Below are 55,897 nucleotides of genomic sequence, written 5' to 3' on the forward strand. Positions count from 1 at the left end.
CACCGACGCGCACCTCGCCGTGCCTGCAACCCGCCGTTCGCGTCGGCGGTCACTCCGGACCGACTTGACGCACCCCGCCCATCGGATGTCTCAGCACCGTCTCACCGAACACCGTGTGAGCCTCCTCCCAGACGCAACCTCGTGACCACATCCTTCGGTGGCTTAGGTCGCATTCGCTCTACCGCCACGGCAGAGACCCCGGCAGGTTGATGTGATTGCTGCACAGATCTACTATGTTCTGATTCTCAAGAACTTATGGTGCATATCGGGAACTGTATGGTTCATAGCTCCGTTTACGTTTTGTTCTTCTCGCAAGCCATGCATCTCCCCGGAGGACGCCGCATGCTTGACCTCGGCGCGATCTTGGACGGATCGGTGGCCGTACCATTTGGTCTAGGACATATCCCCCTGTGGGCGCTTTTGGCCTGGGATGGCTTCGGGCTGATCGTCATGATCAAGATCATTTTGCGGTTGGCGCGACGAGTTAAAGGTAAACACCACAGCAAACCGGACTACAACAAACTTGCCGCCCGTGGCAGCATACTCGGCGGCTTCGGCCAAGTCGCGAGCACTATAGTCGCGCTGTGTGCGGTTATCGTCACTATATGGATTTGGCAGGAGCAGGCTGCACAAGCGGCTGGACAGCGCCTGGAAGAAGCGCGACTACAAGCGCAGCAACGCTTAGAAGAGGTACGGCTGCAGGAGCAGCAACGCCAAGAAGATAAAATGCATGGCCATGCGCTCTTCGTCGCGCGTGTGTCAGTGATCTCTTATAGCGACCCCGGCGGAGTAAAGATCGTTGTACGCAACGCGAACCCCGTTAACACTAGTGTCCTCGTATTGTCCCTGGTGGGAAAAAAGAAAAAGCGGCAAAATGTTGAAGTCGTCACACCCCCATGCACTCAGGCATCTTTCGTCATGAAGGCTCCAACCTCATGGACCCCAGTAGTGCGCAAAGGTGGATATGACTGGTTCCCTGCGGCTGATCCATCCCTTTTGCAGAAGAGTTGGATCTTTGACACTTATGGCAGTGCTGATGGAAAAATCTATTCCGTGCGCGCCCCTGCTATTCATGAATCCATCAGCTGCTCTAGTTGAACTGTGCGACCGACAGTGATTGTTTACGCCTGAGTCTGGGTCTCCTGCTTTAGGCGTTCGTAGGGAATTTGGCCGTCGAGGTCGCCGTGAGGTCGATGGTAGTTGTAATAATCCTCCCGCTCGCGTAGTCCATATCCGGTACATGTTCGGTGATTGACCACAGCCGCCTACGACAGACCTCAGCTGAGGTCAGCACTTGGTCCTCCTACACCTTTGTTGTGATATCTCTGAAGATCGGGCTTACAGTTCTCTTAGAATGCGGGGTTGCGCTTCTTGGGAGGAAGGACATCGATGGGTTCAAAGGTTACAGTCAAGCACAATCCTCCTACCCTTTTTTTGCGTTTGGTGCGCCTAGGCCTACAGCATTTGACAGACGGCGAACCGAGGGTGCTTTTTGAAGGAACCTTCGAAGAGGCAGGTTTTCTGTCAGAAACGGGCTGGCCTGTTGTAGCCGAGCCTTCAGCAGGCGCCCTCTCATTGAGAGCCGCAGAGCTCTCTACACAAGGGGCCGTCCTCTTGATCCCGTCATGGGAGCGGATCGCGAAGGAATCCGGCAGGAGAGGGCGTTTTACCCAATTTCGCTATGAAGATACATTGAGCTATTTACGGCCACACGACGCTAACTCCTCGATTGCTGTGCTGCTACCTGCGGCAGCGCTTGTTTCCGAAGCACCAATGGCAGCGGCGACACGAGAGGCAGTAGCCCAGAGTTGGGACACAGTTGCCGTGCTTTATGGGCAAGGCGCGCTGCCGTCGATTCATCATAGTTTTATAACCGCAGCACTCTTCTTGCGAGCACGCCAGTCAGTTACTCCACCCATGCGGATATACCGAACTCCATTAAGAGGGGAGTCTGCTGCGATTGAAGCCGATTTTCGGCAGCTTTTGCAACGAGATGGCGGACGGGTCGATCATGGGTATATTCTTCGAAGTATTCCCGAGCCACACGTAGGGCTGGATTTTAACCGCCATGACCCGGTGATATTAGTTCGTCGAGATAGTCTTGCCGACTTCGGTAAAGTTGTTTCGTTGGGCGACCTTTATGAATTTCCAAGCTCAGTTCACATCACTGAGATAGATAATACCAAAGGTCAATGCGGAGCAAACGACATCGGCGCCACTCGCCTCTTGCGCGGCCGCGAGGTTGGCAGCAACGGTCTCATAATACCGCCTGACGAACAGACGCAGTGGGTCAAGATTCCAGAAGAGCGCCTACTCGCAGCCGGAGATTTAGTAATGCGGAGTATATATGGACATGGAGACCCGGGTGGCCTGATCGTCGCTCCTGTTAACATAAGTGACCTTCCTGCCGCAGCCAGTGACATGGTGATCGTACTTCGCCCACGGACGGTCCTCACTTCCAGACAAATTGAATTCGCCACGATGTTTCTGCGGACACCCTTAGCTCGGACATTGGCTGGCGTCACCGGTCTCCATGTTCGGCGTTCTGCTCTCGCTAAGCTACCGATTCCTCAGCCAGATCAGGATCTTGCTGAGGCGTTGGACGACCTCACTTTAGCTAAAGAACATCTAGAGTCATGGCGGGCAGAGGCAGAAAATCTTCTGCAGTCGGTATTTCTTGACGAGACACCCGCCGCTGCCCGCGCCCGTGTAATCGAGTCAGGTAGAGCCCTTCGACTGAAAGTAGAGGCGGCGTCCCTGCTCGATGATCTCGGCTACACCGTCCGGACACGCTTCCCTTATCCGATCGCCGCTCGCTGGCGGGAGGCCGAGGCCCTCCAAAGTGCTGAGCCGTCTACGGAAGCCTACGGGGCAGTTCTAGAGACCGCCGAAATTCTGTTGTGCTATGCCGCGCTGCTCGCTCTCGCCCTTTCGCGTGAAGAGGGCATTGAACTCGGTGCCGTTCAAGCTGTCAAAGAAAAGCTAAAACGCGGCAGCAGCGGCCCGGGGATGGGTGACTGGGCAGCAATTCTCCTAGAGACCGCGACGAGCAGGAAATTTCGGTCCCTACCGTCCACACATCCGCTCAACGATCTGCGCGGTCTACTTTCAAGTAAAGATGCCGAGGCCGCCCGCCAACGCCTCTCTCAGCGCCGCAACGATCAGGCCCATCTTCGCCGAGTCGATCAGCTCGACCTACCCTCAGCAATATACGCCTCATTCGAAGACCTCAAGGTTCTCGTTGACGCAGCCCGATTTTTAACAGATTGGCCCCTTGTTCAGGTGACCGGCGTCCGATGGGACTCCCTTGCGCGGACTGCCCGCATCGATTATCGCGAACTCATGGGAGATCATCCTGTTGTACCCACCAAGACCGAGTGGCACCCTGACAACGATTTAGAAATTGGCAGCCTCTATCTGCGAGGTCACGAACGCCGGCTCCACCTTCTCAGACCATTCCTGACTAGCCAGGTCTGCCCCGTCTGCCGCGTCTGGTCCGTTTTTCATGTGGACCGAACTCCCAATGCAAGCGTTACTCTAAAGAGCCTGGAGAATGGCCATATTGCGGAGAACGCCTTGCTTATCCATGCCGTCCGCGCCGTCGGCCTCTTATAAACCTCATCAATTTCTCAGTTCAGGTCCGCTGGACCTTCCGGCTGGTATGCATCGATGATTGATGACTACTTAGGCCACCGCTAGTGGTTTATCTTCGATGACATCTGGGCTGCCACCCACCTAGGATCTGGCCGCCTTGCTGCATCAGGGTCCTCACCTGGAGTCCTCATTGCCGTCGCAACCGTGAAATCGGGGAATGCGCTAGAGGGACGGTAATGTCAAACCGCGGGCTTACTGGGTGCGGGAACATGCTTACCTGATGCGATCTCTCGTCCGCAGCCCGAGACAGATCAAAATCCGTAGCATATACGGAACGGATCGACTTGACGCACCCCGCCCATCAGATTTCTCAGCCCCGCCCCACCGGGCACCATAATCCGTTGTGTGATGTCGAGTGTCTGGCTTGACCTGTCACTACTTTCTCTCTATACGGGATACCATCTCTCGTACAGGTGGCCAGGTGGTTCGGAACGCGCACTCTTCTTATTATTGCAGTCATCACAAAGCAACTGCAAGTTAGTTGCATCGTTAAGCCCGCCTTTAGCCAGCGGAACGATATGATCAAAATTGGCGTGATTGATCGGCGTGTGAAGTGTTCCTAATTGTCTTTGGCAGTATGTGCACATGCCGCGGTCCCGGAACTCAACAGCGCGTTTTGCCCATGATGGTATTCTCTGCCGCTTCAGAGTCGATGCATAGGTCCCATGCTTGAATAGTTTCGAAGTGTCGAAGTCTTCATCAAAAGCGGCGTTCGTCACGTACATCGCCAGGAGCTTATGAAGGTGCGCGAGGAATGATCTGTTGCCGAACATGACGTAGAATATCTCGTCGGACATCCTATCGAGAAGGAGGTCCAGGCTCGGCTCGGCAATCTGTAGCTCATTCCAGTAGTTGCCATAGTCATCATTAATGGCAACGCAGTTGCTGTCGCAGCTCTTGTGATCTTCTGATCGGACGTGTCGGTGAAATCCGGGCGGCAGCGCTGGCAGATCGCAAGCTTCTCTGTAGTCGTTGAACGTCATGAATTCGAGTTCATATTCTTCGAAGGCGGCCTCGATGGGGAGGACCCATACTGCTTCATCATACAGTGGTGCACCTTCAAATTTTTGTACATCGCTTGGGACAAGTGTCACGGGCGTCATCATGTGGTTATAGAAATTATGCCATATTATGCTTCGTGCGAATCGGTGGAGTGCACTGGTCTTTTGAAAAGGTGCAAGATAGGATTGTATTCCGCCATTTACAAATATCTCCTCCAGGTCATGTAGGTAGCCAAAAGGGTTGGATGCGATTCTGTCGATGGTATTTGCAAGTAGGTATGTACGGTGGAAGCGGTTGTCTGCAAAGTCTCTGCTACGGTCACGCACGGTAACGATCATTTCATGAGAGACGTAAGTCGGGTACCGGCCGATTCTGTGGTGGGGTATGAGTAATTACTCATCGGAAGTAGGCTGCTCCTTCAAGCGATCTACGTTGATCCAATAGGTGTTGCGGAGTCGCGTGTAGTCAAAATCGCCGCCTTGTGGAATTCGATGTACTGTGAGCAAGTCGTGGCGCTCAAGTTCTTTGCGAGCCCGTGTCCATGTGTCCGGAGAGAGTCCATATGCATCGCGCCTATACTTGGGGACATATCGCGCTTCTTTGTAGCCTCCTTGCAATTCCATAAGGACGAAAAGGAGCGCTAAGCCAGTAGCGGATAAGTCGAGCAACCATCCTAGTGTCCATAGCTCGACAGGAACCCCAACGTAACGACCCTCTTCTGAAGCGCGGATGTACTCTCTTCCATCTCCTTCGGCGCTTAGCAATGTGATCATCGGTGGCAGCCCGGGGCGCGGCTGAAGCGAGATGTACTTGTTGGTGTGCAACCACTTGAGATTGCTACTCACTCGTCGAGGGCCGGTGTCGGGAGACAGGGCTAGGAGCCTGGCCCACATGCTGGGTGTGGGGCTGGATCGCAGGTTATAAGGCTTCCCCGTCGCCATCATGGTGATGCAGAGGTAGAGCTTGAGGCGCACCTCACCTCCTCTTCCTCCTTGGATGAGTCGGGCTAACGGTGGGCACTCTCCCTCCTTGCTCTTAACGAAGAAGGGAGGGAAGGGGACGTTCCCTGACCGTTTCGCCTTGGCGGCTGCACTCTTCAGAAGCTGGAGGGCAAGCCCCCGGTGCTCATCGGCAGACACGAAAGTTCACCTTCCTGAAGGAGAAAATGGGGTATGGGGGTAACTGGGGATACGGGGGTCCTTGGCTGTACTCTCCCTTTCCTTTGAGATGGTCGCATAGCACCGCCACCATCGCTAGAAGCCTTCGCTACAAGCGTTATATATGACCGCTACAAGCGTTCTTTGTGTCATCTGCTAATGCATTCCATGCCCTTTGACCTGGTCTTTTGTCTCTGCCACCCTTCGATTAAGAGTGATGGTGCTGACGGAGAGGCCGCAGTCACCGGATCGCGAATCGGACATTTAACGCTCTCCGGTCGAGGGGATGCGTTGTGCGAGAGAGTGGAGGGGCGTAGTCATGAGACGTAATATTGGACACAGTCAGGATCCAGCAACACGAGGACTTTGGCTGGCAATCATCGTTTTAGCTGGTGCGATGGTGGCGACCCTGACATGCCTGGTTTTCCAGGTGCTCGGGGTTGACTTGCCCGCCGCCCTCGGAACGGGTGGTGCAGCCTTTGTGGCGACCATGACTCTTGGCATCGCCGTCCGGAAGTACCTCACCGACTAGATCAAGGCGAGGTTGTCGTTCATCGATCCTTGACGGTCTCACCGAGGCTTCGTCGTGCAATATGCGTGCAATGATCATGAATTTCATGGCGATGCAACATGGCTACGCCGCAGGTGGGAGGCTATTCCTCTGCCGGAACGGCCATGGCCTGTAAAACCGTCGGCTCAGCCTACGCAGGTTCAAGTCCTGCACCTGCCACACCAGCAGAAAAAGCCCTCTCATCAGCGGAAACGCGGTGCGGGGGCTTCTTCATTTCTGATCTACGACTCCCCGTGAGTCCCTGTGATTCCCCGCCGTTTCCCGTGAGATCTGGCACGCCCGTGGCGCGTGATCAAGCTCCGGCTTCCACCCCACCCGCTTACGGTCCTGATGTTGGAACGTCGATCATCCCGGAGCCGAAGCGCCCCCGCCGGAGGCATGGTTTCAGGGGTTGCATCCTGTACCGGGGTACAGGCTTACCGTCGGACTGTAGGGATCGCTCGCATAAGGGACAGGCGGTCTTGATACATGGAGGGCTCATGGAATGGGCACCGGCTGAATGCACGCTTCCGGCCGAGGAACGGCCATTGCGAGTGGCGGAGTTCGATGAACTGTTCGCTTCCGCACTGCGTGGACTGGAACGCGTGGGACCGACTCACCTGCGGCTCACCCTCGATGATGGAGCAGAAGTAGAGAGGACCGCGCGTGACCTGACGGCCCGTGAGACGGGTTGCTGCTCGTTCTTCGCCTTCGCGCTTACTCCTGGTGGTGATGGCCTGGCCCTGGATATCGAGGTCCCGGCGGTGCACGCGAAGGTGCTCGACGGGCTGGCGGTCCGGGCGATCAAAATGGCTCCCCGGGCCGCGTCGTGAACGGGGAGTGGCTGCGTACCGGAGAGGTCGCCGAAGCGGCGGGGGTCAATGCTCAGACGTTGCGCTACTACCACCGGCGGGGCCTGTTGCAAGAGCCGCAGCGTAGTAACGGGGGCATCGGCTGTATCCGCCGGAGACCGTGACCGTCCTGCGTGTGATCAAGGTGGCGCAACGGCTGGGCTTCACGCTGGAGGAGGTGGCCGACCTGGTTGAGGCGGCTGCGCATCGTCACGGCAAGTCGGATAGTGGTTTGCAGGCACGGGCGACAGCGAAGCTCGCCGAGGTGGAACAGAAGATCGCCGACCTTCAGACGATCCGCGACACGCTGGTTCAAGCGGTGGACGCCGGGTGTGATGACCTGGTGGCGTGTGCGGTGAGTTCGTGCTGCCCGTTGCCGTTCTCCGGCCCGGCGGACGGGGGCCGGCATGTCGACCTCAACTGATCCTGATCAGCGTAAGCGCCTGCTCCCAGCTGGTCTGACGGGCTTGGCCGCGTTGGCCTGTGCCGCGTGCTGTGCGCTTCCTGTGCTGCTGGCCGCCGGGGTGATCGGGGGCACCGGGGCTGTCGCGCTTACGGGCGTTATGCCGACAGTGGCGCTGGTCCTGGCGGGCGTGGCCGTGCTGGCTTGGGGGCTGGTGTGGTTCCTGCGCAGGCGGAAGCAAACTACTGGATGCGCGGGTGGAACTGGCTGCGGCTGCCAGAGTACGGGCGCTCATCGGCCCACCGAAAGCGATCCCCTACAGTCGCAGCTGTGACTGTCGCTCGTTCCCTCCTGCTGTTCGTGGTGGCCGCGCTCGCCGAGATCGGCGGTGCCTGGTTGGTCTGGCAGGGAGTGAGAGAACAACGTGGGCTGTTGTGGGTCGGGGCTGGAGTCATCGCCCTGGGCCTGTACGGCTTCGTGGCCACCTTGCAACCGGATGCCAACTTCGGCCGCATCCTGGCCGCCTACGGTGGCATCTTCGTGGCCGGATCCCTGGCCTGGGGCATGCTCATCGACGGGTTCCGCCCTGATCGATGGGACGTCATCGGCGCCGTGGTGTGCCTGATCGGCGTCGCCGTCATCATGTACGCCCCGCGTTGATAGTCAGAGTTGAGCTAAGCCATGGCACCTCGAACGGAGGCATAGAGGGCATCCGGCTGATCAGACCTCAGCAGCTCGTCCGGTACGGGTGAACAGCATCCCGATGAGGGCGATACCCATCCATGCGGCTAGGTAGGCCCATGCGGCGTTCGGTGAGACCAGGGTCCACAGCAGTCCGGCAATGGCGCTGGCGGCGAAGTTGCCCAGGGATTGGACAGTGGCCAGCAGGCCGAAGGCTGATCCACGTAGGTCGGTAGGGGCCAGGGCTGCGACGGCTGCGTGTTCGGCGGTCTCCACGCATCCGATGGCCAGACCGGCGGCGATGAAGGGCAGGGCCAGCAGGAGGTAGCCGGCGGTGTCGAAGGCCAAGGCGGCGTAGGCGATGCCGAACAGGGTGATTCCTGCGGTCATGACGAGGATGGGGCCGCGCTTCCCGAGTCGGTCGGAGGTGTGTCCGGCGGGGATGGATGCCAGGGTCGCGGCGATGTTGTAGGCGACGTACAGGCCCAGGGCGATGCTGGTTGCTGCTTCGATGCCGTGGGCGGGGGTGAGAAGCTCTGTGGCTCGCAGGATGAGCAGGGTGGCGGCGACGTTGCCCACCTCGAAAGCGGTGATCGCTCCGAGGAGACGGCCCAGGTCCCCGCGTAGAACGGGCCGGATACGCAGCCTGATCGGGATGCGTTCGCGTACGGCCGGCTGGGCGGCTTTTCGGATGGCGTAGATGATGGCCAGGGCGGCGAGGATGCCGGGAATGACGGAGATGAGGATTGCGGTCCGGACGTTGAAGACGGCGACCAGGCCCAGGGCGAGAAGTGGTCCGCCAATGGCTCCAAGGTTGTCCATCGCGCGCTCGAACCCGTACGCCCGGCCGTAGGCATTGGCTGGAACCAGGTCGGCCAACAGGGCGTTGCGGGCGGGGACGCGTAGACCTCGGGCGAACCAGGCTCCCGCGCGTAGGGCTCCGGCCTGCCAGATGTTGGTGGTCACTCCCAGCAGTGAGGAGAGAACCGCGGTGGTGGTGTATCCGCCGACTGCTACGGTCCGTCGTCGTTGAGGGTCGTCGGCGAGTGCGCCACCTGTCAGGCGGCCGACTCCGGCCAGAGCATCGGCGAGACCTTCGATGAGGCCCAGTGCTGCGGCGGGCGCTCCCAACGTGGTGGTGAGCAGGCTGGGCAGGAGGGCTGTGGGAACTTCGTGGCCGACGTCGGCGAGGAAGCTGGCGCTTCCGATTCCGGCGACTCCGGGGTTCATCCATCGCTGCTCTGGGAGGTTGGGCTCACTCGCCGAGGGCTCAGGCATGAGCGTCAGTGTGTCGTAAGCCGGTGTGCTGTTCTTCGGCAGATCCGATTCTTGCGGTGAGCGGAGCGGCCGGCGCCAATGCGAAGCATCCCGAAGGGGCCGCGAAGCGGTTGGGGCCGACGCCTACGTGCTCTCTGCTCAAGATTCCAGAACACGGTTGTGAGCGCGAGCGGCGCGAACATCCATGTGAGCATGCCCCTGACTGTGCTCCCTGCCCCCGCATCCTGCCAAGAGCCGCCTCCGGCGGGGGCCTCGGCTCCGGGATGATCGACGTTCCAACATCAGGACCGTAAGTGGCTGAGGTGAGCCTGATCTTCCCGCCTGCCACGTCCCAGGCAAGCCCAACATCTCGACTCCTCCGGATCAAGGCCGTCTGTGACCGTTGGCATCACGGCCGAGGAACGTCTATCGGCCGGCGTACACGCGAAGACGGCCTTGATCCTCCGTCCCCGAGCTGTTGCCCCTCCGGGGTGGGACGAGGCAGACGGGAAGATCCGGCGGGTGGTTGCTGTCGGTTGTCACCGGTTGAAATCGCTGCTGAGGTAGCCGTAGAACAGTGAGAAGGGGCTATATCGCGTCCGACGTTCTTCGCGAAGAAACAGGTAATTCGCTACAACGTGGCCCGCGAAGTGATCGCCCCTGACCGTGAAGACGTGGCTCTCGGAACTGTTGTGGGCGCCAATATCTCGCAGAACGGCACTCGCCGTGGGGCGATCCGCCACGTCGACGACAAGACCGCCGTCCATAAAGGTGGGGAGCTTGATCGCGTCTACAGGCTTGAAGAGGAGCTCGACGTGAAGTTCGTCCGGCTCGAATTCGGTTCGCAACACGAGCCCGCTGTGGGTGGGCACGTAGCTCCAAATCCTGAAACGGCGATGCGGAAAGGTGAGGGGGAGCCCAAGCTCGCCGGGGTACCTATCGTGGCTCACCTGGAGAGCCCATCACGACAACACCCGGGCGGCAAGCGGCGAAGAACGCGCCCGAGCGGTCTGAGTCTCCTACTGCAACCAGTACTGCAACAACCACACACCCACACCCGCCCTCACCGGTCGGCGGCCAATGGTTCTGATAAGGAAGTGGTCATGAAGGTCAGGCCGTACCACTCGCGTGCCGGTAAGGCCGGGTAACAAGGGGGACTCACGGGGACTCACGGACAGGGCCACACCGCCTCCGACCTGCACCGCGGCAGTTCACAGGGGCGCGTACCGAGATCTTCCAATCTGGCTGCGGGGACACGGTGATGACATTTCACCAAGGCAGCTGTGACACGATGCTTCCTGTGTATGGCTGGCCGTACGATGTAGGACAGTTGATTCCGTCTCCGCAGTTGGTCGCTGCCTGGTATGAACTGGAAATCTTGCCTACCGATCGAGTCCCCATGTGGGCCGCTCATTGGCTCGTCCAGGACATGGATGGGGAGACGTTGCGCATTCTCGCGGGGCTTGACGGGCGCGATCCGCACGAGGTGCGCGATGTGCTGGTCGAGGCTCTCGCGGATACGGACACCGCGATACCTTCCAGGTCCGACGCCGTGAAGACTGTTTATGTCGACATGGCGCGGTTGTGCCTCGCAGGCGACGGTGGTGAACATTGGGTGGTCTCGGTGATCGAACGACTCATGATCACTTGGAATTATCCCGATGAGATGCTCACACCACCACTTGGCGCTCTATACGGGCTGGATGACGAATGGGGAGAAGGCTGGGGGCGCACTGAACCACAGTTGATCGCCGTCGTCCGAGCCGCTTGCGCCGAGCAGATAGCCCTCGTCGAATCCTGATCAAGAGGGCTTCTCCCTTCGGTTCCTCGTTGCAGTTCTAGTTGCAATCCAACGTCATTCACTCCCGTTCCAGGCGGACCACCAAGTCGTGTTGGTCCAGGTTGAACTGATCGGGACGGGCAAGATCAGAGCTGCTAATGCGGTCACCACGGGCGACAGGCCAGTGCGCTTCCGAATAATCAATGTCGGTCGTGACAGCTACACCCAAGACACCTGGGACAACATCCCTGAGGGCAAGAAGTGGCTCCACCGGCGGAACGTGGACGGCTTTCTCTGGTCTCAGGACCTGGTGGACGCGCTGAACCCGAAATTCTTGCAACTGATCTCCCCTGGAGCGGAGAGAACATCCACCAAGGATCGATACGACGGCGTCCCTACCACCCGATATGACGGCTCGGTGAAGGTCGGTAGCCTCGGCTCGCGCAGGACCGGGATCTACTACGGTCCCAGAGATGGGCGCTCGGTAGGAAGCCGCATCAAGTGGAAGCTCTGGTTGGGCCCGGACAACCTGCCCAGGCGCTTCCAGGCACAGATCGTCACTGGTCCTTACGGCCCAGAACGGGAAGTGGACATCGTGAGGATGAACGTCCTCTACAAGGGGTGGGGAACCCCTATCCACATCACAGCCCCGTCCAAGAACCTCGTAGCCGAAGCCGACTGAGCCCATCATCCAGCTCGTGCCTCGTCTCAGACCTTGATGGAATCGACTTCCTCTAGTCCGCAGGTGTGGGTTCGAGCCCCCAGGCATCATGCTCCAACAGCCGCGATACAATATGTGTGCAATGATCTTGAAGGCGTTTTCCTGGGTCGTTCCGGGCTTTCCGAGCGGTTCACGAGCGGAAGGCGACCCAGGGAACGCCAGAGGGTCCCGGACAGCTTCCGGGACCCTCTTAGTACGGTGAACACCTCAGCCGACCAGCGCGTCACCGAGACGACGTGGTCAACGTCGCGCAGCGGAACAGCGTCTACCAGACGATCGACCGGCTGCTCCGTGCCGGACTGATCGCGGTCCGCGAGACCTCGTGCGAGGAGAACCGCCCGGAGCGCACGGACTACGAGCCGACCGAGGCGGGCAGGGAAACGCTGCGGTAGTGGACGCGGACGATGCTGAGCACGCCCGCTCGCGAGTTCCCCGCCGCGCTCGCCTTCGTGGTCGTGCCGGCGCCCGGCGAGGTCGCGGCCGCGCTGGAGGAACGCGTCGCCTCCCTGGAGGCGCGACTCTCGGACCTCGACGTCGATCTGGCCGCGACCGCGGAGTTCCTGCCCCGGCTCTTCCTCGTGGAGTCCGAATACCAGCGGGCCATGGTCATGGCCCGCTGAACTACGTCCGAGGTCTCGCCGACGATCTGCGCGCGGGCCGGCTCGACTGGAACCATCGCCTCTGACCCGCTCCCAGCTTGAAGACGGGAGCGCCCTCCGGCGGGACCCAGGATCCGGCACCCGGGCCGGGAGGGAAGATGATGTCCCGCCCGGCCCGTACGCGCGTCGGCTCCAGGTCATGTTGATCTCACGATGCCGGGATCCCCGTACCCGCGGGCGACGTCAGCTGAAGGTCAGGGCCGGGTAGGCGAAGAGCATCACGGCGCCGAAGCCGAGCTTGAGCACCGCGTCGACGACCCCGAACACGGGGGTGGGCACCTCGCGCGCCAGCCGCAGTCCGACGAACGCGTTGATCGCCGTCAGGACGCCCAAGATCGTGATCAGCGGACCGTGGGCGAGACCCATCGGCAGGAAGTGCAGGCCGACGACGAAAAGGATGCTGAGGATCAGCGTCCGCTCGTCCGCGTCCTTGTTCTTCGTGAGGACCAGATAGATCAGGCCCGCCTCGATGACGAAGGAGCCGACGAGCCCGGCGATGTGCGCGAACGACGGGCTGCCGAGGCTCGGGAGCAGCGCGCTGAGGCCGCTCGCGGTGAATCCCGTGATGAACCCGCCGATGAGGAACTGGATCCAGTACTTGTTGAACGCCCAGCTTCCCAGGAAGCCCAGGCCGACGAAGACCAGGAAGAGGCCGCCTCCGCGGATCAATGGATATGGATGATCTGCGATGAATACGACAATTGACGACATGTAGGCTCTAACCTTCCCCAAAGGTAAAGATCAGACATTATTGCAGAACGGTGATCAATGATGAGGCCGTCGGCCGGGCGCGCTTCCGGGGCCTGATGTTCACCTGCGAGATCCGTCGGCGGTATGGCGCTGGCCGGAGTCGCTCGGGCTGCCCGGCGGGGGACTTCGACCACGGCGGCGATCGCACCGGCCGGTACCGCACGGCCCCGGCCGACGCGGACAGCCGCATCTCCTACGCCGACTTCGCGATCGCGCTGCTCGACGAGATCGACACCCCGAAGCATCACCGTACGTACCTGGGCGTCGAGCAGGGCTGACAGGGAGGCCGGGCTTCACGGTGGCGTGCAGGGCAGGCCACGGCTCGCACGTGTCCCACCGCCTCGTACGGCGGCGCGGTGAGAGGCGGAGAGCTGGGAGAATGGGCGGATGACCATACGTGTCCTGATCGCCGACGACCAGGAGATGGTGCGGCGCGGCCTGCGCCGCATCCTGGAGAGCCAGCCGGACATGACGGTCGTCTGCGAGGCCGCAGACGGGGTGACCGCGGTCGAGATGGCCCGGAGGTTCCAGCCGGACGTGGCGCTGGTCGACATCCGCATGCCGAGAATGGACGGGTTGGAGGTGACCAGGTTGCTCGCCGGTCCCGACGTGGCCACCCCGGTCCGTGTCGTCGTTGTGACGACCTTCGACCTCGACGAGTACGTCTATCCGGCGCTGCGCCACGGCGCGTCCGGGTTCCTGCTCAAACGGTCGGGTCCTGCCCTCCTGATCGAGGCGGTCCGGGCCGCTGTGGCGGGGGACAGCCTGATCAGCCCGTCCGTGACGGTGCGACTGCTGAAGCACGTCACCGGATCAGGACCGGGGCAGGGGCCGCTTACCGAGCCGCTTACCGAGCGGGAGATCGAGATCGCCGGTCAGGTGGCCGAGGGCAAGACCAACGCCGACATCGCCGCCGAGCTGTTCATCTCGCCGGGCACCGTCAAGACCCATGTGGCGAGCGTCCAGCGCAAACTCGGCGTGCGGAACCGGGTCGGCATCGCCGTACGCGCCTGGGAGATGGGCTACGCCCGTCCCCGATGACAGGGCCCTGCTTCTGCGAGACGAGGCGGAGCGTCGAAGATCGTCTGGCATGCGATACGGGATGGCCGGGTCCCCAGCCGGGACGGTAAATATCCAGATTTATCAAGACAACGCTGGTCGATAGCGCTGCGTACGCTCACATTCATGACCCGAAGCCGGATCCGCGCCTTCCTGTGCGCCATGGTCGTCGTGATGGTGCCGGTCCCGGCCGTACTCGCGCCTCCGAGCGCGCTCGTCGTCGCCTGCTCGGCCACGCTGGCCATGGCCGCCGCACTGTCGCGCTGGCCGTACCGGGGGATCACGCTCGCCGGGGCGGCGGGCTTGGTCACGGTGGTCTCCTTCGCCGTCGCATTCGTCTACCAGGGACGGCACCAGTTCGTCGGGCTCTGGCTTCCCGTCGAGATGTGCGCGTTGCTGCTCCTCCTCGGGAGGGTGGTACGGCGGCTGCCGGGATGGCAGGCGGCGGTGATCGGGGCATCCCTGGGCGTCGCGGTCACGTTCGAACTGCCCCTGCGCCTCACGCTGCGCATGCCCAACCCGACGGCGGAGACGTCGATCCTCGTCTGTTTCATGTCCTTCTTCCCCGTGGCGGTGGTGGCCGGTATCGCGCTGTACCTCAGGTCTCTGGACGACCGGCGGGTGCGCGCGGTGGCACGGGCACGCCGGGCCCAGCGGCTCGACGTGGCCCGGGACCTGCACGACTTCGTCGCCCACGAGGTCACCGGCATCGTGCTGGAGGCCCAGGCGGCGCAACTCGCCGACCAGGATCCGGAGGGGGCGCGGGCCCTCGCCGTACGCATCGAGGAGGCCGGGCTGCGGGCGCTCGCGTCGATGGACCACATGGTGAGCGCGCTGCGCGACCCGGACGAGCGAGCCGCGGCGGAGCCGCCCCCGACCAGGATGTACGGCCTGGCGGACCTGCCCGACCTGGTCGGCCGGTTCTCCGCGACGGGAGGGATCCCGGCCGAACTCCAGCGGGCCGAAGAACCGGCCGATGATCGGAGCGGTGCTCCGGATAGTGATCCGAACGGCGAACGGCCGGAGAAGCCGGCCGACGAGACGGCCGGAACGCTGCCGCGAGAGATCGAAAGCACCGCCTACGCCGTGGTGCTGGAGGCGCTGACCAACGTACGGAGACACGCGCCCTCGGCGACCCGGGTGCTCGTCTCGACCGTCCGTGCCGCCGATTCCGCACTGGAGGTGTCCGTCGTCGACGACGGCGGCGTGGCCGGTGCGGGCGTCCTCACGGTTTGGAGGGGAGGGGCGGGCGGCGACCGGCGCGACCGCCCGCAGGCATTGACGGGGAAGGACCGGCCTGGCGGGGGTACCGGCCTGATCAGCCTGGCCGAGCGGGTCGAGGCGCTCGGAGGCACGCTCACCACCGGCCGCCATGGGAAGGGGTGGCAGGTCAGAGCAGTTCTACCGGTGCCGAACGCCCGGACGGGCCCTGACTCTCCTTCGCGCGCCGTGACGCTGTAGGTCCGATCAGGGGGGGGGCGGGGACCCGCCGAAACGCGTGCCGCGCCTCCAGCGGCACGGGCGTGGGGAAGGCGCCGGATATCTGCCGAACGGCAGATGTCACCGAGCGCCGAGAGGCTGGATCCTGCTCGGGATGCCCAATCCCCACGCATCGGAGGATCTGATGATTACGCGCAAGACGATGACTTGTGCCCTGGTGGCGTTCGTGGCCGCGGCGGCCCTCACCGGCTGCGCGGACGCCTCGAACGCGACACCGCACCAGACGACCTTCCCGTTCAGCGGCAGGACGCTGGACGTGCGGGCGCACGAAACCCCGACGGACCTGGTCGCGGCGGACAGGAAGGACATCAAGGTCACCCTCTGGTTCGACGTGAAGGGCACCAATCCGTCGTCGAGCTGGTCCCTGGACGGGAAGACGCTCAACCTGCGGGCCGACTGCTCCGGGTGGGCCGACTGCTCGGCCCGGTTCAGGGTCGAGGTGCCGCGCGAGGTCAAGGTCCTGCGCGACGGCCGCAAGACGGACCTGCGCGGTACGCCCTCGGCCGGCAAGCCTTCCACCGGCACAGCCGGCACGGGCGCCGCCGCCGCCTCCACCGGCGTGAAATGACCCCGAACTACACCGAACTACACCGATGAAACGGATAAAACGGGTGAACGGCACATCGCATCACGCGGCGACGACGGGCACACCGATGCTCGAACTGGTGGATGTCTCCAAGGTCTACAAGGGAGGTAAACGGGCCGTGGACGGCATCTCCATGCGTCTCGGCGCAGGACTGCTCGGTCTCCTCGGCCCCAACGGGGCGGGGAAGTCGTCGCTGATGCGGGTCGCCGCGACGGTCACCCGCCCGACTCGCGGAAAGGTCCTTTTCGAGGGGACGGACGTCGTGTCCCGGCCGGACGCACTCCGCGCGGCTCTCGGCTATCTGCCGCAGGACTTCGGCGTCTATCCCCACCTGACGGCCGGGGAGTTCCTCTCCTACCTGGCCGCCGTCAAGGGGTTGTCGGCCCGCTCGGCGCGGGTGCGCATCGGCGAACTGCTCGAACTGGTCAACCTCACCGAGGCCGGTCGGCGGCCCCTGGGCGCGTACTCCGGCGGCATGTTGCGCCGGGTCGGGATCGCCCAGGCCCTGCTGGGCGATCCCCGGGTGCTGATCGTGGACGAGCCGACGGCCGGGCTCGACCCGGAGGAGCGGGTACGGTTCCGCACCATGCTCAGCGACCTGGCGGCGGACCGGGTGGTGCTGCTGTCGACGCACATCGTCTCCGACATCGAGTCCGTGGCGTCCGACATCGCGATCGTGGCCCGGGGACGGCTGCTACGACGTGGCAGCCCGGAGGAGCTCCTGAGGGAGGTGGACGGCCAGGTGTGGGAGGCGGTCGCCGGGCCGTCCGACGCCGTCGCCATGCGGGAGCGGTACGTGATCAGCCGCATGATCCGTACGGCGGGTGGGACGCGCCTCCGGTTCCTGTCGCCCACGCCGCCGGGAGGCGACGCCGTACAGGTGGCGCCCGACCTGGAGGATGTGTATCTCGCCGTCATCAACGGTCCCGCCGCACGGGCTCCGCAGGCCGTGGGCACCGCGGGGGGCACAGGTGGACGGGCGGTGACCCGGTGACCGCCCGGGCGCCGATCGCGCTCGCCGTCGCCGACTTCCGGGAGCGGGTACGGCGTCCCGCGTACGCGGTGACCCTGCTGGCGGCGGTCGGCCTCGCCTGCCTGGCCGTGCCGGACGCGGGCTCCCACTGGGTGATCATGGATGTCGGGGGGTACCGAGGCGTCTACACCAGCGCATGGATCGGAACGGTCACCGCCCTCGCCGGCGCGTTGTGGCTCACGATGGGCGGGTTCTACGTCGTACGCGACGCGATCGCCCGCGACGAGCGCACCGGTGTGGGGCACATCCTCGCCGCCTCGCCGCTCCGCACATCGGCATATCTGATCGGGAAGTTCCTCAGCAACTTCCTGGTGCTCGCCTCGATGGCGGGCGTGCTCGCGGTGGCGGCGCCGCTGATGCAGTTCGCGCGGGGCGAGTCCGGCGCGCTCGATCCGATCGCGCTGCTGCTCCCCTTCGCGCTGATCACGCTGCCCCCGCTGGTGCTGACGGCTGCGGCGGCGGTGCTGTTCGAGACCGTGCCGCTGCTGCGGGGCGGCGTGGGGAACGTCGTCTGGTTCGTCGTCTCGATGGTTCTGCTGATGGGAGGACAGACGCGGAACGCTCCTCTCGGGGGCATCGGGGTGCGCCAGGCGGCCGAGTCGATGCGCGCCGCCCTGGTCGAGCAAGGGATCGGCGTCAGCGGCCGGGAGTTCAGCCTCGGCCTGACGTCCGTGGCCGAGCCGTTGCGCACCTTCCGATGGGACGGCTTCACCCCCGACGCGGCTTTCCTGGAGGGTCGGCTGGTCCTTCTCGCGGTGGGGATCGCCGTGGCGCTGCTGCCCGCGCTCTGGTTCGGCAGGTTCGATCCCGCGCGCGGTCCCGGCACCGTGCTGTCCGAGCCGGGCAAGGCCCGGGAGGGGGCTCAGGACGAGATCCTCGGAGACCTCCCGCGCGGTGTCCGGGGAGAGCCCGGCATGGGCGGACCCGTCGGCCGTCCCGGGTTCCCGGTGACGATGACGGCGCCGGTACGTGGCCGGGCCTTCTGGCGGCTCCTCGCGGGTGAGCTGCGCGTCCTCCTTCGGGGCGTCTCGCCGTGGTGGTGGCTCGTGGTCGTGGCCGTGACCGTGGCCGGTTTCGCCACTCCGGAGCCCGCGACGCTGCTCCCTCTCGCCTGGGTATGGCCGGTGCTGGTCTGGTCCCGCCTGGGCACCCAACGAGTCGAACACGGCCTGGAGGGGCTGCTCGGCGCCTACCCGACGATGCGGCGCGGGCTTCTGGCGGAGTGGGTGGCCGGGGTGGCGCTCACCGTCGTGACCGGGATCGCGCCCGCGGTGCGGATGGCGGCCACGGCCGACTGGGCCGGGGCGGGTGCCTGGGCGGGGGGCGCGCTCCTGGTTCCCGCGCTCGCGCTGGCTCTCGGCGTGGCCTGCCGTACCCACCGGGTCTTCCAGGTCGTCTACCTCGGCCTGTGGTACCTGGCCTTCAACGGCGTCGCGGCGCTGGACTACATGGGCGTGGTCAAGTCGGGAGGGCTTCCGGCCGGGCCGTCGCCGCTCGCCGTGGGCGGCCTCGCCCTACTCCTGGTGTGCGCCGCCCTGGCGGTCCGTACGGCACGGCACGCCGTGAGGTGATCCGGCATCCCACCTGGTCGCGCGATATGGGTGGAATGTAACGTTAGGTAGCAGTGGGGGTGCGCTATGAATAAGATCATCTGTGTTGCGGCGCTCGCCGCGATGACCACGCTCGCCACCGCCGGCGCCGGACACCCGATGGACGGCGTGGGCAAACAACAGGTCAGCCGGGAGCAATATCGGATCCTCCTCAACCAGTGCAGGTACGCCGATACCAGCGCCGCCCGGCGGGAGTGCCGCGCGGAGGTCCGGCGGACCTACATCATCGGGGCGAGAAACCCCGGCCTCGACTGCCGGACGTACTCCAGCATCACCGTGTGCGGCGAACTCAAGCTGAGCAAGAGCGAGAAGCAGTGCGTGCAGGACTCCGTGCGGAGCGGCCTCACCTATCGCCGCTCCGAGGTGGAGTGCTACGCGCTGAACGGGGGCGGCAACTGAACCGGCGGTGGGACGGTCGCACATCACCTGCGGCCGCCTCGGCGGCACAGGTACCGATGACACTTTCCGAGGTCGTGATCAGGTACTCGCAGTCTCGTGACAGGAGTCGATAGCGGCCCAGGTCAGGGAGTGGATCCCGACCCGGGTCCCGATCGTTTCCGAGCCTGTTCGGTCTTACGGTTGGCGGCATGGCCCGAAGCCGCCATGCGGGGGCCGAAAAGCCGAAAACACGTTGCAGGAGAAGACTGGGACGCGGAAGGCTCCCGGCGTGAAGATGCACGCCAACCAGCTGACGGTGACCCCGGAGACAGTGCGCACCTTGGTAGATGAGCAGTTCCCCGAGTGGCGGAGACTGCCCATCACGGGCATCGCCGCCCATGGGACGGTCAACGCCATCTTTCGTATCGGCGACCGTTTCACAGCTCGGTTCCCTCTACAACCCGAGGACGTCGACTCGACGCGACGCTGGCTGGAGTCCGAAGCGGAAGCAGCCCGCGAGCTGGCAGGTCGCACACGGTTTCCCACGCCCGAGCCGGTCGCGCTCGGTGAACCCGGCGCGGGATACCCGCTTCCGTGGTCGGTGCAGACTTGGCTGCCCGGCGTCGTGGCCACCAACGAGGACCCGGGCGAATCTATCGCATTTGCCCACGACCTGGCCGATCTCATCAATGAGCTGCGCGCACTCGACACGCGTGGCCGATCGTTTGCCGGCAAGGGCCGGGGAGGCGACCTTCAATCCCACGACGCGTGGATGGAGACCTGTTTCAAGCACAGCGAACAACTCCTGGACGTTCGCCGGCTTCGCCAAATGTGGAAAGATCTTCGAAGTCTGCCGCGCGAAGCAGCCGACATGATGACCCATGGTGATCTCATTCCTGGCAACGTGCTCGTGTGCGCTGGTCGGCTGGCCGGAATTCTCGACGTCGGCGGCTTCGGACCGGCCGACCCTGCTTTGGATCTCGTGAGTGCCTGGCATCTGCTCGAAGCCGGGCCGCGGCAGGTGCTCCGCATGGACCTCGGGTGTGACGACCTTGAATGGGAGCGAGGCAAAGCGTGGGCCTTCGTACAGGCGATGGGGGTCGTCTGGTATTACCTCGAAACCAACCCGGCCATGAGCAGGATGGGCCAACGCACCCTGGAACGCATCATGGCAGACAAATCGCTCGCCTGAGCTTGAATGATCTGGATCATCCTGCGGGCTTCTCATCGGCCACATCCCGCGCTTGGATCTGCTTGTTGATCGCATCGGTGATCACCGCGTCCGCCCCACGTACGGCGTGTTGGTAGATCATCGCCGCCCTCAGGTTGTCGTGCCCCATCCGGGCCATGAGGTCCTTGAGCGGAGATGCCCGGCGCCGAGGCGCTGTGGACGAACGACGCACGCTGCGGCCTGTCATCGACGCCCGGCTATCGAACCGTTGTAACCGAGCCCGCGCGCATCTCCAGAAAACGATTCCACGTTGTCCGATTTTGTAGCCCCGGCGAGTCAACTGGAAATCCTTGGCCGGACCGTTGAAACAGCCAGGTCACCGAGGGGTGTGCGTAATTTCGTGTTCACCGCGGGGTTCGAGATAGGTCCTATGCTGGCGATCCATTTGGGCCAACCGAAAAGGAAGGACTGTCCAGCGTGCCAAGAATCTCGATTGGCTCTCGCGGACGAGCAGGCATCGTCACCCTCGCGATAGCGGGCCTCGTCGCGATAGGAGTGCCGGCCGCATATGCCGAGCCGGCCGCCGACGACAGCGTCTCGGTCACGGTCATGAACACGACCGACCTACACACCCACCTCTTCAACTGGGACTACTATGCGGACAAAGCAGACACGGGGCGTGGCCTGACCAGGGTCTCCAGCCTCGTCGAAAAGGTCCGGGCCGAGAAGGGGCGAGACCACACGCTGCTGCTCGACAACGGCGACACGATTCAAGGCACGCCGCTGGGTAGTTACTACGCCAGGACCGAGCCGATCACCAAGGGCACGGTTCACCCGATGGCCCAAGCGATGAACGCGCTCGGCTACGACGCCATGACCTTGGGCAACCACGAGTTCAACTACGGGATCGAGACTCTGCGCACGTTCGAAAAGCAAGTCGACTTCCCGATACTCGGCGCCAACGTACACGACTGGAACAGCGGCGAGCCCGCCTTCACCCCCTACATCATCAAGACGATGTCGATCGAGGGGCGCGATCCGATCCGCGTCGGCATCCTCGGTCTGACCACACCTGGCTCCGCCATCTGGGACAAGTCCAACGTTGAAGGGCGACTTCGGTTCAACGGGATCGTCGAAGAGGCGAAGAAGTACGTACCGATCATCCGCGATCAGGGTGTGGACATCCTCGTCGCCTCCGTCCACTCCGGCACCAGCACGGGCTCATCGTACGGCGACCAGATCCCATTCCCCGAGAATGCCTCCACGCTGCTCGCCCAGGAGGTCCCCGGCATCGACGTGATCATCGCCGGGCATTCTCACAACGAGATCCCGCAGCAGCTCGTCACCAACAAGGCCACGGGTAAGCAGGTGCTTGTCACCATGGCAGGCTCCTGGGGCAAGGCTCTTGGTGTCATCGACATCGATTTCGCGAAGGTCAACGGTCAGTGGAGCGTGGCCTCGAAGTCGTCCAAGCTGCTGCAGGCGAGCACCGTGGCTGACGACCCGAAGATCGTCGCCTTGACGAGCGCGGCACATCAGAAGGTGGTCGACCACGTCAATGGCGTCATCGGGCAATCCCCTGAGACGATGCCAATGCGTGAGGCCCACTACAAGGACGTGCCCGCGCTGGACTTCATCAACTACGTCCAGGCGGAGGTCGTGAAGAAGGGGCTCGCGGGCACCCCCGAGGCAGCCCTCCCGGTCCTCTCTCTGGCCGCGCCTTTCGACGCCAAGGCCGTCATCCCCCAGGGAAACGTCACGATTCGTGACATGGCGGGAGCGTACATCTACGACAACACGCTGATCGGCGTGAAGATGAACGGCGCCCAGATGAAGGACTTCCTGGAGTGGTCGGCGAAGTACTTCAAGCAGGTGTCGACGCCCGGCCCGTTCAAGCCGGGGACCGTGGCCGGTAACGGCCCGGCCTACAACTACGACGTCGCAGGGGGGTTGACCTACGACATCGACATTTCCCAGCCCGCCGGACAGCGCATCGTCAACCTCTCCTACGCCGGGGCGCCCCTGGACCCCGCCAAGGAGTTCGTGGTCGCGACCAACAACTATCGTCAGAACGGCGGTGGCAACGCACCCCACATCGCCAGTGCTCCGATCGTCTTCAACCCACTGACCGAGGTGAGGGACGAAATCATCGACTGGGTTGTGAAGCACAAGACCATCGACCCGGCCGAATTCGCAAAGGTCGACTGGCGTCTGGTGGTCCAGGGCCAGCCGGTCCTGGTCCTGGACACCGTCCCCACCCTGACCCCCGATTCCACCGCACTCAGCTTCGGAAAGCAGCGGACAGGGGAACGAAGCGAGCCGATGGCGGTGCGGTTCACCAACACCAGCCAGTCCACGATCACCGTCAACTCCGTCGAAGTGCCCTCGGGCTTCGTCGTTTCCGATGACACGTGCAAGGGCCAGCTGGCCTCGGCCGCCTCCTGCGACGTGTCCGTGGCGTTCCAGCCGACCGCCAGCACGACCTACACGGGAAACGTGGTCGTCGACAGCAGCGCCTCCAACAGCCCGACCACCGTGGCGGTCAGCGGCACCGGATTCGGTGTGGAGTTCGGTGACTCCGACGGGCTACCCGACATCCTTCAGCGTGGCAGGCCCCATACCGCGAAATTCACCGTATGGGTCAGCACCGAGTTCGCCGGCGCTGTCGCGAATGTCACGCCTCAGTACGGCCACGTGAAGGGGTGCGATAACGTGCAACTTCGCGCCGGGCAGACGAACGAAATCACCTGTACGGTTCAGGTGGGTGTCAACGCCGCCGGAGTACCCTCCGAGGACAGAAGCCAGACCACGTTCACCCTCGTCGTGACGCCGAAGGCCGGAGACTCTTACTCCCACACCTACCGGCACACCGTCCGCTGACGTACCTGTCGCGCTTTCAACGGGAGCGGCGACCGCTCAGCTCGTAGCTGGGCGCATCACAGCTCGGCGCCGGTGGAGCCTCATAGCTCCACCGGCGCCAACTGACGTGCCTCCCCAAGGGCCCCCGGCCCTGCGCGGCGCACGATTCTGACCAGCCTCTCAGCCATCTACGGCTCTTACGTTGGAACGTCGGTCGTCCCGGAGCCGGGCGCCGCCGCCGGAGGCGCGCTTTTCCTGCGCCCGCGTGCGATCAGCCAGAGGATCCACGCTTGGAACAGTCCGGTGACGGTGTACATCAAAAGAGAGATCGTCGGGTTGAGTGAGGCAACTGGCAGGAAGATCAAGAGCTGCGAGGTCGGGGAGGTGATCGCGAGCAGCACCAGTGCCTCCAAGCCCTGGCTGCCCGGTTGGCGGGTGCTGATTTCGACGTAGCTGGTTGCGGCGATGACGAGCAGCGCGTAGGAGCCGGCGATGACCAGGGCGAAGGTGCCTCGGTCGTATCGGGAGACATAGCGGCTCACGGCTCGTATTGGTCGCATGATCCGGAGTCTGCATCGTCTGGGATGTGCGGGCTTGAGTACAGGTACTTAGATGACGATGGGGGGACTGTCGCCCACGGCCGCACGCCCGGACGACGGGCGGTGGGAGGGCCGTGCGGCGGCGTGGACAGTCCTCGTGCTGCGGCTTCTCGTTGCGGCAAGCGGGGAAGCCGCAGCATCGGCATCACGTCCGCGAAGAACGTTCAGGCACTCTCGCTTACCTCGATGGCGGCCGCGGGGCAGACGGCGGCGGCTTCACGCACCGTGGTGTGCAGGTTTTCGGCCGGTTCGGACTCCAGCAGGATGACGATGCCGTCGTCCTCGCGCTGGTCGAACACCTCTGGTGCGATCAGCACACACTGGCCCGCGCCGCAGCACTTGGCCTCGTCCACGGTGACTTTCATGCGGGGTTCCTCTCTGGCCGGCCAGGTGTCACCGGCATTCGTACGCGCGTCGTGTTGGCCCACAGGAGCGGCGTCACCAGTGCACCGGGACTTCGCGCAGGCCGCCGACCACCAGGCCGTCCACCCGCTGCAGTTCCTCCGCCGGGACGGCCAGTCGCAGGGACGGCAGCTTGCGCAGCAGCACCTCGAGCACGACCTGCAGTTCGGTGCGGGCCAGCGACTGGCCCAGGCAGGAGTGCGCGCCGGAGCCGAAGGCCAGGTGGGGGTTCGGGCTGCGGCTCAGGTCCATGTCGCCGGCGCCGTCGAAGACGCTCTCGTCGCGGTTGGCCGCGGCCATGCTGCAGATCACCGTGGTGCCGCGCGGCAGCACCGTCCCGTCGACCTCGGTCTCCTCCTTCAGGTAGCGCGGCAGGCCGAAGCCGGAGTTGGCGTCAAACCGTAGCGACTCCTCCACCGCCGAACGCACCAGCGACGGGTCGGCCAGCAGCCGTTCCCAGCGGGCGCGGTCGACCAGCAGCATGGAGACCATCTTGCCGATCATGTTCGCGGTGGTCTCGTGCCCGGCCACCAGCAGCGCCATCCCGGTGACCAGCAGTTCGACGTCGGTCAGACCTTGCCCCTCGGCGGCGCTCTCCTTGATCAGCGCGCTGAGCAGGTCGTCGCCCGGCCGCTCCCGCTTGGCGGTGACATGGTCGGACATGTACTGGACGAACTCGGCCTGCGCCGCGTCCATTTCCGCCTGGCTGTAGCGGGTGAGATTGAGCAGCGCGTCGGACCAGTGGGCGAATCGGTCCCGGTCGGCGGCGGGAACTCCGAGCAGGTCGCAGATCACGTACACGGGCAGCGGGAAACCCAGGGACGCCTTGAGGTCGCCGGGCCCGCCGCGCTTGACCATGTCGTCGATGAGCCGCTCGGCGATCTCCGCCATGACGGGCCGCAGCGCGGCCATGCGCTTGGCGGTGAAGTACTTGCCGACCAGACGCCGCCACCGCTGGTGACCCTCCCCGCTGTCGGGGATGATCTGGGCCATCTCGGTGTTGAACACCCCGCCGGATTCGTTGTCCGACAGCCGGGCCGCGTCGGGTGCGTTCAGCAGGCGGGTGAAGCGCGGGTCGGCCAGCACCTGCTTGACGTCCTCGTAACGGGTCAGCAGCTTCGCCTCGTCACCGCTGGGCAACGTGATCCGCGCGACCGGGCACTGCCGGCGCAGCTCCGCCCACTCCGCCGGCGGCTCCAACGCCGCCTCACTGGGCATGGGATAGCTCAGGACCTGCTCGTTCTGGCTCATCGGCTTCTCCTCGGAAGGGCGTTTTTGTGGTCGTTGACGGGGTGTGACCTTGCTTCGGCATCGGGTCGCGAGCGCTCACAGCCGTGCGAGAGCTTCGACCATGTTCTGGCGGTGCACCCGGGCGGCCTTGGCCATGTTCCAGCCGAGCACTCCGGTGATGTGGCCGCCGACGCTGTAGTGGGCGACGAATCGGTTCTCCTCGGGGGCGCCTTCGATCACGTTCACCTGAGCTTCGGGGGTGAGGAAGCCGTGTGCTTGGATCTTGACGTCGTACTGGTCGGTCCAGAAGTAGGGGATGGGGACATACGGGCGGTCCTCGCCCAGGATGTTGGCCGCCACGATCTGCGCCTGCTCGACGGCGTTGGTGCGGTTCTCCAGTCGCAATCGCCTGCCCAGCCCTTCGTGGTGCCAGGAGGCCACGTCGCCGACGGCGTAGACGCCTGGGGCGGCGCGGCAGCGTGAGTCGCATTCGACGCCGTCGCCGATGGCCAGCCCGCTGCCGTCGAGCCAGCCTGTGGCCGGGCGGGATCCGATCGTCACCACGACGGCGTCGGCGGGCAGCGATTCGCCGGAGGCCAGCCGCACTCCGGTGACGCGGCCGTCGTCGCCCGTGAGGGCCTCGGCGGCGACGCCGAGCCGGAGCCGGACGCCGCGACCGGCGTGCAGCGATGTGAGCGCCGTGCCGACCAGGCCGCCGAGCTGGTCGGCCATGACGGCGTGGCCGAGGCCGGCGAGGGTGACGTCGAGTCCCATGCCGCAGGCGGTGGCGGCGATCTCCGCGCCCAGCACGCCCTCGCCGATGACGACGAGCTTGTCCACCGTGGTCAGGCTCCGGCGCAGGGCGAGGGCGTCGTCGAGGGTGCGCAGGACGTGCACGCCCGCCAGGTCGTCCTGACCGGGGAGCCGGTGGGAAACCAGGCCGGTGGCCAAAACCACGGTCTGCGCACGCAGGACGCGACCGGAGGCGGTTCGGACCTCGCGGGCGGCGGTGTCCAGTCCGGTCGCCGGATCGCCGAGCACGAACTCCGCCTCCAGCCTGGCGAGGTCGTCTCGGGAGCGCAGGTGCGCCTTCTCACTCTCCCAGGTGCCCGCCAGCACCTGCTTCGACAGCGGCGGCCGGTCATAGGGAGGGTGCCGTTCGGCGCCCACGACGGTGAGTTCGCCGCGGTAGCCCTTGCGCCGCAGTGCCTCCGTCACGGCGAGGCCGCCTGCCGAAGCGCCCACGATCAGGACGTTCTCAGGGCTGGTCAAGCGCGGTTCCTTTCGATCGAAGCGGGCGATGGCGGCGAGCCGTGGTGGTGACGTGCCACCACAACCGGACTGAACCGTCCGGTTGCTACCGTAGACCCTGTCATTGACATGTGTCGAGAGGTGTTGAAGTCTGGAGTCAACAAACCGGATGATATAGTCCGGTTGCTACGGTAGGTGTCATGTTCAGCGCACGGCGACCCAACAGAGGCCCCAGCGCCGCGGCGGAGAACCGGGCGGCGCTGATCGCGGCAGCCCGCGAGGTGTTCGCCGCCGATGGATACGATGCGCCGCTCACCTCGATCGCACGTGCGGCCGGAGTCGGCCAGGGCAGCCTGTACCGGCACTTCCCCGACCGCGTCAGTCTCGCGCTGGCCGTGTTCGAGGACGGCGTCAGGGAGATCGAAGTGCTCGCCGCGGAGCCCGGCACCACCCTCGACGACATGCTGGCGCTGATGACCGAGCGAGCCATCACCTCGACCGCGTTCATCGACGTGGTCAGCGCCTCGGCCGACGCGCGCCTCATCCATGTGCGCGGCCGGGTGTCGGAGTTGCTGGAGGGCCTGCTCTCCGAGGCGCGGGAGGCCGGCCGGGTACGCGAGCACGTCACCGCCGACGACCTGGTCACGGCCATCGGCATGATCGCGGCGCTCCTGGCCAAGATACCGGCGGACACCCGGCGTGAGACCGCCGACCGTGCTTGGCTGCTCCTGCGCAAGGGCATCGACGTCTGATCGTCACGTGTCGTCGGCGCCGGCCGGGGCGGACAGGGCCACGGCGAATGCCGTGCCGAGGATGCCGACGGCGCCGATAACGAGCGCGTTTCGGACACCTGACCGGCGTGCCTGGCGCCTGCCGGGTGGGGAGTCCGGGCAAGAACCGCGTTCACCGGCTGGGACGCGGTTTCGACGCCTGGTCTCCCGGCGCCTGCGACACCTTCATGGCCCCGGCTTCCCGGGTGGCCTGACCCGCCGTCGCCGTCCCCCGCCGGGGAGATCGCTCCGGCTTTCCGCACCCCGGCGAGATCGGGGCGGGCCCGTTGACGGCCGCCTGGAGGCGTGCCAGGTGCCGGTTCGCCTGGAAGGGTTCAGGACCGTTTCGGCGGGCAACCGCCCGCTACCCCTGCCACACCGCAGAAGAGCCCCGTCGCCAGCGGAAACGCTGCGGCGGGGCTCTTCTAGGTATGTCCGGCCGTCACCGGGGAACTGCGGATGCGCGTCGGCGGTCAGCCGGCCTTTCGCGCAGGACAGGTCGGCGCCTCGAACACCACGCCGTCCAGGAAGTTGCCGGCCGTCGGGGTGCCTCCCGCAGCCGACACCGACTCGAAAGCGAATCGTGTGGTGGTCTGTCCCGGAGGTACGACGTACACCCCGGTGTAGTGACCCCAGGCGGTGTTGTCGTCGGAGATGTCCGCGGAGGAGGCCCCGGTGGGGATTTGAGCCACGGTCGCGCCCGGTGCGCCGATGAGCACCCGCATCACGTCGGTACCGAGGCGGCCTCGGTGATACAGCGACCAGGTCATCGGTGTTCCCGGAACGGTGGGCAGATCCTGGTAGAGCGTGGAGACCTGGGTGGCGTTGAGCTCGGCGAACTGCTGGCCGTCGGCTGCCGGGACTCCGCTCGCGCCGCCGCGCCAGAACTCCAGCTTGTTGTCGGTGGCGGTGGTGTGCCAGCCGACACTCGGGTTGGTGGAGGCGTCGGAGATGGACCAGTCGACCGTGGCCACGGGTGGCGCCTCGAAGCTGCCGTTGACCAGGTTGACCGGTGTGTAGTCGCAGATGACGGTGACGGTGACCGTGGCGGTGCTGGTTCCGCAGGCGGTGGTGATGGTGTAGGTGAAGGTGTCGGTGCCGCTGAAGCCCGCGGCGGGTGTGTAGATCACGTTGCTACCGGAGATCGTCGCGGTGCCGTTGCCGGGCTTGGTGACGCTGCTGATCGTCGGTGCGGTCGCGGTGTCGTTGGCCAGGACGGGCACGCTGACTGGTGTGCCCCGCATGACGGTGGTGGTGGCGGTGTCGTCGGCGGCCCTGGTGGGCGAGATGGACTGCCCGCCGACGATCTGGATCGGGGGAGCGGGTGTGTTGCCTCCGAGCTGGCCCGGAGCGGCGATGACGCTGCTGATCCCGGTCGGCCGGATGGTCATGCCGCCCCCGATGGTGCCCTGCCTGACCCGGAAGGTGATGACCTTCGCAGGGGGGTCGGTCTTGGTGCCCGGCGAGGTGATCGACAGGGTGTTGCCGCTGATGGTGCCGGTCCCCGACTGGCCGACGACATCGGCGCCTGCCAGCAGTGACGACAGGTCCCACGTGGTGGTGTAGCTCCTGACCAGCAGCGGCCACTGGGCCGTGCGGTGCGCCAGCGTGAGGGTGAAGGTGTCGCCCGGTGTGATCTGCCCGCCCCACAGGGATGGGGAGGTGTCGACCGAGACCGACCCGCTGCCCAGCCTCATGCCGAACGCGTTCTTCCAGTAGTAGTCCACAGGGTAGGTCGTCTGCCCTGGCCGGATACAGGGCGCGGCGGCTTGCGTGACAGCCTGCCGCGCGGTGGTGGCGGCGTGCGTGTCGGCACTGGCCACCACCTGCGTTCCCGATGTGGCCAGCAGTGTCAACAGGGCGCAGGCCAGCGCGGTGAGCGCGGATCCGGATCGTTGTGACATCAACGTTGAACTCCCAGTCTGTCCTAGGGATGTCTTCGTAGATCGACTTCACAACGAAGCTACTCTCTGTGTTCGATTCATCGCGTCAGGTGACGAGCTGTGTGATCTTCGTGTCGCAGGCGGGACCTGCGGTGCTCGCCGCGCACCGGAGAGGTGGAACGTCCAGGGGGAAGCCTCCGGCGCGGATGAACGGGAAGGAAGGGGCGAGGTAAGGACACAGTCCATGTCAAAATTGCAGTCGACTTCATATTTGGAGTGGAGTTAGGCTTTCGGCCATGTCTGAAGGGCTGCGGGAACGGAAGAAGCGGCAGACGCGGCAGCGCATCTCCGATGTGGCCATCGGCCTGTTCGTGCAGCGGGGCTTCGAGCGCGTCACGATCGCCGAGGTCGCCGCTGCGGCGGAGGTGTCCGTGAACACCCTCTACAACTACTTCCCGGCCAAGGAGGACCTCGTCCTGCCGCCGGACCAGGCCTCCCCGCAGCGGCTCGCCGACATCGTGCGGCAACGCCCGTCCGGCGACTCCGCCGTGCGGGCGGTGCTGACCGGGCTGCGTGAGGAGGTGCGGCGGCGCGACCGCAAGCTGGGGCTGACCGACGGGTTCGGCCGCGTCCTCGAGATGATGCTGGCCGCCCCCACGCTTACCGCCCGGCTGGGCGATCTCGCCCAGCAGATGACCGACGCCCTCGCCGCCGCCCTCGCCGAGGAGACCGGGACCGCGCCGGACGACCCACTGCCCCGCATGGTGGCCTGGCAACTCGGCTGTCTCCACTCGCTGGTCTACGCCGAGATCGGCAGGCGCACCACGGCGGGAGAGAACCCCGACGCGATCGCCGAGGCCGTGCTGGACCTCCTGGACACCTTCGAGGACCTGCTCGGCGAACGCGTTCTCAGCTATGCCGTACGAAAGGAACAACCTTGTTCAGAGTGATGATCCGCGGCAAGTTCGGCGGGCTGAACGACGCCGGTCGCGCCGCCGTCCTGGCCGCGGGTGGCGCCGCCTTCACCGAGGCGGGAGCCTTCACCCACGACTCGAGTCTTTCGGCCTTCACCTTCCGCTGCCAGGTGCCCGCGGGCCCGGATGACGGCGAGAACGATGCCGTCCGGAAGGCGACGGCGGCGTTGGACGCGCATGGCCACCCGTATCAGGTTCTCCACGTCGCGGTGACGGACATGCGCCATATCAAGATCCGCCGGAAAGGCCGGCGGGAGTGAGCCGCTGAACCGCGCCGCCCTTGTCACGTCGGCCCCTGCCCTACCCGGCAGGTGTGATCCGCCGCCACCGGACATCTCCTCGGCTTCGGGCTACCAATCCAGGCGCACCCCCGCCATGTCCACGTAGCCGATGACATCGCTCTCCGACAGCCGCTGCCGAGCCGTCTCCCATCGCCGCATCTCACTGTCCTCGTCGGCGTCCTCCTCGTACCAGCCTGTTCCCGCGACCCAGGCCTCCAGCCAGCCGGCCAGACTCTCGGTGTCGACGTACCACGCGTCGTGCCAGTCGTCCTCGATCCCGTTCGGCTCGAAGAGCAGCACGGTGCCCTCAGGGCTCCGGCAGTCCACGGCGGCGTACATGCCGCATCCCCAGTCCAGGATCGGCAGGACATCCACCGGCCAGTACGCCTTCTCGCCACGCTCTGATGTCGCGCGTTCCTCGTGATAGACGCCCACGGCGGTACGCCCTTCTCCCCGGAGCGGGAAGAGCCGGTAGTCGGGGCCGAAACCGCCGTTGGCCACCTCACGATAGAGCCGTGCGAGCAGCGGAGGAAGCTCGAACCCCAGGACGCTCTCCGCCTGTGCCACCTCTTCCGCCGTCGCGGTGGGAGGCAGCCGTTCCTCGGTCGCACTCGCCTTCACGGACACGTGCCGGAGGAGATCATCGATGTCTGTCATGGCGAGGATCCTGCCAGCCGCCCACGACGGACTCGCACGCATCCCGAGGAGCGACAGGCCGCTCGGCCGGGCTACACCGCCGACGTGTGGCCGTACACCAACGAGGAACTCGTCGGCCAAGCGTTGACCGGCGAGTGGCGTGAGCGCGCCGTGCCGGCCACCAGAGTGGGGCTGAAGTCGCGGGCGCGGCCGGCGTCAGTCAGCCCGCAGGAGGGTGTGCAACTCGGCGGTTTCGAGGATGTGGGCCCGTGAGGGAAAGACCCGATGGAGCAGGACGTCGTGCGCTTCGGGGTCAGGGTCGGCGACGCCGTCGGCCAGGACGTAGAGCTGGTAGTCGCGGTCGGCCGCGTCGAGGACGGTGGACAGGACGACGCCGCTGGTACTGATGCCCGCGATGATCAGAGTGGTGATGCCGTGTTCGCGCAGCCGCTGATCGAGGTCGGTGGTGGACAGGCCTCCGTGACGGATCTTACGCACGATGATGTCTCCGTCCTGGGGAGCGAGACGTTCGTGGACAGCGGTGTCAAGGTCTGCGTGGTGCATGAGACGGTGCTGGGCGACCGGTGCGAAAGACCTGTTGGTGGGCGGGATCGCAGCCCAGTCGGCCTCGGTGAAGCCGACCCGGACATAGGCGACGGTGCCGCCCTTGGCGCGAACGTCGGCGATTACCTTTTCCATGCGTCCCAGCAGGGCTTCACTGTCGCTTTCGGGGAGCAGCGCGAGGATCGCGGGCTGATAGTCCATGACGAGCAGGGCGGTGTGTGCGGGGTCGAGTGCGGGGGTGGTGCTCATGCGAGTGTTTGCCTTTCCAGTGGCGCCCGGTCGGCGTTCTTGTGTTGGGGCGTGCGGTCGTGTCGAGGGAGGAGGAGCGAGGTCGCCAGAAGGAGGAGACCGGCGATCGCGATCGCGGTGCGGGGGCTGGTGAGGCCGGCCAGCAGGCCCCACAGTCCGGTCATGGCCGCGATGGTGGCTTTACTGGTGATCGACCAGGCGGACAGCGTGCGGACGACCCGGTCCGACGGGAGCTGTTCGAGCCGGTAGGTAGCGAATACCGGGTTGAACACGCCCATGCAGGTGATCAGCCCGAGTTCGACGGCGATGACGAGGACGAGCCCGGCGGGGCCGGGGCTGATGAAGGCCAATCCGAGTGACCAGCACGCGCGCAGCGTCCCGGCGGTGAGCATGACCTTGTGCTGTCCGAACCGTGCGAGGAGCGGGCGGGCCAGTCGCGAGCCGATGAGGCCGCCGACGCAGGGGACGCCGAAGGCGAGGCCGTACTGCCAGGGTGCGAACCCGAGGTCACCGAGCATGAGGACGGCGAGCAACGGCGAGGCTGCCATGATCAGGCCGCTGACCAGGACCGTGTTGAAGAACAGCGGGCGCAGCGCCGGGCTGGCGAGGATGTACCGCCATCCCTCCAGCAGGTCGCCGGCTCCGGGCCGGGGCGGTGCGGCGGTTCGCGCGGGACGTGGCTCCCGCCCGCCGATGGCGCGGACCCCCGCGGCCGAGAGGAGGAAGCTGACCGCGTTGGCCGCCACGCTCGTCACCGGGCCCACCAGCCCGATCGCGGCGGTACCGAGCGGCGGCCCGAGCGCGGTGGCGGTCCAGGCCGTGGCCTCGAACCGCCCGTTCGCGACGAGCAGGTCCTCGGACCGGACGAGCGCCTTCAGACATGCTCCGCTCGCAGCGGTGAAGGCGATGTCGGCCGCGCCGACAACGACCGCCACGATCAGAAGTTGGGCGAAGCTCAGCCAGCCGAGCACGTAGGCGGCGGGAACGCTCATCAGCGCCGCAAACCGGATCAGGTCCATCGCGATCATCACCGGCCGTTTGCGCCGGAACTCCACCCACGGCCCGAGCGGCACCGCGACCACCGCCCCGACCGCGAGCCCCGCGGCGGCCAGCACCGACACCTCGGTGGGCCCTGCGTCCAGAGCGAGAATCGCGATCAGGGCGAACGCGTCGAACGCGAGCCATGTGCCGAACGTGCTGACCGCATACGCGGCCCAGAACCACCTGAACCGCCGCCCCAGCGACCTTCCCAACGCGCACCCCGTCATCTCCAGGAAACAACCATCCATTGATTTGAGAGATCAAAACGCGCAGTTGGTAGGCAGGTCAAACAACCAGTCGACCGAAGTCACACAACCATGAGTTGTGCACTAAGGTCGGTCGATGTGGATCTCGATGCTGTGCGCACGTTCGTCGCCGTCGTAGACACCGGCCAGTTCCAGGACGCCGCCGCAGATCTGTCGATCACCCAGCAGGCCGTCTCCAAGCGCATCGCCGGGCTGGAGAAGGACCTCGCCGTGCGGCTGTTCACCCGCACCGCGCGCGGGGCCCGGCTCACCATCGACGGGCAGGCGTTCCTGCCCCACGCGCGCGAGCTGCTGCGTGTCGCCGAGCGCGCGGTCGCGTCCGTGCGCCCCGGAAGCCGTCCGCTGCGCGTCGACGTGATCGCCTCGCGCAGCGCGGCGTCGGGCCTGATGCGCGGCTTCCACCGCGCGCACCCCGAGATCGAGCTCGACGTGGTGATGCTGTTCGATGTCGAGACGGCCCTCGCCGCCATTCGGTCCGGTGCGATCGACGCGTCCTTCCGTGCCGTCGCCGTGCCCGGCCGGCCCCTTCCCGAGGACATCGAGTCCGTCTGGGTGCTCGACGAGGTGCTCCAGCTCCTCACCGGGCCCGCCCACGCGCTGGCCGGCGCCCGGTCGGTGACCGTCGCTCAGCTCGCCGGGCACCGGATCTGGATGCCCGGCATCGTCCCCGGAACCGAGTGGGCCGCCTACTACGACGATCTCGTCGCCGAGTTCGGCCTCACCATCGAGGCGACCGGCCCCAACTTCGGATCCGACGCGCTCCTCGACACCATCGCCGACACCCCGGCCTTGGCCACTTTCATGGGCGAGCAGACCCGCCTGGTCTGGCCCGCCGGCCACGGCCTGCGCCGTATCCCGGTGACCGACCCGACGCCCGTCTACCCGCACTCGCTCCTGTGGCGCCGCGACAACCCCCACCCGGCGCTGGCCACCCTCCGCGCCCACCTCGCCGCCGCAGCGGCCGGCCACGACGCCGCCGGGACCTGGGCGCCGGGCTGGGTGATTCGGCGCTGAACGCCGCCGCGTCTGCGATCGGCAATGACAGGCCGACTTCCGGCGCCGGCTGCCGCGCTTCCAGCAGGGCGCCCTGCGCGCCAATCTCGCCATCGCCGACCGATCGGGGGCACTCCGGCGCAGGTGGCACTGGCGTGGGTGCCGGCGCGTGACCCCCATTCCGGGCACCAAACCCCCCCAAGCACCTGGCCGACCTCGACGCCCTACCCGCACCGCGGGGCGCCCGCTACTGATGCCAAGCCGCGTCCGGCTGCCAAGGCTGCAAAACGCGTTCGGCCAGTGAACACGGGAACCTTTACCATCACGTCGCTGGTCCGTCTCTGCGGCGTGCGGCGATTTTGTCGGGGGGCTGCCGTAGCGTCGTGGCCACGACCGTGGCGGGCATGTCGTGAATGGAGTCGACTCCGAGTCCGGTCAGCCGATCAGGAGCGTGGCCGCAGTGCCGACACAGCTCGGCACCAAGGTCGGAAAGGAACGCCGATGAGTGGTGTACGAGTACTGGTTGGCACGCGCAAAGGCGCGTTCATCCTGACGTCGGACGGCAGGCGCGAGCGGTGGGACATCAGTGGCCCTCATTTCGGGGGCTGGGAGATCTACCACCTCACGGGATCTCCCGCTGATCCGTCCCGGCTGTACATGTCGCAGTCCGGTGGCTGGTTCGGACAGTTGATCCAGCGTTCCGACAACGGCGGTGCCACCTGGGAACCGGTCGGTAACCAGTTCCAGTATGCGGGTGTCCCCGGCACTCACCAGTGGTACGACGGCACGCCGCATCCATGGGAGTTCGCGCGAGTCTGGCATCTCGAACCCTCGCTGACCGATCCGGACACGGTTCATGCCGGGGTTGAAGACGCCGCCCTGTTCCGCTCGGTGGACGGCGGGCAGACCTGGCAGGAACTGCCTGGGCTGCGCGACCATCGCTCAGGGCCTTCCTGGCAACCGGGCGCCGGTGGGATGTGTCTGCACACGATCATTTCAGACCCGCACGATCCCGGGCGTATCGTCGTGGCGATCTCGGCTGCGGGCGTGTTCAGAACGGACGACGCCGGCAAGAGCTGGCAGCCGATGAATCGTGGCCTGCGGTCCGAAGGCATTCCTGACCCGGATGCCGAGGTCGGTCACTGCGTCCACCACATCGCGATGCACCGGTCGCGTCCAGAGGTGCTCTTCATGCAGAAACACTGGGACGTCATGCGCAGTGACGACGCCGGTGAGTCGTGGTACGAGATCAGCGGCGACCTGCCCAGCGACTTCGGATTCCCGATCGCTGTCCACGCGCACGAGCCGGACACCGTCTATGTCGTTCCGATCAAGAGCGACTCGGAACACTACCCGCCCGAAGGAAAGCTCCGTGTGTACCGCAGCAGGACGGGCGGAAACGAATGGGAGCCGCTCACGAAGGGGTTGCCACAGAGCCACTGCTACGTCAACGTGCTACGGGACGCGATGGCCGTCGACTCGCTGGATTCGTGCGGCGTGTACTTCGGTACGACCGGCGGACAGGTGTACGCATCGGCCGATGCCGGCGACAGCTGGGCGCCCATCGCCCGAGACCTTCCGGCCGTGTTGTCGGTCGAAGTCCAAACGTTGACATGATCCGTGTCGTGCTCCCGGCGCATCTGCGGAACCTCGCACGTGTCGAAAGCGAGGTGAGGATCCACGTTCAGGGGCAGGTCACGCAGCGCTCGGTCCTCGACGCGCTTGAGGCCCGCTATCCGATGTTGCGCGGGACGATCCGTGATCACGTCACGCAGCGGCGTCGACCATTCGTGAGATTCTTCGCCTGCGAACAGGATCTGTCCCACGAACTGCCGGACACCCCGTTGCCCGAGCCGGTCGCAACGGGGGCCGAGCCGTTCATGGTCGTGGGAGCCATGGCGGGCGGGTAGGCATCGGTGCCTGTTGGACAAGGTAGGCAGTACGGACGAGGAGAAGCCCAGGCAGGGACGAATCTCTGACCTGTGCTTCTAGTACTCCAGTGACATTTCGCGATCATGGATCATGGTGGGGATCTGCGCTGGTAGTGGCAGCGTCGGGCGGTCGCTTGATGGCGGCGGCGCCATGACATAGCCGCGCACGTCATCGCGGACGGCGTCGGCGTCCCAGCACGCGGTGCGCAGCAGGCGTTGCATCGCCTGCGGGCCGGTCAATCCGGCATGCTCGGCCAGATTCCAGCAGTTCTTGTGTTCGAGGTCGGACAACAGCCCACGCACGTACGCGGTGGCGGTGCGACGCGGCTCGGTGCGGCCGAAACGGCCTGCGATCCGGCCCATCAGGTCGTGAAGCTGACATCCAGCCGCCAGGGTCTACAGTGTCCGCCACGGCCACTACGCGATCTACAGATGTCTTCACAAACACCGAATGATCACGTGGTGGCCGTCTTTATGCGAGCCGCCCTTACCCGGCCTCCGCCATCAAGATCGCAAAGTGTCGCTCATGTCGTCCGAGAGCCGCACGATGTGCGGGATCCCGGCCGGGTTGCTGATCCAGTGGGCGGCCAAGCCCGAGGGCAGTGGTTCGAGCTCGTCCTGCGGATGCACGCCGTGCTCGGCGAGGTGGCGGGTGGCCAGCTCCACGTCGTCGGTGAAAAGCTCCAGCCACACCTGCGCCTGGGCGTAGTTGTCCACCCGGTCGAACCACAGCTTCACCGGGCCGAACTGGACGGACGCGCACTGCGCCACCGCGCCGTCCACCCCCTCGCCGCTCTCCTCGGCCACCTCCATGCCGAGCACGTCCCGATAGAAGGCGACGGTGCGGTCGAACTGGGCCTTGGGCAGTTTCATGGCGACGTTGCGGCCGCCCTGGAACGTGGGTCTCATGGCTGGGTCTCCTGATCGCGGTCGAGGTAGGTGCTGAGGGCGTGCAGGGTGCGGTCCCAGTCGCGGGCGAGCGCGGCCAGGAAGGATTGGGCGGTCGCCATCGGGGCCGATTCGAGGTGGTAGCGGACGCGGCGGCGTTCCGCCGGCACCGCCCGTACGAGACCGGCGCCGGACAGCAGGGCGAGGTGCTTGGCGATCGCCTGGCGGGAGATGGGCAGGCGATCGGCGAGGTCGGTCGCGGTCGCCGGGCCTCGGGCGGCGAGCTCGGCCAGGATGGCCCGCCTGCTGGAGTCCGCCAGCGCGGCGAACACGGCCACCGCCACCTCCTCGGGGTCAGTGTCGGCCATCGAGGTGGCGCACCAGCTTGGCCAGCTCCTCCCGCCAGCCCTCGACGTTGCCCCGGTAGGCGGCGGCGAGCTCGTCGGGCGGCTGCGCGAACCCCGTCTCGGTCAGGCTGAGCCGGGTGCCGTCGCCGACGGGATGGAGCGCGATCTCGACGTGGGTGCGGCGCGGGTCGCCGGGCGGGAGCCCTTCGAGGGGCCAGGTGAAGCACAGACGGCGCGGCGGCTCGGCGGTCTCGATCCGCAGGACCGACCACATGCCGCCCCAGCACACCCTGATCTGGCCGCCCGGTCGCAGGTCGTCGATCTCCGCCTTGTCGCCGAGCCAGCCGCCGAGCCCGTCAGTGGTGGTCAGGGCCGCCCACACCTTCTCGATCGGGTGGGCGAGGTCGAGCGTTCGCTCGATGCGATCGGGGATCGGCATTCGGCACCTCCATGGCAACCATCCGGTTGCCGCAACTATATAGCAACCTGATGGTTGCGACAATCTCAGGTGATGCCGTTCGGATTCACCACCACCAGCTTGTTCCCGTGCTTGTGCCAGTACGTTTCGGTCCGCGCTTGGACGGTCGGGAAGGTTTGTCGCCCCTGCGAATGATCACGTGGCCGTCTCTATGCGACCCACCCCCACCCGGCCTCCGCCATCAAGATCGCAAAGTGTCACTGGAGTACTAGGGTGCGAAGAGTCGCAGCAACTCCGCTTGTTCGGGGTGTACGGGAAGTACCGGGTTGCCGGCACGCGGGTAGATCTCGGCTGCTGCCCACTGCGCGGCTCGGACGCTGGACGCGGTTCCGATTCTGACTCCACGCGCACGCAGTTCGGTGATTAACCGTTTGGCATCGAACAGGTACACCGACTCGATACACCAGGGGCGAGTGCTGCCTCGTGACGAAGTGTGCAGCCCCCCTCATGGCATTTCAGAGAAATATGCAGGGGCGCGAAGGGATACAGGTCGTAAAACAGCGGCCTAGGGCGCGGGCATGCCGATATTGAGGCAGCCGCATGTCAGACAATGGTGATGACGTCTCTTCGATTTTAGCGAGCCTCCTTTTCGGGCAGTACCGGCAGTCCGGTTCCGGAGTCGAGCAGGAGTCGGTTGCCCAGGGGTTTGTCGAGTGTGACGGTGATCCGGGCGGTAAGAAGCATCAGGTTGCAGAGTCCGTCGCCGGCTTCCTCGTCCACGTCGACCACCACCAGGTCTTCGGTCTCGTAGGCGCGGGCGCCGTGGATCTGGTCGCAGGTGCCGTGGCCGTACCGGAGAAGCAGGTCCCGGGGCTTCGCCGGGGTGAGGTCGAAGGCCATCACCTCCTTGTGCTCACCTTCTTTCAGGGCCGGGCGCGGGCTGATCCGCGATGGGTGGACCGCCACCCGGCTGAACCTTTCCTTGACGCCCTGCACCGTGAAGTGCCAGGCGGGCACCTGAATCGTCCCTCGGCTGGTGCGCAGCGGCACCTCGCCGAGCTCGGCGCCGGTGACCTGGAGCGGGGTGCAGCCGTCCGGCGGGCACTCCTCGTCGATGAAGTCGGCGGCCTTGCTCCGCTCCGCGTACGCCGTCGCAGCCGTGACCAGCGGAACCGTCAGTGTGGAGCCGTCCGGCCAGCTCATTCGCCTGCTGGGCGGGGTATCCGCGGGCAGATCGACGTCAAGGGACCACGCGCCGTTGTGCACGCTCAGGGGCACCCAGTCAGGAATCCGTTCTCGCGGCTGGATGTCGAGATCGTCCAGTGGGACGAAGCCTGTCCGCCATGCGCGGTCGTCCTCGGAGTCGTGCCAGCGCTCCACCACCTCACGGGCGCGATCCTGGAACTCTCCCGGCGACATACCGCGATAACCGCATGCGGCCAGCAACAGCACCAACGAGAGGAACCAGATCATTTTGCGCAAGACGGCTCCTGAGTCACGGAGGAGAGGGGCCACCGTAGCAGCGAGGGGGCGGGCACGGCGGCCCCATTCCTTTCCCGGCCTGGGGCGCCGTGCCTTCGACCTGCGTGACTCAGTCCGCGACGAGGCGGGCTCGCTGTCCCTCGTGCTCGCGTTGCCGCCGGATGACGTAGCTGCCCGGTGGGCAGCCGGTGGCGCCGTGCTCGGGGTGGAGCAGGTAGGCGACGGCCGAGGTCTCGAAGACGCCGATCGCCAGCCGGTCGGAGTCCAGCACGTAGGTCGTCCACCGGCAGGTGCCCGGGTCGGCGACAAGGGTGTGCGGGTTGCCCCCGGCCGCGCCGCGGAGCAGTTCGACCCCCTCGGCGGGCACGTCCGTCCAGCGGGAGTCGGGCCAGACCTGCACGGAGGAGGCGATGACGGGGAGCGGGATGACGATGAGGTCGCCCTGGGCCTGGAGCCCGTGGACGACGGGGATGCTCGCCGACCGCTCAAGGTGGTCGAGCACGGCGAGTCCGGTCTGCCGGGAGAGCGAAGCGAGAGTCACGGTCATGGAAGTCACCTCAGGTTCGGCGGAGAAGAAGGGAGTACTGCTCGGCGGAGAGCCCGTAGGTCCAGCCGGCGGCGGCGATCGGATCGTCGAGGAAACCCGGCACGGTCAGCCCGTACCGGCGGCGGCGTCCGTCGCGTTCGACGGACCCGTTGACCGCGAGGAGCACCCTGGTCTCCCTGCGCATGTCGTAGAGCCGCAGTTCCGAACCGGGATTGCCGGGGTCCGGTGCGGAGGCGACCAGCCGCAGCCCGGCCCGGTCGATGTAGGACGCCCAGCCGATGTGCTCGATCGCGCACCGCCTGACCTCGACGTTGGCCTCCCGCGCGATCCGCTGGACGCTCGGATCGGTGATCACCCAGGAGGGCACCCGTGTCCCGTGCCAGGCGTGCACGTCCCACCCGTCGGCGTACCGCACCGCGGGGCCGTCCGCGCTGTGCAGCCGTACCTCGCCGTCGTCGCCGCACACCTCCGTGCGCATGGTGACGGGGCGCTCGGAGATGACGCACGCACCTTCACGAGGCCACCACCAGCCACCTGACCGGGCCACCGCCGCCCACAGGTCGAGCCGCCGGTTCTGCTCGGGAGTGAAGGGTACGCCGGCCGCCCGGCGGAGAGCGTCGTAGTGGGCGATCCAGGAGACGCACTGTGTGTCGTACCAGGCGTTCCGAAAGCGGTGTCGCGAGTCGTGCGCCGCCAGCAGCGGCATGCGGAGTGAACCGTCGGTGGATCGGGTGAGCGGGCTGCGAACCTTCTGGCGGATCAGCTGGTCCATCGACTGACGGCCCCATCCGACCTGGGCGTCGAGTGCTGTGCACAGCTGTCTCATCAGCGAGGAGAACCGGGACGGCAGTGGCCATGCGGAGATGCGGTCGACGGTTTCCGAAGGCCGTGGACGTACACCCGGCGGGACGGTTGTCAGGGCTGTGACCGGTGAGGGGGCCCAGTGAAAACGTGGCGGGGCGAGCCCGATCAGGCGGTAAAGCTCGGAGATGGCGGCCTCTGCGGCCGGACGGTCGGCGGGCAGCGTCGACAACGCCCGGCCCAGCCATTCTTCACGAATGTCGGCAGCTTCCCGCTGCACGAGAACGCTCACCGGATGAGGGTGGCGTCGTCCTTTCTTACGATCATGTCCGGAATGGTGACAGATCGACGCGGTGCCTGTCCACCGCGTACGAGGCCGGACACCGCGCGGCAGGCGTGACGTTTCCAGGTACGCGGGCCGGGTCGTCAGCGCAGTGGGAAGGGGTCCGGAGCGGGAGGGCGGCGCTTCCACCGGTAGGTGCCGGACGGCCCGTCCGCCACCTCGTAGCCAGGCAGGTCTTTGATGCCCACGGTACGGAAAGGCCGGCCATTGTTGTCGATGGTCGCGGTTCCCTTCCTGCCCCGACTGCTCCAGTCCACGAGGATCCGCCAGCGGCAGTCGCAGTTACGAGTGGCGCCGAAGATGTGGAAGATCTCGGCATCGCTGTCCGAAACGCGGCCGCCACGATGCCCGCCACCCATATCCGCGAGCTTTTGAGTCTCGCTTTCCAGTCGCGCTGTTCGGGGCCGTGTGAGCGGCGGATCGGACGGTTCCTGCTCGCGGTCATTGATCACCGGCCATGGGTTTGGTGGCGCCACAATATGCCAACACGAAGGAACTGCTGAACCTACCCGACAAAGTGCTTCGTGGGTCGTTCAGGTCACCGTTTGAGGACTGGTGGGTCGTGCGACACACTGATCGACATGACGACCACCCCCCATGCTCCGACAACGTGGACTCTCGCCGCGAGACGTCACCGTCTGGTAGCCGCGATCATAGACGGTTTGATTTTTGCCGCAGTGGTATTACCGATCCGCGCGCTGCTCGGCACTGATTACGAGGTGTCCGATGAATCGACTCTCGTTGGTTATCTCAACCCCTATGCGGGAAACTCTTATTGGCCGATCGATGTCTTGGTCACGGTCCTTCTCGCGGTCTACTTCTGGCTGCAGCACGCGCTGTGGGGGCAGACGCTCGGCAAGCGACTCTGGCGTCTGAAGGTGGTGTCCGGGGTGACCGGAGAGCCGCCCGGCTTCCGTCAGGCGGGAATGCGGGTTCTTGTCTACCCCGTCCTGACATTGGTGCCCTACCTCGGAGTGCTGATCAGCCTGGTCGATCCGCTGTGTGCGTTCTTCGGTTCGAAGCGCCGATGCCTGCATGACGTGATCGCTGAAACCGTCGTGGTCGACCTCGGCAGCCCCGTCCGGGAAAAGTCCGGAGGATCCGGATCCCTGTTCGGCCTGGGCGTCGTCCTCATCCTTCTCGCTGCCCTCGTGGTCGTCTCCGCGCTGGTGTGGATGTAGCCCACCGCGGCGAATACGGGCCTGATCCGCGCACAGGTCGCGGGAACGGGCTATGTGGAGCCCCTGTCGTCGCCGGTCGGTGGGCGGCTCCACAGCGGGTAGGGGATGCCCGCCATCCGGTTGATGACGAATCCCTGGATGACGATGACCAGCACCGAGAGCATCATGATGCCCAGTTGAGGGGGCGTCCGCAGCAGGCCCAGCGCGACGATCAGGGTGGTGGCGCCGGCCGGCGGGTGCGCGGCGTTGAACACCGGCATCAGCCCGCAGGTCAGGCCGAGCGCGATGGCAGAGGCCAGAATCCGGTTGGGGCCGATGCTCTCCAGGTCGGGCGGGGCGTTCAGCAGCCCGGTGACCGCCAGCGCGAACCAGCCGGCCAGCACCCCGATCAGGTGCCCGATCAGGCTGTTGTGCGGCGAGGCCGAAGGGCTCCGCGGCGTGTGAAAGAGCAGGAAGGCGGTGGGACCCAGGGACGGGAAGACGAACGGGGCGTTGGTGGCGAAGGAGATCGCCGCCATGAGTCCCAGCGAGATGAAGCTGTTGAGACCGCTGTACACGGCGCGCACGGCTCGTTCCGGGTAACGCCGTACCAGCTCGTCCAGTTGGAGCGCGGCGATCCCGTGCCGGGGACGGTCGTTCAAATGTCGCTCCGCTCCCAGCCCCGCCGGGGCGCGGTGGTGCCGATGACCTGTGGATCGCGGGCCCGGTAGACGATGTAGGGCCGGAACAGGTACTGCACCGGGGCGGTGAACGAGTGCACCAGCCGGGTGAACGGCAGGATCGCGAACAGCAGCAGCCCGGACACCGCGTGGATGCGGTACTCCACCGGCGTACCGGCCATGAGCGAGACCTCCGGCTGGAAGACGAACAGGCTGCGCACCCAGGGAGCGATGTCCGTCCGGTAGTTGTAACCGGGGCCCGAGGCGTTGATCAGCGTGGTGGACAGCCCGAGGCCCAGCGCGCCGACCAGGAAGATGTACATGATCTTGTCGTTGAGGGTGGTGGCGAGGAAGACCGGCCCGGTGGTGCGGCGCCGCCAGATCAGCAGCATGAGGCCGCCGAAGGTGAGCACTCCGGCGGCTATGCCCACCCAGAGCGCCATCGTGTGGTAGTCGTTCTCGTCGAAACCGGCGGCGTCCGTCCAGCTCTGCGGGATGAACAGGCCCACGAGATGACCCGCCAGCACGCACAGCAGCCCGATGTGGAAGATCGGGCTGCCGAACCGCAGCAGCCGCGACTCGTACAGTTCCGATGAGCGCGTGGTCCAGCCGAACCGGTCGTAGCGCCACCGCCAGATGAGGCCGGTGACGAGCAGGGCGACGGCCGCGTAGGGCAGCGCCCCCCACAGGAAGATGTCAGCGGGCGAGGGCATCGCGGGCCTCCAGACGCGCCTGCCGGTTCCGGTCTGATGCGTACGAGGTCATCCGGTGCCTCCGGGGTTGCCGACGGGATTCCAGGGGAGGAGGCCGGTGGCGTTCAGACCGACCGGTTCCGGGCCGGCGTCGAGCGGGCGGCTCCCCAGTGCGCGGGCCGCCTCGCGGGTGCGGGGAGAGGAGCCGGGCAGCGTGCCGCACACCGCCTCCAGCAGCAGCGCGTACGGCGTGCCGGCCTCCACCAGGGCGAACCGCAGCAGCTCCAGGCCGGTCCGGTGCTCCTGGAGCAGCGCCGTCCCGTCCTCAGGTTCCAGGGCCGCGTACTCCAGGACGGCCGGCAGGTAGTCCGGCAGTTCGGTGCCGTCCGGGGGGAGGAGACCGTGGGCCCGGTAGCGGGACTTGAGCGTGGCCAGTGAGAACCCCCGGCGGCGGGTGTCCTCGTCGCTCCACCACGTCAGGTGGAGCGAACGGCGGTTGCGGGTGTCGAAGGTCGCCACATAGTGCTTCTCGGCCCGCAACGGCTCCTCGGCCGCCAGGTAGTCGACGAACCCGGCGACGGCGGTCACCGTCGGATGCGCGCCGCTCTCGGCGAGCGCGGCCCGGATCAGCGGCAGCCGGTCGAAGAGCTCCTGGTCGGGATAGTCCAGGCACAGTCCGGCGGCCCGGCGCACCACGGCCCGGTCGTTCGCGGACGGTCTCCGCTTCCGGGAGGTCCAGCGCGGTCTCACGGGTTCGGCCCTTTCCGGAAAGGCTGTCGAGTGGTCTCGCCTTCCTGGGGAGGTCGCCCGGTGATCTCGCCGGGGCCGGCATCCGGTCCGGCGCCGCTGGCCGTCTCGCCGTCCCGTGAGCCGGTCGAGCCGTTGCCCGCCCCGGGAGGGAACATCCCCTCGGGCAGGCCGCGGCCGTCCCAGTTGAGCAGGTTGACCCGGCCACGCAGGCCGGAGGTGTCGGCGGAGGTGTCCGCCGTGCTGCGGTCGCGCAGGATGTGGAAGGTCTCCACGGACAGCGGCGCCGGACGTCCGGACGCCTCGCCGAACGGTCCCGAGGCGGTGCCGCCCCCCATCCCGGGACCGCCCTCGTAGTTCAGGCTGCACCCGGTCAGCGCCGACTCCTCCAGGGCGCGGACGTCCCCGGCGACGGCGGTCGGGATGACGTAACGGTCCTCGTACTTCGACAGGGCCAGCAGCCGGTACATGTCGTCCAGCTGCTCGACGGTGAAGCCGACCGACTCGGCGATCGCCGGATCGGCGGCGTCACCGAGGTTGAGCCGCCGCCGGTGGGCGCGCATCGCGGCCAGCCGCCGCAGCGCCAGCTCGACGGGGGCCGGGTCGCCTGCCGTGAACAGTTCGGCGAGATAGGAGACGGGGATGCGTAGCTTCTCGATGGCGCCGAACAGGTTCTCGTGGTCCTCCCCGTCATGCCCGGCGGCGGTGATCGCCTCCACCACGGGGGACAGCGGCGGCACGTACCAGACCATCGGCAGCGTGCGGTACTCCGGATGCAGGGGCAGGGCCACCCCGTATTCGGCGATCAGGTGGTAGACGGGAGAGCGGCGGGCCGCCTCCATCCATTCGTGCGGGATGCCCGCCCGCTCGGCCTCGACGCCGACCCGCGGGTCGTGGGGATCGAGGAAGACGCCGAGCTGTGCCGGGTAGAGATCCTGCTCGCGCGGGGTGGCGGCGGCCTGCGGCACCCGGTCGGCGTCGTAGAGGAGCACGCCGATGTTCCGCAGCCGCCCCACACAGGTCTCCGAACAGACGGTGGGCAGCCCGACCTCGATCCGCGGGAAGCAGAAGGTGCACTTCTCGGCCTTGCCGGTCTTGTGGTTGAAGTACATCTTCTTGTACGGGCAGCCGGTCACGCACATCCGCCACCCCCGGCAGCGGTCCTGGTCGACCAGCACGATCCCGTCCTCCACCCGCTTGTACAGCGCGCCGGACGGGCAGGACGCCACGCAGGACGGGTTGAGGCAGTGCTCGCAGATCCGCGGCAGGTAGAACATGAACGTCTGTTCGAACTCCAGCTTGATCTTCTCCTGGATCCGGTTGAGGATGACGTCGTCCGCACCGTGCTGCGGCATGCCGCCCAGGCTGTCGTCCCAGTTCGCCGACCAGGCGATGGTGTTCATCGGCTTGCCGCTGAGCAGTGACCGGGGCGCGGCCACCGGGAAGTCGTCGCCGGCCGGCGCCTCGGCGACCGACTGGTAGTCGTACGTCCACGGCTCGTAGTAGTCGCGGATGTTGGGCAGCAGCGGGTTGGCGAAGATGCTCGCCAGCCGACGCAGCCGCCCCCCGGACCGGGGGACCAGCCGGCCCCGCCGGGTCAGCTTCCAGCCGCCGCGCCAGCGCTCCTGGTCCTCGTAGCGGCGCGGGTAACCCTGCCCGGGACGGGTCTCCACGTTGTTGAACCACACGTACTCGACCCCGGGCCTGCTGGTCCAGGTCTGCTTGCAGGTGACCGAGCAGGTGTGGCAGCCGATGCACTTGTCGAGGTTCATCACCATGGCGATCTGCGACATCACCCGCATCAGTACTCGACCTCCTGCGCGCGCCGCCGGAGCACGGTGATCTCGTCCCGCTGGGTGCCGACCGGGCCGAAGTAGTTGGGAAAGAAGGTCAGCTGCCCGTAACCACCGATGAGATGAGTGGGTTTGAGCAGTACGCGGGTCAGCGAGTTGTGGATGCCGCCGCGCCGCCCGGTGGCCTCGCTCTTGGGCACCGCGATGACCCGGTCCTGGGCGTGGTGCATGTAGACGGTCCCGGCCGGCATCCGGTGCGAGACGATGGCCCGGGCGACCACGACGCCGTTGCGGTTGACCGCCTCGACCCACTCGTTGTCGACGACGCCGATGGCCTCGGCGTCCTGCGGGCTGATCCAGATCACCTGGCCGCCCCGGGAGAGCGAGAGCATGATCAGGTTGTCCTGGTACTCCGAGTGGATGGACCACTTGTTGTGCGGGGTGAGATACCGGACCGTCACCTCCCGCGTTCCGTTCTCACCGAGGACGGGCTCGCCGAACAGCCGGTGCATGTTCAACGGCGGCCGGTAGGTCGGCAGGTTCTCGCCGAGCTCCCGCATCCAGTCGTGGTCGAGGTAGAAGTGCTGGCGTCCGGTGAGGGTGTGCCAGGGTTTGGCGTGCTCGACGTTGATGGTGAAAGGGCTGTAGTGGCGGTCGCCGCTCTCGTCACCGGCCCACTCGGGGCTGGTGAGGGTGCGCTGCGGTTGTGCCTGGGTGTCGGCGAACCGGATGCGCCGATCCGCGTCCGCGCGGCCCAGCCCGGCCAGGCCGTCCCCGGAGCCGACCCGCCGGTCCAGGGTGTGGAAGCCCTGGTCGGCCAGGTGTCCGTTGGTGGAGCCGGACAGCGCGAGTATCGCCTCGCACGCCTTCTCCCCGGTGTCGATCAGCGGCCGTCCGCCGGCCGGACCGCCGCGCGCGGTTCCGTTCGCGGCGGCCAGTTCGGCGAGCTCGGAGCCCACCTCGTAGACGACGCCCTTGCAGGGCAGCCCCTTGGCGTCGGCGAGCGGGCCGAGCGTGCGCATCTGGTCGGCGATCGCCGTGTAGTCCCGCTCGACGATGGTCAGCGTCGGCATCGTCTTACCCGGCACCGGCGTCGAGGAGTCGGCCCGCCAGTCCTGGGCGGTGCCCAGCGGGTTGCCGAGGTCGCCGGGCGTGTCGTGGGTGAACGGGGTGGCCACCAGGTCGTACCGGGTTCCCAGGTACCGGACGGCCATCTCGGAGAAGACCCTGGCGATGTCGTTGAAGGTCTCGAAGTCGGTGCGCGCCTGCCAGGCCGGTTCCACGGCGGGGTTGAACGAGTGCACGAACGGATGCATGTCGGTGGCGTTCAGGTCGTGCTTCTCGTACCAGGTCGCGGCGGGCAGGGTGATGTCCGCCAGCAGCGTCGTGGAGGTCATCCGGAAGTCCAGGGAGAGCAGCAGGTCGAGCTTGCCCTCGGGGGCCGGATCACGCCATCGCACGTCCCGTGGCCGGACCTCCTCGGGCGCCTCGGTGGCCCGCAGGTTGTCGTGCGTGCCGAGCAGGTGGCGCTGGAAGTACTCGGCGCCCTTGCCGGACGCGCCCAGCAGGTTGGCCCGCCAGGTGATGAGGATGCGCGGCCAGTTGCCCGGATGGTCGGGGTCGTCGACGGCGAAGCCGAGCCGGCCGGCGGCCAGCTCGGCGGCGACGTGCTCGTTCGGGTCCCGGCCGGACGCGCGCGCCTCGTCGGCCAGGTCCAGCGGATTGCGGTCGAAGGTGGGGTAGGTGGGCATCCAGCCGAGCCGGGAGGACTGGGCCAGGACGTCCACCGCGGCCATCCCGGCGAACCTGTTCGCCCCGAGCGGCGAGGCCAGGGCGTCGGCGCGGAAGTGGTCGTAGCGCCACTGGTCGGTGTGCAGGAAGAAGAACCCGGTGCCGATCATCTGCCGGCTGGGCCGCTGCCAGTCGGCGGCGGTGGCCAGCGTGGTCCAGCCGGTGAGCGGGCGGCACTTCTCCTGGCCGACGTAGTGCGCCCAGCCGCCGCCGTTGCGTCCCACGCAGCCGGTGAGCAGCAGCAGGGTGATGAAGTTACGGTAGGTGGTCTCCGAATGGAACCAGTGGTTGGTGCCCGCCCCCATGATGATCATGCAGCGGCCCCTGGTGCGCTCGGCGGTCCGGGCGAACTCCCGGGCGATCCGGGTGGCGGCGGCGGCCGGCACCGAGGTGATCGTCTCCTGCCACGCCGGGGTGCCGGGTGCCGCCGCGTCGTCGTAGCCGGTCGGCCAGTCGCCGGGAAGCCCGTCCCGGCCCACCCCGTAGCGGGCCAGCAGCAGGTCGAAGACGGTGGTGACCAGCGGCCCGCCGGGCGTCACCCGCCTGGCCGGCACGCCGCGCCGCAGCACCGCGCCCGAGCCGTCGGCGGTGTCGAACCGGGGCATCAGCACCTCGGTGCCGGTGGCCTCCGCGTCGCCGTACAGGGTGAGCCGGGGGATCACCTCGCCGAGGTTCAGGTTCCACCGCCCCGCCTCCTGGGACCAGCGGTCGGCGACCGTGCCGTTCGGGACGACCGGGGCGCCGGTGACGTCGTCCAGCAGCACGGTGCGCCAGATGGCGTGCTCGGCCGTGGCGTACTGCGCGCCGAGGTCGGTGGCGCGCAGGAACCGCCCCGGGATGTACGCGCCGTCCCGCTCCTCCAGCGCCACCAGGAACGGCAGGTCGGTGAAGCGGCGGACGTAGTCGACGAAGTACGGTACCTGCCGCTCGACGAACCACTCCCGCAGGATCACGTGCCCCATCGCGGCGGCCAGCGCGCCGTCGGTGCCCGGATGGGGATGGAGCCAGTCGTCGGCGAACTTGGTGTTGTCGGCGAAGTCGGGGGAGACCACCACCACCTTCTGGCCGTTGTAGCGGGCCTCGGCCATCCAGTGCGCATCCGGCGTCCGGGTGACCGGAACGTTGGAACCCCACATGATCAGGTAGGCCGCGTCCCACCAGTCGCCGGACACGGGCACGTCGGTCTGGTCGCCGAACACCTGCGGGGAGGCCACCGGCAGGTCGGCGTACCAGTCGTAGAACGACAGCGCCTGGCCGCCGATCAGCGCCAGGAACCGGGTACCGATCGCGTGGGAGAGGATCGACTGGCCCGGGATGGGGGTGAACCCGGCGATCCGGTCCGGGCCGTACCTCTTGATGGTGTACACGTGGGCGGCGGCGATCATCTCCAGCGCCTCGGGCCAGGTGATGCGCACCAGCCCGCCCTTGCCGCGCGCCTCCTGGTAGCGCCTCCGCCGCTCCGGGTCGCCCACGACGTCCGCCCAGGCCAGCAACGGGTCCCCGAGCCGCTCCTTGGCCTGGCGGTACATCTCCACGAGCACCCCGCGCGCGTACGGGTAGCGCACCCGGGTCGGCGAGTAGGTGTACCAGGAGAACGCCGCCCCCCGCGGGCACCCTCGCGGCTCGTACTCGGGCCGGTCGGGGCCGGCCGTCGGGTAGTCGACCTCCTGCGTCTCCCAGGTGATGATCCCGTTCTTGACGTACACCCGCCAGCTGCACGATCCGGTGCAGTTCACCCCGTGGGTGGAGCGCACGATCTTGTCGTGTGACCACCGGTCCCGGTAGAAGGTGTCCGAGTTCCTGCCACCCCGATAGGAGACGTCTCGCAGGTCGTGGGAGTAGGTGCCCCGGCTGAAGAACCGCCCCACCCGCAGCAGCGCCTCCGCCGCCCCCTCCGTCGTGGGTTTCTCCGCCATTCGCTCGTCGACCATGCTGTGTATTTACCGATGGTCGTACCGGGTAATCAGTCAAGCCCACAAACTATGGGTATTCATGTTCTTACCATTGGCGACTGTTTTGTTGGAGATAAGTGGTAATCCTCCCCCGGGATGCCGAGCTCCTTGCCAGTTGGGATGAGAGGGTTTCTTATGATTTCGGCGTCGGCGAAAGTCGTGCGGAGGCATGGGCGCGCGCGGAGGTGCGGGCGAGGCGGCGCACTCCTCGGAAAGCGAGGTGGACAAGCTCGAAGAGAAACGCCAGCCGGCACAGCAGGGCGGACATGATCATGGTCTCGCCGAGCAACTCCCGGTGGTTCTGGTACGCCCACTGGCCCGGTACGGTCGCGGCGAGGGCGCCCAGCACGTACCCGAGCATCGCCAATGCCGCGCTATGTCCCGATCGGATGAAGCGATCATATGGATTTGCCGCGGTTTTTTCGGACAACTCGGGATCTTGATGATGTCTGGTTATTTACCGACGTTGCCGTCGAGGTAGACCCAGGCGTAGTCGTGGCGTACGAAACGGCTGTTCTCCCGGAGTTCGCCCGGACGGCCGCGTTCGGTGTAGTGGGCGCGGAACTCGACGGTGCCCCCGGTGGAGAACGGGCCGCCCTCGGTGCCGCCGAGGATGTCCAGGCGCACCCAGCGCAGCCCGGGGTCGAAGTCGATGCCGGGCGGCCTGGTCGTGGGGTGCCAGCTGCGGAGCAGGTACGCCTCGTCGTGAACGGCGAACGCGCTGAAGCGGGAGCGCATCAGCTGCTCGGCGGTGCTCGCCTTGGTCTCCCCGCGGTGCAGCCGGCCGCAGCAGTCGTCGTAGGCCGAGGGCAGCCCGCAGGGGCAGGTCGCCGGAGTGGCGCGGACCGGTCGCGGGCGTGGCGTGCGCGGGGACATGGCTCCATCATGTTCAGTGCGGGGACTGCCGAGTTTACCCGGCAGGTGAATCGCTTGTTTGAAACGGTCAGGGCCCGGCCGTCGCCCACCTCGGCCGAGGGAGGCGAGAAGCCGCTCCCTTCGGGGAGCGGAGGAGTCACCGTGGCTCAGGCCCGCCGGTCCGGGTGGTCCGCGGCGCTGAGCCGGGCGGCGCGGGTGGTGAGGTAGTCGCGCTCCGGGGCGCTCGTCGTGCGGCTCGCCGCCGCGCGGTAGTCGTCGACGGCCGCCCGCAGGTCACCGGCCATCTCCAGCAGGTGGGCCCGGGCGGCGTGGAAGCGGTGGTGTCCCGACAGGCGGTCTTCGAGTTCGCCGAGCATCTCCAGGCCGGTCGCGGGGCCGTGCGCCATGGCGGCGGCGACGGTGCGGTTGAGCGAGACCATCGGGTTGTCGGACATGCGTTCCAGCAGGCCGTACAGGGCCAGGATCTGTGGCCAGTCGGTCTCCTCGGCCGTCGGCGCCTCGTCGTGGACCGCGGCTATCGCCGCCTGGAGCTGGTAGGGGCCGACCGCACCCCTGGCCAGGGTGTCGGTGATGAGCGCGATCCCCTCGGCGACCGCCTTGCCGTCCCACAGGCTCCGATCCTGCTCCGCCAGCGGGATCGGGGCGCCGTCCGCGCCGGTCCGCGCCGGACGCCGGGCGTCGGTGAGCAGCATCAGCGCGAGCAGCCCGGCCACCTCGCGGTCGTCGGGGAGCAGGTCGTGAGCCGTCCTGGTCAGCCTGATCGCCTCGCGGGACAGCTCCAGGCGCTGCAGGTCGGGGCCGGCGCTGCTGGCGTAGCCCTCGTTGAAGATGAGGTACAGCACGTGCAGCACCGAGCCGAGTCGCCGCGCCCGTTCCTGGGGAGCGGGCATGCCGAAGGGGATGCCGGATGCCTTGATGCGCTGCTTGGCCCGGCTGATCCGCTGCGCCATGGTCGCCTCGGGCACCAGGAAGGCCCTGGCGATCTCGGCGGTGGTCAGGCCGCCCACGGACCGCAGGGTGAGGGCGATCGCCGAGGCCGGGGTCAGCGCGGGGTGACAGCAGAGGAACAGCGTGGTCAGCGTGTCGTCCCGGTCCCTCGCGCGCGCGTCGTCCGCCGGCGGGGCGGTACGCAGCTCGGAGGGCGCCTGCGTGGCCACCAGCTCCTCCCGGCGGCGGCGGGCCTGCTCGTTGCGCACCTGCTCGGTCATCCGGCGGTACGCGACCTGGATGAGCCATCCTCGCGGGTTGGCGGGTACGCCCTCCGCCGGCCACTGGGCGATGGCGTCGAGCAGCGCCTCCTGGACCGCGTCCTCGGCGGCGGCGAAGTCTCCGAAGCGGCGGGTGAGCACGCCGACGACCTGCGGCACCAGCTGGCGCAGCAGGTCGTCGATGGCAGGGCTATCCAGCGGTCACAGCTCCTCGGGCGGGGCCGCCGACATCACCTCGCGCACCTCGATCGGCATGTTCAGCGGCTTGCCGCCGGGGCCGGGCGCGGCCGAGACGTACGCGGCGAGATCGACGGCGCGCTCGGGGCTGTCGCAGTCGATGATCCAGTAGCCGATCAGGAACTCCTTCGTCTCGGGGAACGGGCCGTCCGTGACGACGGCGGCGCCGCCCTCACCGGCCCGGACGATCCTGGCCTGGTCCGGGGCCGCCAGCCCCTGCGCGTCCACGAACTCCCCGGCCTCGGTGAGCTTCCTGTTCGTGTCGTGCATGAACTCGATGTGGGCCCGGACGTCCTCGACGGGCCAGGTGTGCATCGGCGGGACCTCGTCCTTCAGCTGCCCGCTGAACTGCATCAACATCATGTACTTCACGTCTTCGCTCCTCACGTTCGAGCGCCGTTCTCGGCGCTCTCACCCACAGGTAGAAGCAGACCCGGCCGTTCTCGACATTCTGCCGGACATCCGTGCAGAAAAATCTGCCGGAGTTCACGCGGCACACCCCGGCGAGCCGCTACGGGGTGGGTGTCCAGCGCCGCAGGCGGGGTCACGGTCCCGCTCGTCGCGGCGGCCGGAGGTGGGGAGCGGGCGGGACTACAGGCCCATCTCGCGGGTCAGCAGCCGGTGTGCCTGCTCGATGTCGGCGTGGGTGTAGCCGGGGACGCTCCGGTCGAGCTGCTGGAGGAGGTCCATCAGGGCCTGCTTCTGTGCCAGGTGCTGGACGGGGATCTGGTCAAGGTCCACGTTGATGAGCCAGTCGAACAGCACCACCGCGTCGGCGGTCCACAGGCTCAGCGCGGTCATGTCCGAGGCTGCCATTCTCAGGCCGGGCGTTCCGCTCATGCGAGCAACCTACCCCCATGCCCATATGCGAAATAACCCGCTTTGTCATCTCAATATGCCGGACTTACGGCGGGGCCGGAACTACTGCCGAGTAGTGATCGAAAACATTCGAAAATCAATAGAAAGAGATGTTGTGTGCGCTTTTTGGCTGCTAGCTTCGCGTGTAGTCGGTAAATGTCCGGATTTGAGCTCGCCCGACAGCTCCGGCCACCCCGACAGCTCCGGCCACCCCGAGGGCCCTGCCCGGGCGGCGGGAGGAGCCCTCCAGGGGAGGATCTCATCGCCCGCTGAGCGCGGCCCACAGGGTTTCGAACTCCTCGGAGGTCAAGGAGTTCAGGCCGAAGTCGCCGGGATAGATCGGGCCCTCGGCCAGGAAGCCGTGCTCGTCCTGGATATGGTTCCACGAGTACGTGCGGGCCACGCCGTCCGAGCCCAGCTCGGCGTGGCGCACGGGCCAGTACTCCCCGCCGCTGTCGATGACGGTCTCGAACAGCCATACGTGGCCGTCGCCGTCCACCCCGTGCCAGTACAGGTGCGGCCGGTCGCTCTCGTCGAGCGCCCGGATCGTTTCCTTGCGACGGTCTTGCAGCATTTTGCTCCTAATGTTCACCAAAAGCAGTCCGAGGGCGCTTATCCTGCCCTTTGCTATGTTGCGAGTTCTTGGTCCGCTTCAGGCGGAGATCAACGGCCGTCCGGTCGACCTCGGCACCTCCCGGCAGCGGGCCGTGGTGGCCAGGCTCGTCGCGGCGGGTGGGCACGTGGTCTCCACCGATCGTTTCATCGATGACCTGTGGCGCGGGCAACCCCCGCCCAAGGCGCTGGCCGCCCTCCAGGTCTACGTGTCCAACCTGCGACGGGCGCTCGAACCCGGACGGCTGCCGCGCACGCCCGCCACGGTGCTGGTCAGTGCCGCACCCGGTTACCGTCTCCGGCTGGAGCCCGAACGGGTGGACGCCTGGCTGTTCCCCCGCCTGGTCGACGCCGCCGGGGCCGCGCTCGCCGCGGGAGACGGGGCGCGGGCACTGGAGGCGGTGGACCGGGCACTCGCGCTCTGGCAGGGGCCCGCCTACGCGGAGTTCGCCGACGACGAATGGGCGGAGCCCGAGGCCGTACGGCTGGACGAGTTGCGGCTGGTCGCCGTGGAGCACCGGGCGGAGGCGCTGCTGGTGCTCGGCCGCAACGCCGAGATCGAGCTTGAGCAGCACGTCCGAGCCCATCCGCTCAGGGAGAACGCCGTCCGGCTGCTCGCCCTGGCCTACTACCGGGCCGGCCGGCAGGCCGATGCCCTGGCCGCGATCAGGAAGGCCCGCGAGACCCTCGCCGACGAGCTGGGGGTGGACCCCGGTCCCGCGCTGCGCGCGCTGGAGGGCGACATCCTCGCCCACGCCGACTCACTGAACCGCCCGGCCACGCCCGCCTCCGGTGCCGATGGGGCCGCCGTGGGGGAGCCGGAGCAGGACAGACCTGAGCGAGACCTGGACGCGCCGGACCTCGCCACCGCCCCCGTACCCGACCTCGTGGGCCGTAGCGAGGAGATGGCGACGCTGCAGGCGGTCGCCGACCGGGGCAGGCTGCGCACGGTCTGGCTGGGCGGAGACCCTGGAGCGGGCAAGAGCGCGCTGGCCGCGGCCTTCGCCAGGCGGCAGGCGGCACGTGGCTGGCTGACCGCGACCGGGCAGTGCCCGGAGACCGAGGGCGGGGCGCCGCCCGCCTGGGCGTGGAGCGAGGTGCTGCGCGCCCTGGCCGCGGACCGGCCGCCCCGAGACGACCTGGCCGCCCGGCTGGCGCCGCTGCTGGACGACGACGCCCCGCCGGCGGGACCGTTCCTACTGGCCCGGGCGGTGGGTGACTACCTGTCCCGGATCGTCGGGCAGGGCACCCGGCTGCTGGTGGTCATGGAGGACGTGCACCGGGCCGACAGCGAGACGCTCCAGCTCCTGCGCCACCTCGCCACGGGCGTCGCCGAGGCCGACATCATGATCGTCGCGACCTACCGGCCCACCGAGGCCGTCGACCACCTGGGGGCGACCTGGGCGGCCCTGGCCGGGCGCGACACTCATCGGCTCGACCTGCACGGGCTCGGCGACGAGGACGTGGCGCTGCTGCTGCGTGAGCGCTCGGGCCGGGAGGTGGACGCGGTGACCGCGCGGACCGTGGCCGAGCGCACCGGCGGCAACCCGCTGTTCGTCTGCGAGACCGCGCGGCTGATCACCACGGACGGCACCTCGGCCGCCCGCGCGCTGCCGCCGGGCGTGCGCGACCTGATCAGGCGCAGGATCGCCAGGCTGCCCGCGGTGGCGCAGAGAACCCTGCGGGACGCGGCCGTCATCGGGCGGGACGTCGACGTCGACGTGCTGCTCGCCC

58 protein-coding genes and 1 pseudogene (1 of these 59 cut by a window edge) are annotated in these 55,897 nt (G+C 66.8%); 27 read left to right on the forward strand and 32 right to left on the reverse strand.

Going from position 1 to position 55,897, the window contains the following annotated elements:
- Nucleotides 1-342: 342 nt before the first annotated feature.
- Nucleotides 343-1,098 (forward strand): hypothetical protein, encoded by a 756-nt coding sequence (locus tag ABZU75_RS04460; protein WP_355549423.1) that lies wholly within the window; start codon nt 343-345, stop codon nt 1,096-1,098.
- Nucleotides 1,099-1,389: 291 nt separating this feature from the next.
- Nucleotides 1,390-3,615: a hypothetical protein gene (locus ABZU75_RS04465; protein ID WP_355549425.1), complete on the forward strand. Its 2,226-nt coding sequence runs from the start codon at nt 1,390-1,392 to the stop codon at nt 3,613-3,615.
- A gap of 425 nt (nt 3,616-4,040) precedes the next feature.
- On the opposite strand, the gene ABZU75_RS04470 is transcribed toward ABZU75_RS04465, so the two are convergent.
- Entirely contained in the window at nt 4,041-4,982 is a 942-nt protein-coding gene (locus ABZU75_RS04470; protein WP_355549427.1) for an HNH endonuclease, read from the reverse strand.
- Nucleotides 4,983-6,863: 1,881 nt separating this feature from the next.
- On the opposite strand from ABZU75_RS04470, the gene ABZU75_RS04475 reads away from it, so the two are divergent.
- From ABZU75_RS04475 to ABZU75_RS04490, 4 genes are all read left to right on the forward strand, one after another.
- Nucleotides 6,864-7,196, forward strand: coding sequence for a hypothetical protein (locus ABZU75_RS04475; protein WP_355549430.1), 333 nt, complete (start codon nt 6,864-6,866; stop codon nt 7,194-7,196).
- On the forward strand, nt 7,193-7,339 hold the full coding sequence (locus ABZU75_RS04480; protein ID WP_355549432.1) for a MerR family DNA-binding transcriptional regulator: 147 nt from the start codon (nt 7,193-7,195) through the stop codon (nt 7,337-7,339). Before ABZU75_RS04475 ends, ABZU75_RS04480 begins: the two co-directional genes overlap by 4 nt.
- The gene (locus ABZU75_RS04485) at nt 7,336-7,638 is read left to right on the forward strand and encodes a MerR family DNA-binding protein (protein WP_355549434.1); all 303 of its coding nucleotides are present in this window, start codon (nt 7,336-7,338) and stop codon (nt 7,636-7,638) included. Before ABZU75_RS04480 ends, ABZU75_RS04485 begins: the two co-directional genes overlap by 4 nt.
- A gap of 309 nt (nt 7,639-7,947) precedes the next feature.
- Nucleotides 7,948-8,277, forward strand: coding sequence for a YnfA family protein (locus tag ABZU75_RS04490; protein WP_355549436.1), 330 nt, complete (start codon nt 7,948-7,950; stop codon nt 8,275-8,277).
- A 60-nt stretch (nt 8,278-8,337) separates the two neighbouring features.
- On the opposite strand, the gene ABZU75_RS04495 is transcribed toward ABZU75_RS04490, so the two are convergent.
- Together ABZU75_RS04495 and ABZU75_RS04500 are read right to left on the reverse strand one after the other, a co-directional pair.
- On the reverse strand, nt 8,338-9,576 hold the full coding sequence (locus ABZU75_RS04495) for an MFS transporter (protein ID WP_355549438.1): 1,239 nt from the start codon (nt 9,574-9,576) through the stop codon (nt 8,338-8,340).
- 518 nt (nt 9,577-10,094) lie between these two features.
- Nucleotides 10,095-10,406 carry a hypothetical protein gene (locus tag ABZU75_RS04500; RefSeq protein ID WP_355549440.1) on the reverse strand — a complete coding sequence of 104 codons (312 nt, stop codon included), beginning with the start codon at nt 10,404-10,406 and terminating at the stop codon, nt 10,095-10,097.
- A gap of 410 nt (nt 10,407-10,816) precedes the next feature.
- Between ABZU75_RS04500 and ABZU75_RS04505 the strand changes: the two genes are divergently transcribed.
- The 4 genes from ABZU75_RS04505 to ABZU75_RS04520 all read left to right on the forward strand — a co-directional run bounded on the left by ABZU75_RS04505 (nt 10,817) and on the right by ABZU75_RS04520 (nt 12,676).
- Nucleotides 10,817-11,356 carry a hypothetical protein gene (locus ABZU75_RS04505; RefSeq protein WP_355549442.1) on the forward strand — a complete coding sequence of 180 codons (540 nt, stop codon included), beginning with the start codon at nt 10,817-10,819 and terminating at the stop codon, nt 11,354-11,356.
- Between the two features lie 88 nt (nt 11,357-11,444).
- Nucleotides 11,445-12,017, forward strand: coding sequence for a hypothetical protein (locus tag ABZU75_RS04510; RefSeq protein WP_355549444.1), 573 nt, complete (start codon nt 11,445-11,447; stop codon nt 12,015-12,017).
- Nucleotides 12,018-12,292: 275 nt separating this feature from the next.
- Entirely contained in the window at nt 12,293-12,448 is a 156-nt protein-coding gene (locus ABZU75_RS04515; protein WP_355549446.1) for a hypothetical protein, read from the forward strand.
- Between the two features lie 12 nt (nt 12,449-12,460).
- Nucleotides 12,461-12,676: a hypothetical protein gene (locus tag ABZU75_RS04520; protein ID WP_355549449.1), complete on the forward strand. Its 216-nt coding sequence runs from the start codon at nt 12,461-12,463 to the stop codon at nt 12,674-12,676.
- Between the two features lie 222 nt (nt 12,677-12,898).
- Here the strand turns inward: ABZU75_RS04520 and ABZU75_RS04525 are convergent, their stop codons facing one another.
- Nucleotides 12,899-13,384 (reverse strand): DUF6609 family protein, encoded by a 486-nt coding sequence (locus tag ABZU75_RS04525; RefSeq protein ID WP_355549451.1) that lies wholly within the window; start codon nt 13,382-13,384, stop codon nt 12,899-12,901.
- Nucleotides 13,385-13,476: 92 nt separating this feature from the next.
- Here ABZU75_RS04525 and ABZU75_RS04530 point away from each other — a divergent pair, with 92 nt between their 5' ends.
- From ABZU75_RS04530 to ABZU75_RS04565, 8 genes are all read left to right on the forward strand, one after another.
- Complete coding sequence (locus ABZU75_RS04530; protein WP_355549453.1) at nt 13,477-13,743, forward strand: hypothetical protein; 267 nt, start codon at nt 13,477-13,479, stop codon at nt 13,741-13,743.
- Nucleotides 13,744-13,852: 109 nt separating this feature from the next.
- Nucleotides 13,853-14,506 carry a response regulator transcription factor gene (locus ABZU75_RS04535; protein WP_355549455.1) on the forward strand — a complete coding sequence of 218 codons (654 nt, stop codon included), beginning with the start codon at nt 13,853-13,855 and terminating at the stop codon, nt 14,504-14,506.
- A 144-nt stretch (nt 14,507-14,650) separates the two neighbouring features.
- The gene (locus ABZU75_RS04540) at nt 14,651-15,985 is read left to right on the forward strand and encodes a histidine kinase (protein WP_355549458.1); all 1,335 of its coding nucleotides are present in this window, start codon (nt 14,651-14,653) and stop codon (nt 15,983-15,985) included.
- Nucleotides 15,986-16,148: 163 nt separating this feature from the next.
- The gene (locus ABZU75_RS04545) at nt 16,149-16,592 is read left to right on the forward strand and encodes a hypothetical protein (RefSeq protein WP_355549460.1); all 444 of its coding nucleotides are present in this window, start codon (nt 16,149-16,151) and stop codon (nt 16,590-16,592) included.
- A 43-nt stretch (nt 16,593-16,635) separates the two neighbouring features.
- Complete coding sequence (locus ABZU75_RS04550; RefSeq protein ID WP_355549462.1) at nt 16,636-17,604, forward strand: ATP-binding cassette domain-containing protein; 969 nt, start codon at nt 16,636-16,638, stop codon at nt 17,602-17,604.
- Nucleotides 17,601-19,214: a hypothetical protein gene (locus ABZU75_RS04555; protein ID WP_355549464.1), complete on the forward strand. Its 1,614-nt coding sequence runs from the start codon at nt 17,601-17,603 to the stop codon at nt 19,212-19,214. Before ABZU75_RS04550 ends, ABZU75_RS04555 begins: the two co-directional genes overlap by 4 nt.
- A 66-nt stretch (nt 19,215-19,280) precedes the next feature.
- Nucleotides 19,281-19,652 (forward strand): hypothetical protein, encoded by a 372-nt coding sequence (locus tag ABZU75_RS04560; RefSeq protein ID WP_355549466.1) that lies wholly within the window; start codon nt 19,281-19,283, stop codon nt 19,650-19,652.
- A 274-nt stretch (nt 19,653-19,926) separates the two neighbouring features.
- The gene (locus ABZU75_RS04565; RefSeq protein WP_355549609.1) at nt 19,927-20,823 is read left to right on the forward strand and encodes an aminoglycoside phosphotransferase family protein; all 897 of its coding nucleotides are present in this window, start codon (nt 19,927-19,929) and stop codon (nt 20,821-20,823) included.
- A 16-nt stretch (nt 20,824-20,839) separates the two neighbouring features.
- On the opposite strand, the gene ABZU75_RS04570 is transcribed toward ABZU75_RS04565, so the two are convergent.
- Nucleotides 20,840-20,971, reverse strand: coding sequence for a hypothetical protein (locus ABZU75_RS04570; RefSeq protein WP_355549468.1), 132 nt, complete (start codon nt 20,969-20,971; stop codon nt 20,840-20,842).
- A 440-nt stretch (nt 20,972-21,411) separates the two neighbouring features.
- Here ABZU75_RS04570 and ABZU75_RS04575 point away from each other — a divergent pair, with 440 nt between their 5' ends.
- On the forward strand, nt 21,412-23,682 hold the full coding sequence (locus ABZU75_RS04575) for a 5'-nucleotidase C-terminal domain-containing protein (protein WP_355549470.1): 2,271 nt from the start codon (nt 21,412-21,414) through the stop codon (nt 23,680-23,682).
- A gap of 176 nt (nt 23,683-23,858) precedes the next feature.
- Here ABZU75_RS04575 and ABZU75_RS04580 read toward each other — a convergent pair whose 3' ends face one another.
- The 4 genes from ABZU75_RS04580 to ABZU75_RS04595 all read right to left on the reverse strand — a co-directional run bounded on the left by ABZU75_RS04580 (nt 23,859) and on the right by ABZU75_RS04595 (nt 27,164).
- On the reverse strand, nt 23,859-24,203 hold the full coding sequence (locus ABZU75_RS04580) for a hypothetical protein (protein ID WP_355549472.1): 345 nt from the start codon (nt 24,201-24,203) through the stop codon (nt 23,859-23,861).
- Between the two features lie 221 nt (nt 24,204-24,424).
- A complete protein-coding gene (locus tag ABZU75_RS04585) occupies nt 24,425-24,625 on the reverse strand; it encodes a ferredoxin (RefSeq protein ID WP_355549474.1) in 201 nt (66 codons plus the stop codon).
- A 73-nt stretch (nt 24,626-24,698) separates the two neighbouring features.
- Complete coding sequence (locus tag ABZU75_RS04590) at nt 24,699-25,913, reverse strand: cytochrome P450 (RefSeq protein ID WP_355549477.1); 1,215 nt, start codon at nt 25,911-25,913, stop codon at nt 24,699-24,701.
- Nucleotides 25,914-25,988: 75 nt separating this feature from the next.
- On the reverse strand, nt 25,989-27,164 hold the full coding sequence (locus ABZU75_RS04595) for an FAD-dependent oxidoreductase (protein WP_355549479.1): 1,176 nt from the start codon (nt 27,162-27,164) through the stop codon (nt 25,989-25,991).
- Nucleotides 27,165-27,343: 179 nt separating this feature from the next.
- On the opposite strand from ABZU75_RS04595, the gene ABZU75_RS04600 reads away from it, so the two are divergent.
- Nucleotides 27,344-27,895 carry a helix-turn-helix domain-containing protein gene (locus ABZU75_RS04600; RefSeq protein WP_355549481.1) on the forward strand — a complete coding sequence of 184 codons (552 nt, stop codon included), beginning with the start codon at nt 27,344-27,346 and terminating at the stop codon, nt 27,893-27,895.
- Nucleotides 27,896-28,386: 491 nt separating this feature from the next.
- Here the strand turns inward: ABZU75_RS04600 and ABZU75_RS04605 are convergent, their stop codons facing one another.
- On the reverse strand, nt 28,387-29,817 hold the full coding sequence (locus ABZU75_RS04605; RefSeq protein WP_355549483.1) for an Ig-like domain-containing protein: 1,431 nt from the start codon (nt 29,815-29,817) through the stop codon (nt 28,387-28,389).
- Between the two features lie 275 nt (nt 29,818-30,092).
- On the opposite strand from ABZU75_RS04605, the gene ABZU75_RS04610 reads away from it, so the two are divergent.
- Entirely contained in the window at nt 30,093-30,746 is a 654-nt protein-coding gene (locus tag ABZU75_RS04610; RefSeq protein WP_355549485.1) for a TetR family transcriptional regulator, read from the forward strand.
- Complete coding sequence (locus ABZU75_RS04615) at nt 30,746-31,030, forward strand: DUF6204 family protein (RefSeq protein ID WP_355549487.1); 285 nt, start codon at nt 30,746-30,748, stop codon at nt 31,028-31,030. The genes ABZU75_RS04610 and ABZU75_RS04615 overlap by 1 nt, the downstream gene beginning before the upstream one ends.
- 90 nt (nt 31,031-31,120) lie before the next feature.
- Here the strand turns inward: ABZU75_RS04615 and ABZU75_RS04620 are convergent, their stop codons facing one another.
- The 3 genes from ABZU75_RS04620 to ABZU75_RS04630 form a co-directional block, all read right to left on the reverse strand.
- Nucleotides 31,121-31,708 carry an SMI1/KNR4 family protein gene (locus ABZU75_RS04620; protein WP_355549489.1) on the reverse strand — a complete coding sequence of 196 codons (588 nt, stop codon included), beginning with the start codon at nt 31,706-31,708 and terminating at the stop codon, nt 31,121-31,123.
- 195 nt (nt 31,709-31,903) lie between these two features.
- Nucleotides 31,904-32,500, reverse strand: coding sequence for a cysteine hydrolase (locus ABZU75_RS04625; protein WP_355549491.1), 597 nt, complete (start codon nt 32,498-32,500; stop codon nt 31,904-31,906).
- Nucleotides 32,497-33,789 (reverse strand): MFS transporter, encoded by a 1,293-nt coding sequence (locus tag ABZU75_RS04630; protein WP_355549493.1) that lies wholly within the window; start codon nt 33,787-33,789, stop codon nt 32,497-32,499. Before ABZU75_RS04630 ends, ABZU75_RS04625 begins: the two co-directional genes overlap by 4 nt.
- Before the next feature lie 96 nt (nt 33,790-33,885).
- Between ABZU75_RS04630 and ABZU75_RS04635 the strand changes: the two genes are divergently transcribed.
- The 3 genes from ABZU75_RS04635 (at nt 33,886) to ABZU75_RS04645 (ending at nt 36,710) form a co-directional block, all read left to right on the forward strand.
- Nucleotides 33,886-34,821: a LysR family transcriptional regulator gene (locus tag ABZU75_RS04635; RefSeq protein ID WP_355549495.1), complete on the forward strand. Its 936-nt coding sequence runs from the start codon at nt 33,886-33,888 to the stop codon at nt 34,819-34,821.
- 480 nt (nt 34,822-35,301) lie between these two features.
- Nucleotides 35,302-36,417, forward strand: a complete 1,116-nt coding sequence (locus ABZU75_RS04640; protein ID WP_355549497.1) for an exo-alpha-sialidase — start codon at nt 35,302-35,304, stop codon at nt 36,415-36,417.
- Complete coding sequence (locus ABZU75_RS04645) at nt 36,414-36,710, forward strand: MoaD/ThiS family protein (RefSeq protein ID WP_355549499.1); 297 nt, start codon at nt 36,414-36,416, stop codon at nt 36,708-36,710. The genes ABZU75_RS04640 and ABZU75_RS04645 overlap by 4 nt, the downstream gene beginning before the upstream one ends.
- A 171-nt stretch (nt 36,711-36,881) precedes the next feature.
- Here ABZU75_RS04645 and ABZU75_RS04650 read toward each other — a convergent pair.
- The 8 genes and pseudogenes from ABZU75_RS04650 to ABZU75_RS04685 all read right to left on the reverse strand — a co-directional run.
- Nucleotides 36,882-37,094, reverse strand: a pseudogene (locus ABZU75_RS04650) (transposase); the annotation flags it as partial.
- 141 nt (nt 37,095-37,235) lie between these two features.
- Nucleotides 37,236-37,640, reverse strand: a complete 405-nt coding sequence (locus ABZU75_RS04655; protein ID WP_326821620.1) for a VOC family protein — start codon at nt 37,638-37,640, stop codon at nt 37,236-37,238.
- A complete protein-coding gene (locus ABZU75_RS04660) occupies nt 37,637-37,987 on the reverse strand; it encodes a metalloregulator ArsR/SmtB family transcription factor (protein ID WP_355549502.1) in 351 nt (116 codons plus the stop codon). The genes ABZU75_RS04655 and ABZU75_RS04660 overlap by 4 nt, the downstream gene beginning before the upstream one ends.
- Nucleotides 37,974-38,405, reverse strand: coding sequence for an SRPBCC domain-containing protein (locus tag ABZU75_RS04665; RefSeq protein WP_355549504.1), 432 nt, complete (start codon nt 38,403-38,405; stop codon nt 37,974-37,976). Before ABZU75_RS04665 ends, ABZU75_RS04660 begins: the two co-directional genes overlap by 14 nt.
- A 612-nt stretch (nt 38,406-39,017) precedes the next feature.
- Nucleotides 39,018-39,866, reverse strand: coding sequence for a hypothetical protein (locus tag ABZU75_RS04670; RefSeq protein ID WP_355549506.1), 849 nt, complete (start codon nt 39,864-39,866; stop codon nt 39,018-39,020).
- 109 nt (nt 39,867-39,975) lie between these two features.
- The gene (locus tag ABZU75_RS04675; RefSeq protein WP_355549508.1) at nt 39,976-40,413 is read right to left on the reverse strand and encodes a hypothetical protein; all 438 of its coding nucleotides are present in this window, start codon (nt 40,411-40,413) and stop codon (nt 39,976-39,978) included.
- Nucleotides 40,414-40,423: 10 nt separating this feature from the next.
- A complete protein-coding gene (locus ABZU75_RS04680) occupies nt 40,424-41,506 on the reverse strand; it encodes a DUF6745 domain-containing protein (protein WP_355549510.1) in 1,083 nt (360 codons plus the stop codon).
- Between the two features lie 134 nt (nt 41,507-41,640).
- Complete coding sequence (locus ABZU75_RS04685; RefSeq protein WP_355549512.1) at nt 41,641-42,009, reverse strand: hypothetical protein; 369 nt, start codon at nt 42,007-42,009, stop codon at nt 41,641-41,643.
- 129 nt (nt 42,010-42,138) lie between these two features.
- Here ABZU75_RS04685 and ABZU75_RS04690 point away from each other — a divergent pair, with 129 nt between their 5' ends.
- On the forward strand, nt 42,139-42,738 hold the full coding sequence (locus ABZU75_RS04690) for an RDD family protein (protein WP_355549514.1): 600 nt from the start codon (nt 42,139-42,141) through the stop codon (nt 42,736-42,738).
- Nucleotides 42,739-42,788: 50 nt separating this feature from the next.
- On the opposite strand, the gene ABZU75_RS04695 is transcribed toward ABZU75_RS04690, so the two are convergent.
- From ABZU75_RS04695 to ABZU75_RS04745, 11 genes are all read right to left on the reverse strand, one after another.
- Nucleotides 42,789-43,379, reverse strand: a complete 591-nt coding sequence (locus tag ABZU75_RS04695) for an HPP family protein (RefSeq protein ID WP_355549516.1) — start codon at nt 43,377-43,379, stop codon at nt 42,789-42,791.
- Entirely contained in the window at nt 43,376-44,110 is a 735-nt protein-coding gene (gene narI / locus ABZU75_RS04700; RefSeq protein WP_355549518.1) for a respiratory nitrate reductase subunit gamma, read from the reverse strand. The genes ABZU75_RS04695 and narI overlap by 4 nt, the downstream gene beginning before the upstream one ends.
- Nucleotides 44,111-44,158: 48 nt before the next feature.
- Complete coding sequence (gene narJ, locus ABZU75_RS04705) at nt 44,159-44,839, reverse strand: nitrate reductase molybdenum cofactor assembly chaperone (protein WP_355549520.1); 681 nt, start codon at nt 44,837-44,839, stop codon at nt 44,159-44,161.
- A complete protein-coding gene (gene narH, locus ABZU75_RS04710; RefSeq protein ID WP_355549522.1) occupies nt 44,836-46,638 on the reverse strand; it encodes a nitrate reductase subunit beta in 1,803 nt (600 codons plus the stop codon). Before narH ends, narJ begins: the two co-directional genes overlap by 4 nt.
- Nucleotides 46,638-50,351, reverse strand: coding sequence for a nitrate reductase subunit alpha (locus ABZU75_RS04715; protein WP_355549524.1), 3,714 nt, complete (start codon nt 50,349-50,351; stop codon nt 46,638-46,640). The genes narH and ABZU75_RS04715 overlap by 1 nt, the downstream gene beginning before the upstream one ends.
- Before the next feature lie 154 nt (nt 50,352-50,505).
- Nucleotides 50,506-50,739 (reverse strand): hypothetical protein, encoded by a 234-nt coding sequence (locus ABZU75_RS04720; protein WP_355549526.1) that lies wholly within the window; start codon nt 50,737-50,739, stop codon nt 50,506-50,508.
- A gap of 86 nt (nt 50,740-50,825) precedes the next feature.
- The gene (locus tag ABZU75_RS04725) at nt 50,826-51,248 is read right to left on the reverse strand and encodes a YchJ family metal-binding protein (RefSeq protein WP_355549528.1); all 423 of its coding nucleotides are present in this window, start codon (nt 51,246-51,248) and stop codon (nt 50,826-50,828) included.
- 146 nt (nt 51,249-51,394) lie between these two features.
- A complete protein-coding gene (locus ABZU75_RS04730; protein ID WP_355549611.1) occupies nt 51,395-52,654 on the reverse strand; it encodes a sigma-70 family RNA polymerase sigma factor in 1,260 nt (419 codons plus the stop codon).
- A 3-nt stretch (nt 52,655-52,657) separates the two neighbouring features.
- On the reverse strand, nt 52,658-53,056 hold the full coding sequence (locus tag ABZU75_RS04735) for a YciI family protein (RefSeq protein WP_350918670.1): 399 nt from the start codon (nt 53,054-53,056) through the stop codon (nt 52,658-52,660).
- Between the two features lie 228 nt (nt 53,057-53,284).
- Nucleotides 53,285-53,533 carry a hypothetical protein gene (locus ABZU75_RS04740; protein ID WP_350918036.1) on the reverse strand — a complete coding sequence of 83 codons (249 nt, stop codon included), beginning with the start codon at nt 53,531-53,533 and terminating at the stop codon, nt 53,285-53,287.
- Between the two features lie 277 nt (nt 53,534-53,810).
- Nucleotides 53,811-54,125: a hypothetical protein gene (locus ABZU75_RS04745; RefSeq protein WP_355549531.1), complete on the reverse strand. Its 315-nt coding sequence runs from the start codon at nt 54,123-54,125 to the stop codon at nt 53,811-53,813.
- Between the two features lie 55 nt (nt 54,126-54,180).
- On the opposite strand from ABZU75_RS04745, the gene ABZU75_RS04750 reads away from it, so the two are divergent.
- On the forward strand, nt 54,181-55,897 hold the 5' portion of the coding sequence (locus tag ABZU75_RS04750) for a BTAD domain-containing putative transcriptional regulator (protein ID WP_355549533.1). It continues 1,604 nt past the right edge of the window; 1,717 of the gene's 3,321 nt are visible here — the first part of the coding sequence; its start codon is at nt 54,181-54,183; its stop codon lies beyond the right edge, outside the window.

The organism is Streptosporangium sp. NPDC005286 (genome assembly GCF_040607515.1).
Lineage (GTDB): Bacteria > Actinomycetota > Actinomycetes > Streptosporangiales > Streptosporangiaceae > Streptosporangium.

Coding starts and splice junctions, on each gene's coding strand:
- ABZU75_RS04630 (WP_355549493.1), bottom strand. CDS start 33,789: ATGGATGGTTGTTTCCTGGAGATGACGGGGTGCGCGTTGGGAAGGTCG.
- ABZU75_RS04665 (WP_355549504.1), bottom strand. CDS start 38,405: ATGCCGATCCCCGATCGCATCGAGCGAACGCTCGACCTCGCCCACCCG.
- ABZU75_RS04545 (WP_355549460.1), top strand. CDS start 16,149: ATGATTACGCGCAAGACGATGACTTGTGCCCTGGTGGCGTTCGTGGCC.
- narI (WP_355549518.1), bottom strand. CDS start 44,110: ATGCCCTCGCCCGCTGACATCTTCCTGTGGGGGGCGCTGCCCTACGCG.
- ABZU75_RS04570 (WP_355549468.1), bottom strand. CDS start 20,971: ATGGGGCACGACAACCTGAGGGCGGCGATGATCTACCAACACGCCGTA.
- ABZU75_RS04540 (WP_355549458.1), top strand. CDS start 14,651: ATGACCCGAAGCCGGATCCGCGCCTTCCTGTGCGCCATGGTCGTCGTG.
- ABZU75_RS04660 (WP_355549502.1), bottom strand. CDS start 37,987: ATGGCCGACACTGACCCCGAGGAGGTGGCGGTGGCCGTGTTCGCCGCG.
- ABZU75_RS04690 (WP_355549514.1), top strand. CDS start 42,139: ATGACGACCACCCCCCATGCTCCGACAACGTGGACTCTCGCCGCGAGA.
- ABZU75_RS04740 (WP_350918036.1), bottom strand. CDS start 53,533: ATGAGCGGAACGCCCGGCCTGAGAATGGCAGCCTCGGACATGACCGCG.
- ABZU75_RS04590 (WP_355549477.1), bottom strand. CDS start 25,913: ATGAGCCAGAACGAGCAGGTCCTGAGCTATCCCATGCCCAGTGAGGCG.
- ABZU75_RS04615 (WP_355549487.1), top strand. CDS start 30,746: ATGATCCGCGGCAAGTTCGGCGGGCTGAACGACGCCGGTCGCGCCGCC.
- ABZU75_RS04565 (WP_355549609.1), top strand. CDS start 19,927: ATGCACGCCAACCAGCTGACGGTGACCCCGGAGACAGTGCGCACCTTG.
- narH (WP_355549522.1), bottom strand. CDS start 46,638: ATGCGGGTGATGTCGCAGATCGCCATGGTGATGAACCTCGACAAGTGC.
- ABZU75_RS04675 (WP_355549508.1), bottom strand. CDS start 40,413: ATGACCGTGACTCTCGCTTCGCTCTCCCGGCAGACCGGACTCGCCGTG.
- ABZU75_RS04745 (WP_355549531.1), bottom strand. CDS start 54,125: ATGCTGCAAGACCGTCGCAAGGAAACGATCCGGGCGCTCGACGAGAGC.
- ABZU75_RS04495 (WP_355549438.1), bottom strand. CDS start 9,576: ATGCCTGAGCCCTCGGCGAGTGAGCCCAACCTCCCAGAGCAGCGATGG.
- ABZU75_RS04610 (WP_355549485.1), top strand. CDS start 30,093: ATGTCTGAAGGGCTGCGGGAACGGAAGAAGCGGCAGACGCGGCAGCGC.
- ABZU75_RS04625 (WP_355549491.1), bottom strand. CDS start 32,500: ATGAGCACCACCCCCGCACTCGACCCCGCACACACCGCCCTGCTCGTC.
- ABZU75_RS04585 (WP_355549474.1), bottom strand. CDS start 24,625: ATGAAAGTCACCGTGGACGAGGCCAAGTGCTGCGGCGCGGGCCAGTGT.
- ABZU75_RS04715 (WP_355549524.1), bottom strand. CDS start 50,351: ATGGTCGACGAGCGAATGGCGGAGAAACCCACGACGGAGGGGGCGGCG.
- ABZU75_RS04460 (WP_355549423.1), top strand. CDS start 343: ATGCTTGACCTCGGCGCGATCTTGGACGGATCGGTGGCCGTACCATTT.
- ABZU75_RS04505 (WP_355549442.1), top strand. CDS start 10,817: ATGACATTTCACCAAGGCAGCTGTGACACGATGCTTCCTGTGTATGGC.
- ABZU75_RS04620 (WP_355549489.1), bottom strand. CDS start 31,708: ATGACAGACATCGATGATCTCCTCCGGCACGTGTCCGTGAAGGCGAGT.
- ABZU75_RS04475 (WP_355549430.1), top strand. CDS start 6,864: ATGGAATGGGCACCGGCTGAATGCACGCTTCCGGCCGAGGAACGGCCA.
- ABZU75_RS04600 (WP_355549481.1), top strand. CDS start 27,344: ATGTTCAGCGCACGGCGACCCAACAGAGGCCCCAGCGCCGCGGCGGAG.
- ABZU75_RS04465 (WP_355549425.1), top strand. CDS start 1,390: ATGGGTTCAAAGGTTACAGTCAAGCACAATCCTCCTACCCTTTTTTTG.
- ABZU75_RS04535 (WP_355549455.1), top strand. CDS start 13,853: ATGACCATACGTGTCCTGATCGCCGACGACCAGGAGATGGTGCGGCGC.
- ABZU75_RS04645 (WP_355549499.1), top strand. CDS start 36,414: ATGATCCGTGTCGTGCTCCCGGCGCATCTGCGGAACCTCGCACGTGTC.
- ABZU75_RS04575 (WP_355549470.1), top strand. CDS start 21,412: ATGAACACGACCGACCTACACACCCACCTCTTCAACTGGGACTACTAT.
- ABZU75_RS04655 (WP_326821620.1), bottom strand. CDS start 37,640: ATGAGACCCACGTTCCAGGGCGGCCGCAACGTCGCCATGAAACTGCCC.
- ABZU75_RS04560 (WP_355549466.1), top strand. CDS start 19,281: ATGAATAAGATCATCTGTGTTGCGGCGCTCGCCGCGATGACCACGCTC.
- ABZU75_RS04520 (WP_355549449.1), top strand. CDS start 12,461: ATGCTGAGCACGCCCGCTCGCGAGTTCCCCGCCGCGCTCGCCTTCGTG.
- ABZU75_RS04735 (WP_350918670.1), bottom strand. CDS start 53,056: ATGATGTTGATGCAGTTCAGCGGGCAGCTGAAGGACGAGGTCCCGCCG.
- ABZU75_RS04725 (WP_355549528.1), bottom strand. CDS start 51,248: ATGTCCCCGCGCACGCCACGCCCGCGACCGGTCCGCGCCACTCCGGCG.
- ABZU75_RS04605 (WP_355549483.1), bottom strand. CDS start 29,817: ATGTCACAACGATCCGGATCCGCGCTCACCGCGCTGGCCTGCGCCCTG.
- ABZU75_RS04640 (WP_355549497.1), top strand. CDS start 35,302: ATGAGTGGTGTACGAGTACTGGTTGGCACGCGCAAAGGCGCGTTCATC.